48 protein-coding genes and 1 pseudogene (2 of these 49 running past the window's edge) are annotated in these 57,671 nt (G+C 53.4%); 39 read left to right on the forward strand and 10 right to left on the reverse strand.

What is annotated here, in order from left to right; genetic code table 11:
- Positions 1 to 564: pseudogene (locus tag L861_RS02395) on the reverse strand (DDE-type integrase/transposase/recombinase); it reaches 432 nt to the left of the window's first position.
- Positions 565 to 687: 123 nt separating this feature from the next.
- Here L861_RS02395 and L861_RS02400 point away from each other — a divergent pair.
- From L861_RS02400 to L861_RS23480, 23 genes are all read left to right on the forward strand, one after another.
- Entirely contained in the window at positions 688 to 2,130 is a 1,443-nt protein-coding gene (locus L861_RS02400) for a lipopolysaccharide biosynthesis protein (RefSeq protein WP_016414951.1), read from the forward strand.
- 220 nt (positions 2,131 to 2,350) lie between these two features.
- Positions 2,351 to 3,298: a glycosyltransferase family 2 protein gene (locus L861_RS23975; RefSeq protein ID WP_081645754.1), complete on the forward strand. Its 948-nt coding sequence runs from the start codon at positions 2,351 to 2,353 to the stop codon at positions 3,296 to 3,298.
- Positions 3,295 to 4,431 carry a glycosyltransferase gene (locus tag L861_RS23980; RefSeq protein WP_081645755.1) on the forward strand — a complete coding sequence of 379 codons (1,137 nt, stop codon included), beginning with the start codon at positions 3,295 to 3,297 and terminating at the stop codon, positions 4,429 to 4,431. The genes L861_RS23975 and L861_RS23980 overlap by 4 nt, the downstream gene beginning before the upstream one ends.
- Before the next feature lies 1 nt (position 4,432).
- Entirely contained in the window at positions 4,433 to 5,062 is a 630-nt protein-coding gene (locus L861_RS23985; RefSeq protein WP_081645756.1) for a sulfotransferase family 2 domain-containing protein, read from the forward strand.
- Between the two features lie 12 nt (positions 5,063 to 5,074).
- Positions 5,075 to 6,160, forward strand: a complete 1,086-nt coding sequence (locus L861_RS02415) for a glycosyltransferase (protein WP_016414954.1) — start codon at positions 5,075 to 5,077, stop codon at positions 6,158 to 6,160.
- Between the two features lie 119 nt (positions 6,161 to 6,279).
- Positions 6,280 to 7,437 carry a glycosyltransferase family protein gene (locus L861_RS02420; RefSeq protein WP_144062942.1) on the forward strand — a complete coding sequence of 386 codons (1,158 nt, stop codon included), beginning with the start codon at positions 6,280 to 6,282 and terminating at the stop codon, positions 7,435 to 7,437.
- Entirely contained in the window at positions 7,434 to 8,552 is a 1,119-nt protein-coding gene (locus L861_RS02425; protein WP_016414956.1) for a glycosyltransferase family 4 protein, read from the forward strand. Before L861_RS02420 ends, L861_RS02425 begins: the two co-directional genes overlap by 4 nt.
- On the forward strand, positions 8,549 to 9,217 hold the full coding sequence (locus L861_RS02430) for a sugar transferase (RefSeq protein WP_016414957.1): 669 nt from the start codon (positions 8,549 to 8,551) through the stop codon (positions 9,215 to 9,217). The genes L861_RS02425 and L861_RS02430 overlap by 4 nt, the downstream gene beginning before the upstream one ends.
- A complete protein-coding gene (locus L861_RS02435; RefSeq protein ID WP_016414958.1) occupies positions 9,214 to 10,050 on the forward strand; it encodes an acyl-CoA synthetase family protein in 837 nt (278 codons plus the stop codon). The genes L861_RS02430 and L861_RS02435 overlap by 4 nt, the downstream gene beginning before the upstream one ends.
- Positions 10,047 to 11,054, forward strand: coding sequence for a D-2-hydroxyacid dehydrogenase (locus tag L861_RS02440; protein ID WP_016414959.1), 1,008 nt, complete (start codon positions 10,047 to 10,049; stop codon positions 11,052 to 11,054). Before L861_RS02435 ends, L861_RS02440 begins: the two co-directional genes overlap by 4 nt.
- Positions 11,055 to 11,063: 9 nt before the next feature.
- Positions 11,064 to 12,593: an asparagine synthase (glutamine-hydrolyzing) gene (locus L861_RS24425; RefSeq protein WP_144062943.1), complete on the forward strand. Its 1,530-nt coding sequence runs from the start codon at positions 11,064 to 11,066 to the stop codon at positions 12,591 to 12,593.
- A gap of 51 nt (positions 12,594 to 12,644) precedes the next feature.
- Entirely contained in the window at positions 12,645 to 13,736 is a 1,092-nt protein-coding gene (gene galE / locus L861_RS02450; RefSeq protein WP_016414961.1) for a UDP-glucose 4-epimerase GalE, read from the forward strand.
- Positions 13,733 to 14,752: a hypothetical protein gene (locus L861_RS23475; protein WP_144062944.1), complete on the forward strand. Its 1,020-nt coding sequence runs from the start codon at positions 13,733 to 13,735 to the stop codon at positions 14,750 to 14,752. The genes galE and L861_RS23475 overlap by 4 nt, the downstream gene beginning before the upstream one ends.
- Positions 14,749 to 15,726 (forward strand): AAA family ATPase, encoded by a 978-nt coding sequence (locus tag L861_RS02460; RefSeq protein ID WP_016414963.1) that lies wholly within the window; start codon positions 14,749 to 14,751, stop codon positions 15,724 to 15,726. Before L861_RS23475 ends, L861_RS02460 begins: the two co-directional genes overlap by 4 nt.
- A complete protein-coding gene (locus tag L861_RS02465) occupies positions 15,707 to 17,401 on the forward strand; it encodes a cobaltochelatase CobT-related protein (protein ID WP_081645757.1) in 1,695 nt (564 codons plus the stop codon). Before L861_RS02460 ends, L861_RS02465 begins: the two co-directional genes overlap by 20 nt.
- Complete coding sequence (locus tag L861_RS02470) at positions 17,398 to 19,332, forward strand: asparagine synthetase B family protein (protein WP_016414965.1); 1,935 nt, start codon at positions 17,398 to 17,400, stop codon at positions 19,330 to 19,332. The genes L861_RS02465 and L861_RS02470 overlap by 4 nt, the downstream gene beginning before the upstream one ends.
- Before the next feature lie 2,091 nt (positions 19,333 to 21,423).
- On the forward strand, positions 21,424 to 21,711 hold the full coding sequence (locus L861_RS02480; protein WP_021029088.1) for a PqqD family peptide modification chaperone: 288 nt from the start codon (positions 21,424 to 21,426) through the stop codon (positions 21,709 to 21,711).
- 2 nt (positions 21,712 to 21,713) lie between these two features.
- Complete coding sequence (locus L861_RS02485; protein WP_016414970.1) at positions 21,714 to 22,193, forward strand: lasso peptide biosynthesis B2 protein; 480 nt, start codon at positions 21,714 to 21,716, stop codon at positions 22,191 to 22,193.
- A gap of 41 nt (positions 22,194 to 22,234) precedes the next feature.
- Positions 22,235 to 23,437, forward strand: coding sequence for a nucleotidyltransferase domain-containing protein (locus L861_RS02490; protein ID WP_016414971.1), 1,203 nt, complete (start codon positions 22,235 to 22,237; stop codon positions 23,435 to 23,437).
- 22 nt (positions 23,438 to 23,459) lie between these two features.
- Positions 23,460 to 25,280 (forward strand): ABC transporter ATP-binding protein, encoded by a 1,821-nt coding sequence (locus L861_RS02495; protein WP_016414972.1) that lies wholly within the window; start codon positions 23,460 to 23,462, stop codon positions 25,278 to 25,280.
- Positions 25,280 to 27,256, forward strand: coding sequence for an asparagine synthetase B family protein (locus L861_RS02500; RefSeq protein ID WP_016414973.1), 1,977 nt, complete (start codon positions 25,280 to 25,282; stop codon positions 27,254 to 27,256). Before L861_RS02495 ends, L861_RS02500 begins: the two co-directional genes overlap by 1 nt.
- Before the next feature lie 550 nt (positions 27,257 to 27,806).
- Positions 27,807 to 29,045 (forward strand): PqqD family protein, encoded by a 1,239-nt coding sequence (locus tag L861_RS02505; RefSeq protein WP_144062945.1) that lies wholly within the window; start codon positions 27,807 to 27,809, stop codon positions 29,043 to 29,045.
- Positions 29,046 to 29,073: 28 nt separating this feature from the next.
- Positions 29,074 to 30,147 (forward strand): hypothetical protein, encoded by a 1,074-nt coding sequence (locus L861_RS23480; RefSeq protein WP_144062946.1) that lies wholly within the window; start codon positions 29,074 to 29,076, stop codon positions 30,145 to 30,147.
- A 28-nt stretch (positions 30,148 to 30,175) separates the two neighbouring features.
- Here the strand turns inward: L861_RS23480 and tviB are convergent, their stop codons facing one another.
- Positions 30,176 to 31,462 (reverse strand): Vi polysaccharide biosynthesis UDP-N-acetylglucosamine C-6 dehydrogenase TviB, encoded by a 1,287-nt coding sequence (tviB, locus tag L861_RS02515; RefSeq protein ID WP_016414977.1) that lies wholly within the window; start codon positions 31,460 to 31,462, stop codon positions 30,176 to 30,178.
- Between the two features lie 35 nt (positions 31,463 to 31,497).
- A complete protein-coding gene (locus L861_RS02520; protein ID WP_016414978.1) occupies positions 31,498 to 33,510 on the reverse strand; it encodes a polysaccharide biosynthesis protein in 2,013 nt (670 codons plus the stop codon).
- 627 nt (positions 33,511 to 34,137) lie between these two features.
- On the opposite strand from L861_RS02520, the gene L861_RS02525 reads away from it, so the two are divergent.
- A complete protein-coding gene (locus L861_RS02525; RefSeq protein WP_016414979.1) occupies positions 34,138 to 35,433 on the forward strand; it encodes an O-antigen ligase family protein in 1,296 nt (431 codons plus the stop codon).
- A gap of 42 nt (positions 35,434 to 35,475) precedes the next feature.
- The gene (locus L861_RS02530; RefSeq protein ID WP_016414980.1) at positions 35,476 to 36,897 is read left to right on the forward strand and encodes an MBL fold metallo-hydrolase RNA specificity domain-containing protein; all 1,422 of its coding nucleotides are present in this window, start codon (positions 35,476 to 35,478) and stop codon (positions 36,895 to 36,897) included.
- Between the two features lie 70 nt (positions 36,898 to 36,967).
- On the opposite strand, the gene L861_RS02535 is transcribed toward L861_RS02530, so the two are convergent.
- From L861_RS02535 to L861_RS02555, 5 genes are read right to left on the reverse strand one after another with little or no spacing between them, the layout of a single operon-like run.
- Positions 36,968 to 37,804 carry a FadR/GntR family transcriptional regulator gene (locus L861_RS02535; protein WP_016414981.1) on the reverse strand — a complete coding sequence of 279 codons (837 nt, stop codon included), beginning with the start codon at positions 37,802 to 37,804 and terminating at the stop codon, positions 36,968 to 36,970.
- A complete protein-coding gene (locus L861_RS02540) occupies positions 37,801 to 38,841 on the reverse strand; it encodes an ABC transporter ATP-binding protein (RefSeq protein WP_016414982.1) in 1,041 nt (346 codons plus the stop codon). Before L861_RS02540 ends, L861_RS02535 begins: the two co-directional genes overlap by 4 nt.
- A complete protein-coding gene (locus tag L861_RS02545) occupies positions 38,834 to 40,762 on the reverse strand; it encodes a dipeptide/oligopeptide/nickel ABC transporter permease/ATP-binding protein (protein WP_016414983.1) in 1,929 nt (642 codons plus the stop codon). The genes L861_RS02540 and L861_RS02545 overlap by 8 nt, the downstream gene beginning before the upstream one ends.
- Positions 40,759 to 41,706, reverse strand: a complete 948-nt coding sequence (locus tag L861_RS02550) for an ABC transporter permease (RefSeq protein WP_016414984.1) — start codon at positions 41,704 to 41,706, stop codon at positions 40,759 to 40,761. Before L861_RS02550 ends, L861_RS02545 begins: the two co-directional genes overlap by 4 nt.
- A 41-nt stretch (positions 41,707 to 41,747) precedes the next feature.
- On the reverse strand, positions 41,748 to 43,313 hold the full coding sequence (locus tag L861_RS02555; protein WP_016414985.1) for an ABC transporter substrate-binding protein: 1,566 nt from the start codon (positions 43,311 to 43,313) through the stop codon (positions 41,748 to 41,750).
- Between the two features lie 144 nt (positions 43,314 to 43,457).
- Here L861_RS02555 and L861_RS02560 point away from each other — a divergent pair, with 144 nt between their 5' ends.
- Positions 43,458 to 44,120, forward strand: coding sequence for a DUF1028 domain-containing protein (locus tag L861_RS02560; protein ID WP_016414986.1), 663 nt, complete (start codon positions 43,458 to 43,460; stop codon positions 44,118 to 44,120).
- Between the two features lie 141 nt (positions 44,121 to 44,261).
- Entirely contained in the window at positions 44,262 to 45,308 is a 1,047-nt protein-coding gene (gene pyrC / locus L861_RS02565) for a dihydroorotase (RefSeq protein ID WP_016414987.1), read from the forward strand.
- On the opposite strand, the gene L861_RS02570 is transcribed toward pyrC, so the two are convergent.
- Positions 45,305 to 46,468, reverse strand: coding sequence for a CynX/NimT family MFS transporter (locus L861_RS02570; RefSeq protein ID WP_051149287.1), 1,164 nt, complete (start codon positions 46,466 to 46,468; stop codon positions 45,305 to 45,307). The genes pyrC and L861_RS02570 overlap by 4 nt on opposite strands.
- Positions 46,469 to 46,552: 84 nt before the next feature.
- The gene (locus L861_RS02575; RefSeq protein ID WP_016414989.1) at positions 46,553 to 47,056 is read right to left on the reverse strand and encodes a hypothetical protein; all 504 of its coding nucleotides are present in this window, start codon (positions 47,054 to 47,056) and stop codon (positions 46,553 to 46,555) included.
- Between the two features lie 288 nt (positions 47,057 to 47,344).
- Here L861_RS02575 and L861_RS02580 point away from each other — a divergent pair, with 288 nt between their 5' ends.
- The 12 genes from L861_RS02580 to motA all read left to right on the forward strand — a co-directional run.
- On the forward strand, positions 47,345 to 48,478 hold the full coding sequence (locus L861_RS02580; RefSeq protein ID WP_016414990.1) for an ABC transporter ATP-binding protein: 1,134 nt from the start codon (positions 47,345 to 47,347) through the stop codon (positions 48,476 to 48,478).
- Between the two features lie 119 nt (positions 48,479 to 48,597).
- Entirely contained in the window at positions 48,598 to 49,698 is a 1,101-nt protein-coding gene (locus tag L861_RS02585) for an extracellular solute-binding protein (RefSeq protein ID WP_016414991.1), read from the forward strand.
- Between the two features lie 84 nt (positions 49,699 to 49,782).
- Positions 49,783 to 51,036, forward strand: coding sequence for an ABC transporter permease (locus tag L861_RS02590; protein WP_021029089.1), 1,254 nt, complete (start codon positions 49,783 to 49,785; stop codon positions 51,034 to 51,036).
- 4 nt (positions 51,037 to 51,040) lie between these two features.
- Positions 51,041 to 51,892: an ABC transporter permease gene (locus L861_RS02595; RefSeq protein ID WP_016414993.1), complete on the forward strand. Its 852-nt coding sequence runs from the start codon at positions 51,041 to 51,043 to the stop codon at positions 51,890 to 51,892.
- 194 nt (positions 51,893 to 52,086) lie between these two features.
- Positions 52,087 to 53,442, forward strand: coding sequence for a flagellar filament capping protein FliD (gene fliD, locus L861_RS02600; protein ID WP_016414995.1), 1,356 nt, complete (start codon positions 52,087 to 52,089; stop codon positions 53,440 to 53,442).
- 55 nt (positions 53,443 to 53,497) lie between these two features.
- Positions 53,498 to 53,917, forward strand: a complete 420-nt coding sequence (fliS, locus tag L861_RS02605) for a flagellar export chaperone FliS (RefSeq protein WP_027947492.1) — start codon at positions 53,498 to 53,500, stop codon at positions 53,915 to 53,917.
- A 1-nt stretch (position 53,918) separates the two neighbouring features.
- On the forward strand, positions 53,919 to 54,296 hold the full coding sequence (locus L861_RS02610) for a flagellar protein FliT (RefSeq protein ID WP_236617036.1): 378 nt from the start codon (positions 53,919 to 53,921) through the stop codon (positions 54,294 to 54,296).
- Positions 54,293 to 55,600, forward strand: coding sequence for a flagellar hook-length control protein FliK (fliK, locus tag L861_RS23990; RefSeq protein ID WP_081645760.1), 1,308 nt, complete (start codon positions 54,293 to 54,295; stop codon positions 55,598 to 55,600). The genes L861_RS02610 and fliK overlap by 4 nt, the downstream gene beginning before the upstream one ends.
- The gene (locus L861_RS02620) at positions 55,597 to 55,890 is read left to right on the forward strand and encodes an EscU/YscU/HrcU family type III secretion system export apparatus switch protein (RefSeq protein ID WP_016415000.1); all 294 of its coding nucleotides are present in this window, start codon (positions 55,597 to 55,599) and stop codon (positions 55,888 to 55,890) included. Before fliK ends, L861_RS02620 begins: the two co-directional genes overlap by 4 nt.
- 325 nt (positions 55,891 to 56,215) lie before the next feature.
- The gene (gene flhD, locus L861_RS02625) at positions 56,216 to 56,554 is read left to right on the forward strand and encodes a flagellar transcriptional regulator FlhD (RefSeq protein WP_016415001.1); all 339 of its coding nucleotides are present in this window, start codon (positions 56,216 to 56,218) and stop codon (positions 56,552 to 56,554) included.
- A gap of 3 nt (positions 56,555 to 56,557) precedes the next feature.
- A complete protein-coding gene (gene flhC, locus L861_RS02630) occupies positions 56,558 to 57,139 on the forward strand; it encodes a flagellar transcriptional regulator FlhC (protein ID WP_016415002.1) in 582 nt (193 codons plus the stop codon).
- Positions 57,140 to 57,323: 184 nt separating this feature from the next.
- Positions 57,324 to 57,671, forward strand: partial view of a flagellar motor stator protein MotA gene (motA, locus tag L861_RS02635; protein WP_016415003.1) — the 5' end (the start) only. Its footprint extends 528 nt past the window's final position; only the first 348 of its 876 coding nucleotides appear in the window; it begins with the start codon at positions 57,324 to 57,326; its stop codon lies off the right edge, out of view.

Genomic DNA, 57,671 nt, shown 5'->3' on the forward strand with positions numbered 1-57,671 from the left:
CGATCGGGCGTCCTGAGCCGACTGACTGCTCCGCACCTCGAGATAAACCCAGCGTGTCGCCCGGTCGATGGCCACGTACAGATAGCGTTTCTGCCGCTCATCGGGCATCTGCGGCAGGTACTTGATATCGATGATAAGATCTTTTCAGACATAGTCTCGAAACGGCTTGTGCTTGGGCGCCTCGCCGTCCTCAGTATCTCGTCTGGCCAATTCGGCCAGCGTCGGCACCTCGCGTCGCTTGAGCATCCGATGCAAGGCGGAACGCGACAGTTGGGGGGCGAGGAACTCACGGGCCACCACCAACAGATCATCCAGGCCCAGACGCAGGAACTCCCGCGCTGCGATCAGCACGGCTTCCTGCTCAGTGGTCAGCGTCGCCAGTAACTTGTGTCGCGTGTGAGAACGGTCGTGAACATCGTCTCGGTACCGCCAGCGGCGAATGGTCGAGTCGGAGACGCCGTACTGGCGAGCCAGCTCACTATCGCTGATACTGGCAGGCGCCGCCTGGATTTCGGCGCGGATCTTGGGGGTGGTCGTCGCCTGCTTATGCAATTTGATGTCCATATCCGTGCTCCCGAATGACCTGATGAAGAAGCTCCTTGGCTGCCAGCAAAGGATAGCTTCTATAGTTCAGTCGATCATCCGGAACCCCACACATATATTTTAATAGAATTAAAGGTAGATCGTTTGTCTCTCGTTAACAAGACAGTAATCGGTATTGTTTGGAGCTTTATTGAACAGCTTGCACAGCGTGGTGTCAGTATTTTTGTCACCCTGCTGCTTGCAAGTTTCCTTGTGCCTGAAGACTTTGGCCTGGTGGCGATGATGGCGGTCTTTTTGGCTCTCGGAAAATCATTGATGGATTCCGGTTTTCGACAGGCCTTAATTCGTTTAAAGGATATCACTCAGACAGACTTCAATACGGCGTTTTATGCCAATTTGGTGTTGGGAATTATATCCTATGGGGTTTTATATCTATCTGCACCTCATATTGCAGGGTTCTATGAAGAGCCTAGGTTGATAAGTTTGATTCGTATTGCATCTATTGGAATAATTATTAACTCTTTTCAAGTAGTCCAACTTGCTAGCCTGAGTCGTGATCTTAATTTCAAAGCCCAACTTAAAGCCAGTCTTCCCTCTAGCATAGTATCGGGGGGTATTGCAGTTTTTATGGCATATTTGGGTATGGGTGTATGGGCGTTAGTAGTGCAGATGATACTTTCGTCCTTTTTTCATACAGTACTGTTATGGTATGTCCAAGGATGGAAGCCAACGCTCACATTGAGCCGAAAATCTTTAGCTGCAATGTATAAATTCAGTTATAAAATTTTTCTTTCCGGGATATTGGAAATAATTTTTAAAAACATGTATGTAATTGTTATCGCAAAAATATTCTCGGCAAATACCGCAGGTCTTTATTTCTTTGCAGATAGAATACGAGAGTTGATAATCAACCAGCTTCTCTATTCAGTCCAAAAAGTTACTTACCCGGCACTATCAAAGAAGCAGAATGATATATGTAGTTTGAAAAATGGCTATCGAAGGACCATACAGGTCACATCATTCTTTTACTTTCCAGTAGTTATAATGCTTGCAGCGCTAGCAGAACCAATATTCATGATTTTTCTTCCTGAAAAATGGTATGACGCACATTTTTATTTTCAACTTCTGTGTCTTGCTTCTGTGCTTACTCCTCTAAATTCTATTAATCTGAATATTTTACGAGTTTTGGGAAGGTCAGACATTCTGTTGGGCTTGCAGATTTTCAAGAAAATATTATTGGTGATTTTTCTTTGGATTGGACTTCAGTACGGGATAGTAGGGATTTTAGTAGCACAGATAGTTCAATCTATAGTTTCTTATTACCCGAACAAATACTATTCAGAAAAACTTATTGGCTATTCATTGAGAGAGCAATGGGGAGATATTAAACTTCAACTGTTGATCTCACTTGTTCTCGGTTGGGCAGTGTTGTTCTCACATGCTTTACTGGAAATCCCGCCTTTGTTATTCATTCTTGTTTTTGGGATCATATTCTGTTTAGGATATTTGTTGATTTCATACCTTTTCAGGTCCAATGTGATTGATTATTTTCACGAAATCCATAGAAGGCGTAAAATTTTAAAATAATATAACTTTTAGTTATTTCCTTCCGTGTTGCAAGTGGGCGAATGTTGTCATTAGAAGACTGGCATGAGAGAAGAAATTCCTGGTCACTGATTCCTCAGCGTGATGGCGTCATGATATAGCAATTTTCGAAGGAAAAATCGCTACCTAGGCAGCAGTGCATCCTCAATGCCAGATTGGAATTTTATGCCCAGTAGTCGGTACCACGCTTCGGAATTAATATATGAATAGTCATGATGATATAATGTTTTCTGTGATAATGCCCGTTTTTAATAAAGGGGAACATGTAAGATTAGCCATTGATTCAATTTTGAATCAAAAAAATGATAATTATGAAATAATTTTGATTGATGACTGTTCTAAAGATGGAAGTGCAGAAATTATTGACTCATATAAAGACAAGAAAGTAAGAGTTCTAAAGAGACATGAACCTGGACCTGGAGGTTATGCTGCGCGGAATCTAGGGGCTTTCAAGGCTCGTTATCCGTGGCTGGCATTCTTGGATGCCGATGATTTTTGGTATGATCATCATTTGCAGCAAGCTGCAAGACTTATAAAAGAGTATCCGCATATTGAGTCTTTTAACTTTTCAAGAGAAAAAATTGAAAAGGGTAAAAAACAAATTTTTATTCATGAAAGTGAAGGTGAAGTAACCAGTAAAGAGGCTATTTCAAAGTATTCAAGAAAGGACATTTTTCATACCAATTCCATTATTATAAGTAAAAGACTTTTTAACATGGCTGGAGGTTTTCCAGCAGGAAAGTGTAAGCGGGGTGGTGATAGTGATTTATGGCTCAGAATGCTATTGCATTGCGATAGTATCGTCATTTCTAAAGAGATAACCTCTTGCTACATTATAGACAATAGTGGCGTCATATATGGGGGCAATAATAGTAAAGTCGATAAAGTGCATCCAGTCTATAATACCGTATCCAGTTATTTAAAAGAAAACCCTTCTAGTGATATGGCTGCCGATCTGAGGCATTTGGCTAATCGTAAAAACATCTCTTTGGCTTTGGCTAGAAAGAGAAGTTGTCTTTTTTCTCTAACACAGTTAAATGTTATTTTCATAAGCTGTCTAGAAACTGCTGACTGGCTAAGAATTATACAGTTAATTTCTCCATTATCAATTGTCAGGTTGATTTCTTCTGTTAGGAAAAGAGCTTTATGAAAGTCCTTTTTGTGTGCTCTTCTTGTGGAGGTGGAGGAGCGGAAAAGGTGGCTGTTAGACTTTCAAATGCATTATGTCAATTCGGACACAATGTTGTTTATGCATATTGGAAAACAAAAAAAAACTTAGAATATGATATTCGCTCTGATGTTAAAATAGAAAAAGTCCATGACTCAAACATCCTATCAAGGATTTTAAATATAAAAAGAGTGATTGAGAAAACAAAACCTGATGTGATTTTCTCATTCGCGGACATTCCCAATATAATCACATATTATGCGCATGTCTTATCTAAGCACAAATGCAAAATAGTTCCAAATGTAAGAACCAATGTTGCTGAAAGATATCGTTATTCTAAAAAGGGGTTATATAATTTAGTTCAATCAAGGCTTCATGAGAAGGTTTGTCGTCGTTCAGATTTGACTATTGTCAACTCTATAGAGTCAGGTAAGGCTTTGTCAGATTGTTATAAAGTAAGTCCTGACAGGATTTTCTGTATTTATAATCCAGTGTTTCTTAATCTAGATTTGCCTTGCTTTCATCAAAGGTTGCAGAAAAGTGGTTGTCAGGAAACATTAACTGCCATTACCGTTGGTAGATTGAGTAAAGCGAAAAACCACCACATGCTTTTGAAGGCCGTGCATTACGCAATAAAAGAATTTAATGTGAGTATATCCCTTGATATTTATGGAGAGGGAGAGTTGCGTGATGAGATATTATCAGAAATCTCTCAACTGGATATGGAAGGCCATATTTTTCTGAGGGGGTTCGATAAAGAAATTGAAAAAAAAATACATCAATATGATATTTTCCTGTTTACTTCTCGCTGGGAAGGCTTACCCAATGCATTGATTGAAGCCTTGGGCAGTGGTGTTAGCATTGTGGCAACTGATTGTCCAAGTGGACCTAAGGAAATACTTAAAGATGGACGGTTTGGTAAGCTTGTGGGAGTAGATGATTTTAAAGCTATGGCAGAAAATATTTCAGAAATTTATTACCATCATGATATTTCAATCCGAACAAGAGATATGGAACCTCAATCGAGCATTGAATTGAGGGAACATCTTAAACAATTTACAATCCCCTGCGTGGCGAATCGATATATTGAGGTAGCGTTGAGATTAATTGGTTAACATGAGAATTCTTAAGCATAAGATTAATTTATATCGGCGCTATATGTACTGGTATAGAGAGTCTTGTATTTATATTCATATACCCAAAGCTGCAGGAACTAGTCTTAATAAGTCTATTTACGGACGCACACTTGGCCATTATTCTGCACGTGAAATTAAATCGAAGTTTCCTGCTCTTTTCGAAGAGGCTTTCGTATTTTCCTTTGTTCGAAACCCTTGGGATAGAGTCCTGTCAGCTTATCGCTTTGCGAGAGTAGGAAAGACGATGTCGATGGGTGTTCACAGGCCAGAGCAGTATCAAATATCGGAATTTGACACTTTTGAAAAATTTTTGTTCGAGTGGCTCATCAACCAGGACGTAAGTAAAATCGACTATATTTTTCGACCGCAATATACTTATGTATGCGATGCAAATAACTGCTTGATGGTGGATTATTTAGGGAAAGTCGAATCTTTGGATAATAACATAAAAGAAGTGGAAAGAAAAATTGGAAGAAAAATTTTGATTGGCCATGAAAATAGTACCTCTGACAATTCTGACTATCACGACTCATATTCTAATAAAGACATGATTGAAATTGTAAAATCAGTATATAAAAAAGATATTGAATTGTTTGGGTATCATTTCTGAGAAGAGTCGGTTATGAGAATCTTGCATGTGATTTCTTCTGCAGCAGCGGGGGGGGCTGAAATATATGTCAGAGATCTCTCAATTGAAATGACGAATACGGGGCATGAAGTATTCATTCTCTTTCTGGACCGCGCGGAAGAAATGGGCAGAGATAGAGATTTTGAGCGATCGTTTCTTGAGTTGCTAGAAAAAAATGGTATTCACTATTCTTTTATTGGATCCGCAGCAAGGAAAAGGCCGTGGAAAGGTATCATGAGTTTAAGGACGATAGTGAGAATATTCGATCCGGATATTGTTCACTGCCACTTGTATTATGCGGTACTATTTTCTTTCTTTTTAAGAAAATCAAAAGTGGTTTACACTCACCATAATATAAACATTGGTGTAAATAAGTTTATTTACAAGCTTATTGACTTTCGAGTTTCTAGATATGTGGGAATATGTTTGGCGTGCAAAAATCTTCTTGAAAGTTTAACTAGACGGCCTGTGATAAGGATTGATAATGGAGTGTCAATTCAACGGATACGAAGGAAAAATGAACAAGAAATAAACTGTAAGTTCAATGAAAAAGTAAACATTATCAGTGTCGGAAATTTATATAAACAAAAAAATCTAATCCTGTTGATAACTTCATTGGCAAAGTTGGCTGATCGCAATTTTTTACTTAAAGTGGCTGGAGAAGGTTATGAAAGAGAGAAGCTTGAGTGCTTGGTAAGAGAATTGGCTCTTGAAGATAATGTGAAGTTTCTTGGAAATATAAATAATGTACATGATCTCTTGCATGATTCTGATGTCTTTGTGATGTCTTCTTTATGGGAAGGGCTGCCAATTGCGCAAATTGAAGCTACTCTGACCGGGCTGCCTGTTATTGTTACTAATGTGGGTGGTTGCTCTGAAATCGTGCATAAGGTTTGTAATGGTATAGTGGTTGATGAGTTTGACTCTGAAAATTACTGTGCAGCGCTTCATAAAATAATTAACGATGTAAATATGAGAAACACGTTTTCATGCAATGCTCTGCGTTATTCCGGTGATTACTTGATTGAGATATCGGCAAAAAAGCATATTGATCTTTATGATGATATTATGAAAACTTAGGGCCGCTTCAACTATCTATCTTTTTTGGTGCCACATTAATGACATTTCTTTTCTTGAGCCTTGTGCTTCTTACTTCCTTCGTGTTCTGTTTATTCGTGACGGTGAGATATCGTTGGCTAATGATGCCAATGATGGTGGGTTTTTTGTTCCGGGTTGCTCTTATCGTTTTGGATCATAATGATATATTTAATCCGCCCGGTGGAAATGCTGATGCATTGGTGTTCACGAGGCGGGCTTTCGAGTGGTCACTACTGGACTGGCCGAATCTCCTTGCCACTTTCAATTATAAGGCGTCCTATGTCTACAGTACAATAGGCGCTATTTTCTTTAAAGCTTTTGGCGCTCATAATTTGGTTCTACCTAGCTTGAATTTTCTTGCAGGTATGATAGTGATTTTCCTTGCTGCTAGCATGACGTATGATTTGTGGGGGCGTAAGCCAGCGATTATTAGTGCTTATATCATGGCTTTATTCCCATTCGCTGCTTTTAACTCTGTTATTGCTTTGAGAGAAGAGTTTTCTATATTGGTTTTCTTGATAGGGTTGTTTTTCTTTTTGAAATGGGTCTCTGGTAAAGGGTTTGGCTGGATTTGTATAGCTTTTCTGTTTTTTCCAATGGCTGTGATGATCCATCCGGGATGGATTGGTGCTATAGTTGGAGTGGCGTTATATTTGACTTACTTTTCTATAAAGTTAATACTTTCTAGCGTTAAGGGAGCTGTGGCGAATCGTCGTAATATTAGCAAACTTTTCTCCTCTATCGCGGTACTTGTCATTTCTTTGACCTTCATTGCTGGTAGCGGTGGAATAAGCTTGGCTAAAGGGATCACAATAGGTGGGGAAAATGAAGAAGAGAATGTTGCGGGGTTAATTGAATCGCGGTTTGAACAAGATCCTCTCGGTGGGTCGGCATATCCTGGCTTTGTTGCTACGGGAAATCCCTATACCCAACCTTGGCTTATTCCCATGAGAGTAATCTATTTCATGTTTTCTCCTTTTCCTTGGGATATTCGAAGTCCACGCCAAGCGCTCGGTATGGCAGCAATGCTGATGTATTCTTTCCTTGCCTGGCGCCTTTATAAAGGATGGCCATTAGTCAAGAAGAAAGATGAGTGTATTGCGCTTCTGCTTATATTTGGTGCGCTTGTTTTTATTTTTTCTATTGGTGTTACTAATATAGGTACAGCTATCCGCCATAGGACCAAGTTTCTAGGGCTGTTTGTTATCCTCGCAGCCTCGTCATTCAGTACTTTGAAGATACGTTTTCGAAGACTATGAGTATCGATGTTTTGATTATTGCCGGAAATGCTCGTTCACTGGTTGCCAATCGTGGCGATCTGATACGCGATATGCTGTCCGTCGGTTTGTTGGTTGCTGCTGCCGTGCCGATAGCAGACTATCTGACAGAGGTGGAAGAACTTGGTATACAGATTCACCCCATCAACATGGGACGCACCGGCGTCAACCCGTTGCAGGATCTACTAACCTTGCTCAGCCTTCGCAAGCTGATCATGCAGGTCAAGCCTAAGGTCGTGTTTGGCTATACCGTCAAGGCAGTAGTGTATGGCAGCCTGGCGGCGAAATCTGCGGGTGTCCCGCGGATCTATTCCATGATTACAGGACTGGGCCATGTATTCACAACGGACAGCGCCAAGACACGCCGGCTACGGCGGATCATCTCGGTGCTGTACCTAGCCGGCTTGGCCTGCAATCACAAGGTGTTTTTCCAGAACCCGGATGATCGCCAGGAATTCATCGACCGCGGTATTTTGCGCTACCCGGAGAAATCTGTTCGCATTTATGGCTCCGGCGTTGATATGCAACACTTTGCCCGCAAGCCACTACCAGAAGGACCGATGGTCTTTCTGTTCATCGGGCGGCTGCTCATAGAGAAAGGCATTGCCGAATTTTGTGAGGCGGCGCGTGTCGTGTCTGCCGATTTCCCCCAAGCGCGCTTTATTGCCGTTGGGCCGCTTGATCCTAAATTGCCCCATGCCTGTACGCAAGAAGACCTGGAGTGCTGGAAGGCGCAAGGGGTAGTGGAGTTCGTTGGCGGAGTAAAGGATGTGCGGCCCTGGATCGAACGATGCTCGGTGTTCGTGCTGCCTTCCTATCGCGAAGGCACGCCACGCTCAGTGTTGGAAGCCATGAGTATGGGGCGGGCCATCATCACCAGCGATGCGCCAGGGTGTCGTGAAACCGTCGTGGAAGGCGAGAACGGCTTTCTCGTGGAGCCGCGTCAGAGCGTACCTTTGGCAGATGCCATGCGGATCTTCCTGGAACAGCCTGCACTGGTTTTGCGGATGTCCGAGGCATCCAGGCAACTGGTAGAGCGTTACTACGATGTGCACAAGGTCAACAAGGGGATCCTTGAGGTCATGGAGTTGGCATGAATGATGCTGTGAAGCGGCTCTTCGATATGCTTTCCAGCGCAGCGACGCTGATTCTGTTATTCCCGCTGATGCTGGCGGTGGCGTTGTGGATCAAGCTGGACAGCAAGGGGCCAGTGTTTTTTTGCCAGCAACGCGCAGGTCTTTATGGCCAGCCATTCCTGATCTTCAAGTTTCGCACCATGGTTCACCGTGCTTCTGAAGCAATCGATCAACATAAAGAGCCGGTGGTTAGCTGTGGTCGGGACCTGCGCATCACCTCTGCCGGGAGATTCCTTCGTGCCACAAGTCTCGATGAGTTGCCTCAGCTCATCAATATCCTCAAAGGCGAAATGAGTGTGGTGGGACCGCGTCCGGTACTGATGGAGCAAAAGGAGGTAGTGCCACTTGGTTATATGAAACGCTTCTGGGTACGCCCGGGAGTTACCGGGCTCGCACAGGTGCGTGGTCGACGTAGCCTGGATTGGTTGCAGCAGTTGGCCTTCGATGCTGAGTACGTTGAGAAGCGTAGCTTCCTCTACGACATCGGTATCATCCTGCAGACCATTCGGGTCGTGTTTCTGGGCAGAGGTATCTATGGTGGGGAAGGGCTCAACTGGCGCGCTTACCGCAATCGTGCCAATGGCCGCCCAACTGACGATAAAGACGTCGAGGAGACGCTGAAATGAGTCAGTTCAAGTACATGATGATTACCGGTAGTCCTGAAATAGCGGCCTTTATCGAGCAGCATGGTGTGGCACGCATCTTCATGGATCAGGAGGAGAGGGGCAAGGCGGAGCGTCAGGGCCACCTGCATACTCATATGGTCGTTCACAGCCTGGAAGAGGTCGCTGCTGTGGCCGGCGTGCTGAGAAAGGCCGAACTGATGGTACGCCTCAACCCGCTGTACGCTGGCACTCGGTGGGAGATCGATTCTGTTCTGGATCACGGAGCCCAGCGCTTGATGTTGCCGATGTTTACCAAACGTGACGAGGTGGCGGCTTTTCTTGACCTGGTCGGCAGCCGAGCGCCGGTGACCTTCCTGGCGGAAACCCCACAGGCGCTAGTGCGCTTAGCTGACTGGCTCCCGCTGCTCACACCGGGCCATGATGAAGTGCATATCGGCTTGAATGATCTTTCCCTGGGTATGGGACTGAGTTTTCTGTTCGAACCCATGGCGGCGCGGCTCTTGGATCCCAGTGCCGAATTGCTCAACCAGCATGGGGTGACTTGGGGGGTAGGTGGCATCGCCTGTATTGGCCATGGTGAGCTGGCGGCGGAAACTGTGCTAGGTGAATATGTGCGCCTGAAATCGCAGTGGGTGATTCTTTCTCGTACCTTCCATGGCGGCGCAACCTCCTCCTTGGAACTGATGGAGCATCTCGACTTTCCGGAAGAGATCGCCAAGTTGCGCAATGCCGAAGCTCAGTGGCACTACGTTGATAGCACCACATTGCAAGCTAACCAGAGTGAGCTGGCTACTTGTGCCTTTCGTCTGGGCAGGGAAGGGGGGCTGGCATGAGCCAGCATTGCGCTCCAATAACCATCGGCACTCCATTCCTGGTCAGGCATATTCTCTACTTGCAGAAGGCCCACGTGCTTGAACGGCAGCGCGAGCAGGTGTTCCGCCTATTGAATGACGAGTTGCCGGAGGCAGAGATCGTCTTCGCCAGCGATGTGGAAAGCGTACCTCAAGGTGCTGTGTTCGATGTGGTGATCGCCCCTACACTGCCTTGGCTGCCGGACGCGCTTCATCGGCTCGGTGGCTACCGGTGGATCCACTTCCTCTCTGCCGGGGTGGAAAAGATCTGGCAGATGGATTTCGACAAGACGCATATCTTGATGACCAAGAGTAGCGGCGTACACGGCGCGCCAATAAGCGAGTACGTCATCGGTGCCATTTTATACTTCACCAAGCAGTTCGGCCGCTTCCATGACCAGGCCCGGCGTGGTGAATGGCAGCGTACCTGGCTTGGCGAACTAACCGGCTGTCAGCTCACCGTGTTAGGGCTTGGTCATATTGGCCAGAGCCTGGCGCGTCGTGCCAAAGCCTTCGATATGCTGGTCGTTGGCACGCTGCGTCACTTGCGCCCGGTGGAGTATGTCGATCGAGTGGTGCCTTGGTCGCTTATTGGTAAGGAGCTTGCTCATACCGATTTTCTGGTGGTGTGTTTGCCGCTTACTGATGATACTCAAGGGCTAGTCAACGATGAATTACTCTCCAAGCTGAAACCTCAGGCGCTGCTGATCGATATTTCTCGCGGTGGTGTGGTGAATGGCGACGCCGTGTTGCGTGCACTGGATAACGGCATTCTCCAAGGTGCTGTCCTGGATGTGTTCGAAGAGCAGCCGCTGCCAAAAGAATCTTCTTTGTGGAAGCGTGACGACGTCTTGATCACTCCACATGTTTCCGGTACCACGCCATTTTATCTGGAGAGAGCGATTGGAGTCTTTGTCGAAAACTTGCGAGCGCAACAGCAAGGCTTGCCGTTTACGACACCCATAAGTACTGAGATGGGCTACTAAAAAGATTTTATGACTGCTGAGAGAATACCTTTTAATAGTTACCTTGCATTGCCTGAGGGTAAAGAATTTTCTGTGAAGTTTAAAGAAAGATTCCCGTTTTCTGTAAATGCTTTCGGTTTGAATATTCAACATAATTTTTCTGACAAATATTATATGGCACCTGACAAGGCAGGTGTTGAAATCCTTGTTCTTGGGCATATTTATGATCCTTTTTCAGGGAGGTCAGGGGAGGACGCTGTTTTAGAGATTGTTGAAATGTATTCTGAGTCCAAGGAAAGGTTTTACGATATATTGGCGAAATGCAGTGGAAGGTTCGTTGTTTTTGTTGGTGGAAAAAAGATGCTGGAAATACTACCTGATGCCTGTGCATCTTTGCCTGTTAATTATTTTTCCCCGGCAGTGGTTAATGATTCAAATGAATTCGCTGTAAGTTCTCATGCATATTTTATAAGAGAAGCTTTCTCCTTGCCGTTATGTTCTAATGTCAGGAGTCTCTCCAGTACCAGATTTTATCACCTTGGTATTAGACACTGCCCTGCCGACATGACTGAGGTGGAAGGTGTTAAGGTGCTAACTCCGAACCTTTCACTAACTTATAGAGCTGGTGAGCTAAGGGCTCAGCGTATATTTCCTCGCTCAAATAGATTGGAACGTGACGTTAATGAAGTGATCAACGAGGTGTCTCGAGTTCTGTTAAGCTCGGTTGATTGCTTGGCTTGGTTCAGGAAGCCAATTTTCTGTGCCTTGAGTGGTGGCGTTGATAGTCGTATGACACTTGCTGCGACAGTAGGTCAACGCGATAACTTTCAGTTTTTCACCTTCGCAGGCGAGGGAAATGCACGCCGGGATTTGCTTTGTACCAAGAAATTATCTCAACTCTTGTCTTTGAGATTTGAAGAGATTCAGCTGAGTAACGTGCATCCATCTGAAGAGTTTAGTGTTTTGTATCACGGTTTGCAGGGTGAAACCCGTGCTCCCAACGTGAAAGATACCTTTGCCAGACAGCAATATTTTGGTGTTAATGACAATTTCGAAGTGCGTTCAAGTATTTCAGAAGTATCCAGAAGTTTCGTGAGGCGAAAGTTTCATACTGCTGAGATGGCACTAACCGCTGATGCCATGGTGCCGATCTATAAACGAGTCCCATTCAGCAGAAAATGGCATGAGTTGATCCGTCAGGAATTTGCAACCTGGATGGAGCGCTCGAGCTTCAGGGATGTCGAAAAATATGGTTATGACTGGCTGGATTTCTATTATTGGGAGATCCGGGTTGGTACTTGGCAGGCACTTGTATTGCAGGATGCCGATTACTATACCAACCCAACTGTACTTTTCAACAACAGGAAGCTAATTGAACTTATGCTTTCGGCTCCGGAGAAGTACCGCAAAGATGACACACTTCAAGTGATGATCATGTCCACACTGGATGGTGATGTGCTAAAGACACCGATCGTAAAAAATTTTGGCAAAAAGGCCTGGTTTCGCGAGATCCTTGAATCGAGCTACTTAAAAGCTTACCAAGCCTTGATTGCAAGGTGATATTTTCTTGAACTCGTTCATACAAAATCAGTCTTTAATTTGAGAGGCTGTATGCCGATTCTCGTGGTTGGTGGAGCCGGTTATATCGGCTCTCATACGGTGCTTTCATTGCTCGAAGCCGAATATGAGGTTGTGGTTCTCGATAACCTTGTCAATTCCTCATCTGAATCACTTCGGCGAGTACAAAAGTTGACCGGAAAACCTATCGATTTTGTTCATGGTGATATCAGAGACAAGAAGCGTCTTGCCCGGCTATTCCATGATTATGATGTTTCTTCAGTGATTCACTTTGCTGGACTCAAAGCGGTAAGTGAAAGTGTTCAACAGCCACTTGAATATTATGATAACAATGTGTATGGCACCTTGGCGTTGTGTCAGGCAATGCAGGTAGCTGGTGTCACCCGGCTGATCTTCAGCTCGTCCGCTACCGTATATGGTCGTGATGCCCCCGTACCTTATCAAGAGATTACACCAAGAGGCATCACTGCCAACCCTTACGGCAGTTCCAAGGCGATGGTCGAGCAGATACTGGAGGATTTATGCCGATCGGATGAGGGATGGGCGGTGGCATTATTACGCTATTTCAATCCGGTGGGCGCCCATGAAAGCGGCTTGATCGGTGAAGATCCTCAAGGCTTCCCCAATAACCTCATGCCGGTCATTGCTCAGGTAGCGGTGGGACGAAGGCCGGAGCTTGCCGTGTTTGGCAATGATTATCCGACCCCTGACGGGACTTGTGTGCGTGACTATCTGCATGTCATGGATCTGGCAGAAGGCCATTTGCAGGCCCTGGCCAGTTTGGAAACACCCGGGGTCCATATTTACAACCTGGGAACAGGGCAGGGTTACTCGGTACTGCAGATGGTGGAAGCGTTCGAGCGGGTCACGGGCCAGCCGGTTCCTAGCCGCTTCACTTCCCGTCGTGAAGGCGATCTCGCCGCCTTCTGGGCCGACCCGACCAAGGCCCAGAGAGAACTGGGCTGGAAGGCCCGCCGTAGCCTCGATGCAATGATGGCCGACACTTGGCGCTGGCAATGCCGGAATCCTCAAGGTTATTGCAGTGAAGTCGACAGGGCGAAGTCTTTCTCGAACAACATGAAGGTTATGCCAGCTGTCACCAACTCGAATAGGGATGGTTCGTGAACATGCAACAAGAAAACATACCGACCACCGAGACGCAAATTGGACATCAGGAACGTCGTGGGGTGTCTGATTCGGTTCCTCATCGATTCCACTACCGTACTTACGGCTTGCAACTGTCCTCACAGTTGGAGTTGCCGGAGCTTGCCGCAACACCGGACTGCTCCGAGCCCGATATCGATATTCTCACCCCTGAGATATCTGAAGTGATGGAGGATGCAAGCCCCAATGGGCCATGGGTACAGGTCGCCGAGGAACGTTGCCAGTTGTTGGTCGAGGGGGTTGCCCGCTATCGGATTGAACAGGGGCGGCGCATCCTGGTAGATCGCCGTGTACCCCATGCGGAAGGTCGGTTGCCAGTGGCCGGGGATGTACGGCTATATCTGCTGGGTGCTGCGCTGGGAGTACTGCTCCATCAGCGGTATTACTTGCCGCTGCATGTCAGTGCACTGCAAACGCCTGCCGGGGTGTGGGCCTTCACTGGCCATTCGGGCGCGGGCAAGTCCACCCTGGGTGCCTGGCTGCATTATACCCAAGGCTGGCCAATGGTCAGTGACGATGTGGCGGTGATCAAGCCGGAAGATGAGCAACCGATCCTCTACCCTGGTCCTGCGCGGCTTAAGCTTTGGAAGGATGCCTTGGCTGCGCTGGATATCGACCGGCATGGCTTGGTACGAGATCTGACACGTGCCGATAAGTACCACCTCATGCTGCGAAAGGGCTTCCAGGCTGACCCACAGCCGCTACGGGCGCTGGTGGTTCTGGAGCGGGCGGAGGAGGGTGAAGCCGCATGCCTTGAGCCGGTCACGGGAGTGGCGGCCTTCAAGGTGGTGATGGCATCGCTTTACCGCCCGGAACTGGGCAAGGAGTTCAATGGCCCGGCACGGTTGTTGCACGAGAGTGCCCGCCTGGCAGACCGGATCGGAGTTTACCGCTTCCGCAGGCCATGGTCGCTCGATGAGATGGATACCAGTATCGAGCCTCTGTTGCAGCATATAGAGGGAACTTCTTTATCATGACTGAAGCCGTTAAGACTGAAACCATGTCGATCCCGGACATTCTTTGCGATACCGAGCAAACGTTTGGATTGGACGTCCCTTGGCCTGTTCCCGCTTTCAGCCTGGCCAAGGCCCATGTCCCGGAGCCGGACCCGGCCTTTCAGTTTGTGCCGGATGTCGTTCGGGCCATCCTGATGGGGTTCGCGCACAATCGCAGGGTATACGTCCACGGCGCTCACGGCAGTGGAAAGTCCTCGCATATCGAGCAGGTTGCAGCACGCCTTAACTGGCCTTGTGTCCGCGTGAATCTGGATGGACATATCACCCGGGCTGACCTGATTGGTCGCGATATGGTGGTGCTTCGTGACGGGCAGCAGGTCACGGAGTTTGTCCCCGGCATCTTGGTGTGGGCCCTGGAGCGTCCTGTCGCCCTAGTGTTCGATGAATATGACGCAGGGCGCCCAGATGTCATGTTCGTCATCCAGCGGCTCCTTGAATCCCAAGGTCGGCTGACCCTCCTCGACCAGAACCGCGTATTGACACCGCATCCCGCCTTTCGGCTATTCGCGACCGCCAACACTGCCGGCCAGGGCGACGCATCGGGTCTTTATGCCGGCACCCAGGCCTTGAACCAGGCACAAATGGACCGCTGGCATGTGGTGGTGGAACTTGGCTATATGCCCGCCGCACAGGAGCAGGCGATCCTCCAGGCCCGACTGCCAAGTCTTGACTCCGATCGGGTCAAAAGCATGGTGGCACTGGCCGGCCTTTGCCGCCAAGCCTATGGTCAGGGCGATCTGTCCACACTCGTATCCCTGCGCACCCTGATCACCTGGGGCGAGAATATCGGTCTGCTGAATGATCCCGCAGAAGCTTTTCGTCTGGCGTTTCTGAATCGTTGTGACGAAACGGAACGCCCTCTGGTGGCCGAGTTTTTCCAACGCTGTCTCGATGCTGAATTGATCCAGAGTTCCTATGTCTCGGACTTCTATTGAGCCCCCTCGAGTCGAGGGATTGATGGAGGCCTGGTGCCGGACCTACGGCCAGGACCGCCCGTTGACCTGCTTCCCTGGGCCGATTGCCCCGTTCTCCGTGAGGAGTCGCAAGGAGTCGGACGCGCAGGCCGCTTGGCAGCGCTGGCACGATCCGAGAGAGGATCTACGCTTCACCGACATCGAATGGTCTTGGTATGCCGTTCTGGAGCGAGCCCGGGTGGAGACCATGGCCAGTGAGCACCTGCCGGGCATGGCGCGTAATCTCGGTCACCTGAAGGCATTGTCCCCGGTTGATCCCGGGATGGCTCGCCTCTACCTGGCCGCTCGGCGCATCTTCGATGGCCAGGCCGATATTGGCACTGCCATCCTGGTGCGAGAGGAGGAACCCAAGAGAAGGATGTTGCCACGGCCTTCGCTGAAAGGATGGCGCTTGTCGTGGCAGTCGGCTCCGGTGACTCGAGAAGCCATGTCGAAGCCACTGACCGATGCTGACGTCATCGAAGGGCTAGGAGCGGCAAGACGTGTGTTGACCGATGGGGGGCGCTTCGCCGAGGTATTGCACCCACTAATACAGGCATTGGTGGATTTCCATGGCCATGGCAGCCAAGACAATCCAGCGCCGAATTCAGCGCCTTCCGACGATACGATGCTGGACGCCGACTCGAGCTCGGATGCGGAACACCCGGATGCCGATCTCGAGCGCTCCGGTGGCCAACGTCAAGATCCGGTTTTCACCAAGGCTTTTCCTGACTATATCGTGTTCACCCGCGACTGGGATGAAGAACATCTCGCCACTCGCTGGTACCACCCCGACGACGCGGCGGCTCTCAAGGCTTTGAATACCCTTGATCGCCAACGAGTTCGACAACTCGCACATCGCCTGCAGCGCCGGTTGCTGGCCGCTCGACTGCGGCATTGGACTTTCGACCAGGAGGAGGGGGTTCTGGATAGTCGAAGGCTGGCGCGTCTGGTCGGAACAAAACCGAGCCATAGGGTTTTCCGGCTCGAAAACGAAGCGCCGGTTCCCGAGGCTTGCGTCACCCTGCTGGTCGATCAATCCGGTTCCATGCGCGGGGTGCGTCGACATATGGCAGCTTTAGCCATCGACCTTGCGGTACATACCCTGGAGGTCTGCCAGGTGCGGTGTGAAGTACTTGGCTATACCACCCGCTTCAGTGCTGACAACCCGGTAAGCCAGCGGTGGCGTAAGACGGGTTGTCATGGTTCGCCGGGGCGGCTCAATGCCCTGCGGCATATTCTGTACAAGACTGCCGAGCAACCCTGGCGCCGCGCTCGCCCCCTGTTGGGGCTCCTGCTGCGTGAGGGTTTTGGCCACGAAAATATCGATGGCGAAGCGCTGCACTGGGCGGCACGACGCCTGATGTATCGGCCTCAGATGCGCAAGGTGCTGGTGGTCCTCTCGGATGGCGCTCCTCATGACGAGGACACGGTGCGCGCCAATGGCCGCGAATTTCTGGATAACCACCTGCGTGCGGTGATTGCCGAGATTGAATCCAGTCCCATCCACCTGGTGGCTATCGGTACCGGTCAGGATGTGGGACGGTTCTATCGTCATGCCGTGACCGTACGCCGTCCCGAGGCGGTTGCCGAGGTTTTATTCGAGCGTCTTGGTGATCTGCTCACCCAGGCCCAGCCTGGCAGGAGCATGATATGAGTGCGATTGCAGGAATCTTCCGTTCGGATGGCCGCCCTGTGGATCGAACCACGCTGGAGCGCATGCAAGCACTACTAACGCCGTACGGAAAGGATGCCCAAAATCACTGGTATCAGGGGTCTGCTACGTTGCTGCGCACACTGCTACGTACAACGCCGGAGGACTGCCTGGATCACCAGCCACTGGTCGATGCCGTTAGTGGCACCACTGTGGTCTTCGACGGTCGGTTGGACAATCGGGATGAAATTGCCAAGGCGCTAGACTTGCCCGCTGCAGAAACAGCCTTGATGGCTGATAGCGCCCTTGTTCTGCGCGCGTGCCTGCGCTGGGATACCCAGGCCGTCGAGCACTTGCTGGGCGATTTCGCCCTGGCCTGCTGGCAGGCGCCGCGGCGCCGGCTCTGGCTGGCCCGTGATCCCTTGGGGACACGCCCTTTGTTCTGGCATCAGCAGCCTGGGCGCTTTGCGTTTGCGACCATGCCCAAGGCCCTATTTGCCATCCCCGGCATCACCAAGGCCCTATGCGAGGAACGCCTGCACGATTACCTGTGTTTGTTGCCGATGACCGGACCGGAATCATTTTTCAAGGACGTCTACAGGATTGAGCCGGGTCACACGCTGGTTCTCGAAGACGAGCAGGTCACCACACACCGCTATCACCGTTTCGATGCGGAACGTGAAATCCACTTGCCCAGCGACGATGATTATCTGGAGGCCTTCAGAGAGCAGTTGGAGCGGGCGGTGGCTTGCCGTCTGCGGGCCATCGGTCCGGTTGCCACTCACTTGAGTTCCGGGTTTGACAGCTCCACCGTCACGGCCGTTGCCGCACGCCAACTGGCGGAACGTAACGCCCCGTTGCTGGCGTACACCGCCGTTCCCCGCAAGGGATTCGCCGGGCCAGTGCCGAGGGGCCGGCACGCCGACGAGGAGCCCGGTGCGCGGGCGCTCGCGGCACGCTTTGCCAATATCGAGCATATCCTTATTCGCACCGACGGCACTTCACCGATCGATAGCCTTCGAGAAGATACCGAAGCCATGGATCGAGCTCCCTTCAATCCTTGCAACATGGTCTGGGTCAATGCCATTCGTGCCGATGCCTCCCGACGCGGTGCCAAGGTCCTGCTTAGTGGCACAATGGGTAACTTGACGATTTCCTACGATGGCGCACCGTATCTACCGGCACTGCTTGGGCGCGGGCAGTGGTTGACGTGGTGGCGGGAAAATCGGGCCCTCAATCGCCGCTTGAACGTCCGTTGGCGCCGATTGCTGAAATACTCTCTTGCCGCCTATACCCCGGTCGCACTGTGGACGGCGTTCGAAAGATATCGCGGGCGAAAGTGGGATGTCACTGCGCATTCGGCCATCCACCCGGCCTTTATGGCACGTATGCGCACCAGCGAGCGTGCCAGACAATCTGGCTGGGATCTCAGCTACCGCCCTTGGGCAAACGGCCGGCGCATGCGCATCGCGGGACTCACTCGTTTCGACAATGGCGACTATTATTCTGCCGCCAATCTGGGGGGGGTGGAGTTGCGTGATCCTACCGCCGATCGGCGTTTGATCGAATTTTGCCTCGCCGTGCCGGATTCTCAGTATCTACGTGAAGGGAAGGCGCGCTGGTTGCTTCAGCGACTTATGGGTGATGTTTTGCCGCCGGAGATCCTGGACGTGCGCACTAGGGGGTTACAGGCTGCGGATTGGTACGAGGACACGGGCCGGGCATTACCCCGCCTGCGTGAAGAACTCGCCCAACTCATGGCCCATGGTAACGCCGGAGACTACTTGGATCTGGAATCCCTTGAGCGGGCGCTGGAAGACTGGCCAGAATCTGGCTGGGGAAGTTCAGAGATCGAGAAAACATATCGTCTCAAGTTATTGCGTGGTTTGTCGGTAGGTGCTTTTATCCGCTATGCTGACGAAGGCAATGAATAATTTGCAGGGAGTTAAGTGTAGTAGATAACAATAATAATACTTGAGTAGTAAGTGCAGTAATGCTGGTAGCAAGAAGTATCCTTAAAAAACTGCCATTAATAAGGAGAATTTCCATGCTAGAGTTGAAGCATGCAGGGGGGAAGGGCGAGTATGTTCCTCCCGCCGTTTTGCAACTAGGGTCATCAGCTGACATTACAGCGGCTGGGACGGCTATGAACTCTGATGATGGAGAAAATCCAGACACGGCTTTTGACGGGGTGACCAGCCCATCCTAAGCGAGGTTGTCTAGTCTTACCTTCGCATTGAAAATGTCCACGTGCAGCACGATGCTTATGTGTTGCACGTGAGCAGGCGGAAGCTGGCAAGCATTCCACGTGAGGAGCCGGAGGCCACGAAAATTCATAGCCTTGAGTTTTTTCTGCGGCCTACAAAAAAGGAGAGCAACTATGAGAGAGTTGAATGATTCGGGGAGGAAGGGAGAGTATACCCCTCCCATCGTGTTGCGACTGGGATCAACGGAGGCCATGACAACTGGCCAAGTTCAAACGAATTCCGATGATGCAATCAGTCCGGACAATGCCTTCCCGAATCCGACAGGCCCATCTTGAGTTGTTTTTAATAATGCTTGCGCGTGCATGATGCTCATGGACGCGTAAGCGTTACTATTTTCGTTAGACGACAAGATCCAAGAGTTGGTACTGTTGCATGCCTCAAAGCTTGGTATTGCAGAGATTATGCCAGGGGGCTCCCGAGCACATGATTCTCTAGTCTAGGTGGATGAGGCGCGAGGCAAGCATTCACAGATGGATTGGGTCAGGCTGGAGAACCTCATGGGAAAACTTTTCACGGTGAGTGATCCAAGAGCTTTTAGTAAGTGTGTTTTTGTTCTATGTTGAGAAAAGCAACCATTGGTTGCTGAGACGTAATGTGCGAAAGAAAGTACACGATAAGTACCACAAATATAATGATTGAAATGTATTATTGTCACCATTGGTTTGTGTATAAGGAGAACTATAATGCGAGAACTAGATAAGGCAAGGGGAAAGGGTGAGTATGTCCCACCTATTTTATTACGACTGGGGTCATCGGCTGACATCACCGCTGCCCAAATGCAGGCGAATTCCGATGATGGAGTCAATGCCGACAACGCTTTCCCAAACCCGACAGAGTCATCTTGAGCCTATTGCGTAGGGTTGCAGAAAAGCTCGCGTACAAAATGGGTTCATGTTTTGTGCGCGAGCACTGTTTTTATCTGGGGTGCTGACTGGGTCCTGTCTCATGGTACCTTGGGATTATTCTCGTAATAGAAGTGGCGGGTAGGCTTGTCTGATAACTGCAATACAATTTTCCACGCTTACTATGGCTTTTGCCTTATCTTGTTACTCATGATCCTGACCCGATCGTTGCGGATAGTCGACCTCCCGTTACATTCCCTGGTCTGCCAGGTGTCCGGGATGTCATGCTGGCTTTCGTATCCAAATTCGTCAGCAAGTCCAGGCGCATGACGGTTGTCCTCATCTACTGGGGGCTGCTAATCTTTCCCAGCAGACATTGTCTAAAAGGTGAGGGAGCTTGTTGTCTCACAAGTTGTTCTTTGTTTTGTTGTGAGGTGCTTTTATACGCTATGCTGAAAAAGCAATTGGTAAGCTGCAGGGGGTGAATGGAACAGACATGATATGGAAAACACTGCTTGAGCAGTAGTATAAATAATGCTGATAGTCCGTGGTACCGATACAATCGCAAAAAGGAGAATGTGTATGCCTGAGTCGAAAGGTACAGGAGGGAAAGGGGAGTATGCTGCACCTGTCGTGTTACGACTGGGCTCATCGGCTGTCATAACCGCTGCCCAAATGCAAGCGAATTCCGATGATGCAATCAGTCCCGACAACGCCTTCCCGAACCCGACAGAGTCATCCTGAGTTTCATTATAAAGTTTTAAAAAGCTCGCGTACGCCACTGATAGTCATGTGTTGTACGCGAGTCCCAACTTTCTTCCCGGCAGGCGGTTGACCTCTATCTAATAGTCTTTAGGTATTATGCCCATACTGAAAATGGGGTAGAGGCTTGCCTGACAACGACGATATATTTCCTATGCCTACTATAAGTTCTGCCTCACTTGTCACCCGTAACCCGGATTTGGTTGCAGCGAACATTGATGGCGATGTGGTGATGATGAGTATCGAGCAGGGGGAGTACTACGGGATCACTGGCGTCGGTTCTCGTGCCTGGGAGTTGCTTGCCTCACCGATTGCCGTGGTGGATATCGCACGTGTGATTTGTGCCGAGTATGATACTGATGAGGTCACTTGCTTGGCCGATATGCAGTCCTTCGTCGAGGAGTTGCTTCAGCTCGGCCTCGTATCGGTTGTCAAGCAATAGGTATGCTGAGCACGTTTCAGCGTAAGGCCGCCAATTTCACGCGCCAACCCTATTTTGCTCAGCTCTGGTTTGTTCCGGTCTGGTGTCTCCTCGGCCTTAGCAAGGCAGTAATTTTCACGGTTTCCTTCCGTCGCTTGGCACCGTATTTGGGTAGTGCGGTTGGTATTACGCCTTGGGTCCCTCTGCTGGCTCCCGCTCAGGAGGCCCGTGCCCTGAAGATTGGCCGAACTATTCGACTGGCTGCCCGTTGCACACCTTGGACCTCCAATTGCTTTCCACAAGCAGTCGTTGCACGCCTGTTACTGGGGTTCTATCGGCTTCCCTATGCCCTGTACTTCGGGCTGAAGCGCGATCCTGACACAGGGGAGTTCAAGGCCCACGCCTGGGTCGCTGCCGGTCGGGTGTCCGTTACTGGTGGCACAAGCTTCGGCCACTATACGGTAGTCAGTTGTTTCGTTTCACCACAACTGGCTGACACGTAGCAATCAGGCATTTTGCGGTGATGAGAAAGGACTGCCTTCCAATGTCTGCCATACCCAAATCTGCTTCCTTGCTGGCCCCATCGCTGCAGCTTCTGGTCCTGCTCTCCCGACTGAAGCTTTCTGACACGCAGGAAAAGGCCGCTCTGACCCTTTGCCAGCGGATTGATGACTGGTCGCAGGTCTCCCACCAGGCTCAGCAGCGTTTTGTACTGCCGCTGGTATATCGACATTTGCGTCGGCTTGCTCCTGAGACCCTTTCACCACTGCAGTTGGATACCATGAAGCACCAGTGTATGGCTGCGGTTCAGCACAACATGTTGGTGATTACTGCGCAGCGAAAGCTGGTCAGGGATCTGTTGCTTCCCTTGGACATTCGCCATCTGTTCTTCAAGGGACCAGCCTTGGCGGCGCGCTACTATGACGAACCGGCGATGCGCTTTTCACGCGATATCGACGTCTTGGTGCCTCGTAATCGAATGGTCGAGTTGCTCGAAGTCGCCTTGGACCGTGGATATATCCCGCATGATCCGAAGCAGCCACAAACGGATCGTACCAGTCTGGTTTTTCTGGCTCGCGTACAAGGGGTCATAACTCTGCTAACTCCCCAGGGGGTCGCGATTGAATTTCATCAGCGTATAGACAATACCGGTACGATCTACGATACGAGCGAGCTGCTCTCCAGTGCTGAGCCGATGAGGCTAGGGGATGCCGAGATATCCGTCATGCCAACGGCGGAGCTATTCGTCTATATCTGCCTGCACCATACCAAGCACTTCTGGTCGCACCTGCACTGGTTGGTGGACCTCGATGCCATTCAGCGTCACCCAACGTTCGATCTGGATACGGTGCGCGCCTATGCCGCGCGGCGAAACCTGACGGCGACTGTTGAGGCATGCCTGGATTTCTATCGGGCAATGTCGGCTCCCGAGCCATGGCGGTACCAGCCGAACTCCGAGCATGGTGGTGAACTGCTCGTGGCGAGTCTGGCGGCGCTCAAAGGAGGGCTGGCGAAGGAGCTGGAAATGCACAAGAAAAAGGCCACCCCGGACTTCTCCTTTGCCTGGCAGGCCAGAACTACCCATTGGCTGCGATGGCAGGTGCTGGGCTGGCTTCGGCTATTTCGTCCCAGCTATGCCGATTACAAGAGCTGGCCGCTGCCACCGCGCTGGCAATGGCTCTATCGTGTCACTCGACCATTCCGGGAGCTAATCGCGCGAGTGACTCCCGGTTCCACCGCTAAATGACCTTCTTGTTATGTGAGCGTCTATGAGCCGCGCCTATAAGATACTTGCCCCGCTGCATACCCTGCGTCGCATTCTACCACTGCTCTGGCAAAGCAGTCGCAAGTGGACGCTGTTGAGTACCGTGCTGATGGCATTGGAAGTGGCCTTCGGCCTGGCCGTGCTGTATTTGCTCAAACAGTTGGTGGATGTGGTCACCGAGCTACTCGGCAGCGATGCGGCTGCCGAAGGTGTAGGACCAGTATTATGGTACGTGGTCTTGACCGGAGGCTGTACGCTGGCTTTTCTGGCCTCTCGCGCCATGTCGAGTTTGGCGAGGGAGGCTCAGGGGCTGCTGGTAGCGGATTATATCGATCAGGAAATACATTCGCGCGCAGTACGCGCCGACTTGGCCTTCTACGAGAGTCCACGCTATTTCGACACCTTGCAACGGGCTAGACAGACGGGGAATCAGCGTCCGGTACAAGTCGTTGGAAACTTGATGATGTTGATCAAGAACAGCCTGATGCTGGCCGCCATCGTGGTACTGATTGTCACCATCAATTGGCTGTTGCTACCGGTGCTGTTGGTTGCCATCGTGCCGGCGCTGCTGGTTCGAATTCACTTCACCCGCTACCTCTACGAATGGCAGCGCCAGCGTACCCAGATGGAGCGACGCGCCAGCTATCTTGACTGGCTGATGACCTCCGATATCCATGCCAAGGAGCTGCGCCTCAACCAGTTGGGCGATTACCTGCGCCAGAGTTATGCCGATCTACGGGGGTTAATCCGCGGCGAGCGCATGCGGATTACCCAGCGTCGGACACGAGTGGAGTTGGCCGTGGGGAGCATTGCCACGATTGCCTTCTTCAGTGCCCTAGCGTACCTGGCCTGGTTAACGGCGGAAGGGCGTAATAGCGTCGGCGATCTGGTGCTGTTCCTGCTGATCTTTCAGCGTGCCCAGTCCATGGGTCAGGAACTGGTTCAGGAGATCGCCAAGCTATACGAAGATCACCTATATGTAGGGCTGTTGTTCGAGTTTCTCGATATTCGTCCGGCAATTGCCGAACCGGAACATCCAGTGCCGGTGCCGGCTCAGTCGCGGGAGGGCATTCGTTTCGAGCAGGTGGGGTTTCAATACCCTGGCACCGACAAAATGGTATTGCGTAATATCGACTTGAGCATTCGCCCGGGTCAGATTGTCGCCTTGGTGGGCGCCAACGGATCCGGCAAGACATCGCTGATCAAATTGCTCTGTCGGCTCTATGATCCGACGTCGGGTCGGATCACCCTGGATGGAGTGGATATTAGAGAGTACGGCCTGGAAGAGTATCGTCGAGTATTCAGCGTGATCTTCCAGGACTATGGGCGTTATGCGGCCACGGTGCGAGAGAATATCCGCTTCGGGGATATTCGCCAGCCTGTCGATACGCCATCGGTCGAGGAGGCCGCGATCAAGGCAGGTGCCGACCCGTTCATTCAGGGACTTACAGCTGGTTACGATACTCCTTTGACCCGCATGTTCGACGATGGTCAGGAGATCAGCATCGGTCAGTGGCAAAAAATCGCCTTGGCGCGGGCTTTCATGCATCGCTCCAACGTGATCATTCTCGACGAGCCGACCAGCGCCCTTGACCCCGGGGCAGAGTTCGAGCTGTTCGAAAACTTTCGCGAGCGTATCGACCATCGTGCCGCCCTGGTGATCAGTCACCGGCTGTCGACGGTACGCATGGCGGATTACATCTATGTGCTGGATCAGGGGGTGGTTTGTGAAGAGGGAACACATGAGGAACTGATACGACAACAAGGTATGTATTGCGACCTGTTCAGTCGACAAGCCTATCACTATCGGAAGGTTGAGGTCTGATGAGCGGCCTGTGTGGCATCATCAAATTCGACGGCTCGCCCGTCGATCGCGCTGAAGTTGAGCGCATGGCCGCTAGAGCCGCCCATCGCGGGCCGCATGGCATTCATTATTACTACCAGGCTGGGGTTGGTTTGGCGTGTCTCTCGATGGACCCAACCAGTGACGGAACCGGTGCATGTCGCCCTGTGGTGGCAGGCGGTGAGAGGGTGGTGTTCGTCGCCGACGCACGCCTGGACAATCGCGATGAGTGCCAACAGTGGGGCTCACAAGCTGCCGTCATCTCCAGTGGAACATCACAAGATGGCGCGTTACCCATAGATGCTGAGTTGATGCTTGGTGCATTACTTGCTGATGGCGAACGTAGACCCGGGCGTCTGGTCGGTGATTATGCTTACGCACTATGGGATGCCGAGCGTCTCGAACTGCGCCTGTCGCGAGATGCAATGGGCATGCGCTCGCTCTACTACCGTGTTGAGCTTGGGCGTGTTTTGTTCGCGACCGAGGTCAAACAGATTCTGGCCGCAAACAATGCTCCGCGGCGTCTCAATGAGCAAGCAGTCGCTTGGCATCTCGCCGGCATGCAGACGCCTCCCGGTTGTGTATTTTATGAAGGTATTGAAGAGGTCAAACCTGGCGAGGAAGTGCTCATCAACATGCTAGGCCATGTTCGTCAACGTACTGTGTGGCACCCCGATCCTGACAAGCGAATTCGCTATCGTGATGAGCGTGAATATGCAGAGCACTTTCGCGAGTTGATCGTTGACGCCATGCGCTGCCGGCTACGGGCACGGGGTCGAGTGGGTGTGAGCCTGAGCGGGGGGATGGATTCCGGCACGATCGCCACAGTTGCCGGTTGGCTGGTCGAGCGAGGGGAAAGTACCTCTAAAGTATGCGCCTACAGCTGGGCATTCAACGAGTTTTTCGGGTGCGATGAGCGCGAGAATAGCTACCGCATGGCAGACCGCTATGGCATTCCGATACATGAAATACCCGCTGAGGAAACCAGACCCCTGGTTAATGATGCTGCTCATGAGCCTGATGAAGATGATCCTTTTATGATGATGTATCAAGCGTTTGTCTCCAGAGGCCTATCTACTGCAGCCGCTGATCGAATTACCGTCATGTTCTACGGTGACCGGGGTGACATGATCTGTGGTAATTTCTTGAGTGATATTCCTGGCATGCTGAGTGCAGGGCTTATTTCCCAAGCATATCGTGAGTTATTGCTATTATCTCGCATTCATGGGCAATCAAGAATATCTAGCGTATCGCGTTACATTTTACGCCCAACGATTGCTAGCGTTGTACCTCCACGGGTCATCAGCAAGTATCGTCGTAAAGTCCTGTGGTTGAGATTGCTTGCAGCGAGGAAAGACGATATTCATGCTCATCAGCTAAGAGCAGGACCTGGTGGTAGGGTCGGCATGCATGTGCGCAATAGTTTTCTGGATCGCGCGAAGTTACCGCTGCAAGATCCGATTTATGCTGCGGCTGCGGTCTGGAAGCAAGCTGCGGTCCGGCAGCGCTATATTTGCATTTTCGCACCATTTCTTACACGTGGCTTGATTTATAATGAAAGGGAATGTGCAAAATACGGGATTGAGTATAGTGACCCTTGGAGCGATCGTCGTATTGCTGAGTTTATCCTTGCTTGCCCCCAGCACTACGTAAACCGAGCTACTGAGCCTAAACGCATCGCGAGAAGGGCGATGCAAGGGATAATGCCTGACGATGCTATCAGGTCTGCTCGAAAGACATCTCCATCTCCTTTGTATGAAGAGGCGCTCCGTAACCAAGCTTACGCAAAGGTGATGCAGCTTATCACGAATAGTTGCTGTAAAGAGCGTGGTTATATTGATGAAGTTATGCTCCAAAAAAAATTCTCTGATTTTGTTCATGGTAAGACCCCTTACTTTGATATATGGTCAATTATTTCGCTTGAGAAGTGGTTGAAGAAATATTGGTGTCAGCTGTAGATTTTTCTCATGAATATTGTGGTCGGCATTTTCTGATGCTGGGGTGAAGCAATAAAGGAAAGCCTGGAGAGGGAAATTGATGTTTTGAGCAATGATTGACACGCTTATCCAGTCGCAATTCTCATTGTTATCGCATCACCTTTGGCATCTTCGTCTTGTTCGAGTCATACTATCCATGGGTTTGTTTTTCGCACTCGTGGTATTTCTGGGTATTGCTTTTCTAGTGCGTTGCTAGGTACTATATCCATGTTGATTTTTTCCTATAATGTAGCATAATTTTTAATGGTGGGCCGTGTTGAGTCAACTTTAAATGAGTTGACTTGACAGTGATGTTGCAGCTGCAGCACGAATGCTGAGGTGATCAAAATGAAAATGGATAAGCAGCCCATCCGCAAGCCATATACTGCCCCACAGTGTAAGGCTTGGGGTAAAGTGTCAGATATCACAAAAGTAGGTTTTACCAACCCCGGTAACGATGTTAGAGGGGGTAGCATCAATCCACCAGGACACGAAGATAATCCTGGGCTTGGCACTTGAAATTATAGATTAAGTGGCTTTGCGATCCCTTCTTGATTCACTTGACGCCGCTTTGCTCATTGATGGGCAAGGCGGTGCTTTTGATTCCATTCTATCGCTGATGCGTCACGCTGATGAGCGTTTTGCCTTGATGTCATTGGCCAGAGCTATATCTACTAATCCTCTATGGACGAAAATGGATTCTGCATGTTTAGTTGGCCGAGTTCATCCAGTTCTTCTGCTTGCTGCATTTGGTGACTTTAGTCGTGATGAGAGCGAACGATTGAAAGACCTGTCCACCCTGCTTCATCGTTTTTCCTGTCGTCATCGATATATTGATTACTTCGCAGCCGAGGCTGCTGCCGAAAATTTGGCCAAAATGCTGATGATGCGTTTTGGAAAAGAAGCACTTAGGCATTTCCGGTTCACAGCTATTCCCCGTGGTGGGTGGATTATTCTCGGCATGCTTTCGTATATTCTTAACCTGCGACCTGAACAGCTGATAGCTGAAAGATCAGGGGGTGGTCCAGACTTCGAGGCGTTAGTGATAGTAGATGACTGCGCCTTGTCCGGTGTTCGCTTTCGACAATTCTTGGGAAAAATTGACGATGCGAAAGTTATTTTTTGCCCATTGTTTGCACCTGCTGAGCTTTGTCGTGCCATCGAGGATGCGGAACCGAGAGTCGAAGCCTGTATCAGTGCGGAAAATTTGTATGATTTTGCTCCTGAACGACTCGGTGAAGGCTATTCCCAGTGGTGTGCTGCTCAGCGAGAGCGAAGGGGAAGTTACGGCTACTGGGATGGCATCCCTGAGCATATTGCGTTTTCTTGGTGCGAGCCGCAAACGAAATACTGGAACACCGAAACCGAGCGATACGAGGCCAGCTGGAATTTGGTACCGCCCCAGTTATGTCTCAAGCAACGCTGTTCTGCGGGAAACCCGGAACTGGCGGATGAAGGGGGGCTAGATGGGTTAACTTTAGTGGCTGATGGCCCCGGCCCCCTGCGTGTTGCAGACCGTGTGTTGTGGACACAGATCGATTCGGCAATCGCGGTTGCGCGGATGCCGGAAGACGCGGCACGGACTACCCCGTGTTTTCGACTTGAGGGTACAGCGGCTGACATGTGGCGCTGTGTGCTTGAGCATGGAACTCTCGAAGGCGCAGAGTCGGCGCTTCTCCTGCGCTACGACGTTGAGCCTGTAACGCTTCGGCATGATCTGGCCGCATTCGTCTCAGATCTTGAGAACAACGGCGTCTTGACGCGCCGTTAGCGCAAATCACATCCTCTGTGAGGAAGCCGTGGCGAGCATAAAACAACACCGATACTATATCTACGGTCTCTGCCTGGAAACCGATTACCGCTTCCGTACGCCCATGACCGTGGCGCCACCCGAGACGAAGGCGGAGCTGCTCTTCTTCTGTGTGCCTGTCACCCATGGCTGCCACTTGCCGGCTGACGACTGCTTTTATCTGAGTCCGGACAAGAACAGCCGAGGAGAAAGTCTGGTCCAGCTATATGCAACTCCGTCGGGCTATATCATGCGCTTTCCCCATGTGGCTGACTTTCTGTTGAGCCCGGGTGAGATCGTTTGCCAATTGTGTGACCCCAAGTTCGACTATATGGTTGAGATCTGTTTGCTGGGTCATGTCTTGTCCTACTATTTGGAGCTTTCCGGTGTAGCCGCCATTCACGCCGGTGCGGTTGCCGTCGACGAGCGGGCAGTGCTGTTCGCCGCGGATCGTACTGGTGGCAAGAGCACGTTGGTTGCTTCGATGGTCAAGGCCGGCTTTCCGTTGCTCGCCGATGATATTGCGGCACTCGAAGAGCGAAGCGGAATGGTCGCATGCCGGCACGGGTTTCCGCAGTTGAAGCTCACCTCCGAACAGGCGCTGCGCTTTGCGGGACATGCCGATGGTTTTCCGCTGGTGCACCCGGCCTTCGATAAACTGAGTGTTCCCGCCCAACAGGTGGGGAAGGTTGCCGTAGCAGCGCTTCCAGTCGCTCGTGTCTATTTGCTGGAACGCCACGCATTCGACACCCGCGTCGATCATGATGTCGAGGTGCAGATAGAGTCAGTCGCTGCAGGGGAAGTGCTTATCCAGCTTGTTCGATACGCTTTCCTTGCAGAGGTCCTCGAAGGTCATGGGGGCCACGGATGCTTCTTTCGCGGCGATGGCAATGATCACAGTGCTGAAACGGGGGGCTTGCGCGCCAGTCGATTTCACCGGTTGGCCAGGATCACGCGGGGCGTGGCGGTGAAACGGCTGCGCTATCCTTCAGGGTACGATCTGTTGCCGCAGGTTCACGCCGCCGTACTCGCTGACCTGAACTTGCCATCACACGTCATTGCAGCAGCCGCTATGGCGAGATGAACCCCGAACCTTCGTGACTCCTTCGTAATTAAAGTCTCAAATCCGCATCACCATTACCCAACATGTACTTGAGATCATAGAGCACGTGCTCGGGCTTGCCCCAGGTGCGAATGCGGGTAGTGCCAAGATCACGGAATTCGCGGTGGGCAACGGCAAGGATCACGGCGTCATAGGCACCGTCCTGTGGGTAGTCGACCGGCCGGATGCCGTATTGAAGTACTGCATCGTCGATATTGGCATGGGGGTCGTAGACATCCACGCTGACATTGAAGTCGGCCAGTTCATGGATAATGTCAATCACCCGAGTGTTGCGTAGGTCGGGACAGTTCTCCTTGAAGGTCAGACCCAGTATCAGCACTCGCGAGCCTTGTGCGTGAATGCGTTGCTTGATCATCTGCTTGACCAGTTGGCCAGCCACATAGGCACCCATGCCATCGTTAATGCGCCGACCGGAGAGGATGACTTCCGGGTGGTAGCCGACCTGCTGAGCCTTGTGGGTCAGGTAATAGGGGTCGACCCCGATGCAGTGGCCACCCACCAAGCCAGGGCGGAAGGGCAGGAAGTTCCACTTGGTACCGGCTGCCTGCAACACTTCTTCGGTGTCAATGTGCAGACGATTGAAGATCATCGCCAGTTCGTTGATCAGGGCGATATTCACGTCGCGCTGAGTATTTTCGATGACCTTGGCCGCTTCGGCGACGCGGATGGAACTGGCCTTGAAGGTACCTGCAGTGATGACCGATGCGTAGAGTTTATCGATAAAATCAGCTACTTCTGGGGTCGAACCTGATGTCACCTTGCGAATGGTGGTGACACGATGTTCCTTGTCACCCGGGTTAATGCGTTCGGGGCTGTAACCGGCGAAGAAGTTGACATTGTAGCTTAGCCCCGAGACCCGTTCGATGACTGGGATGCATACTTCTTCGGTAGCGCCGGGATACACCGTGGATTCGTAGATGACTACATCACCCTTGTTCACGACTTGGCCAACGATCTCGCTGGCCTTGATCAAGGGCGTCAGGTCAGGGCAATGCTGATTATCGATCGGTGTGGGAACTGTCACGATATACACATTGCATTGATGTAACGCCTCTACTTCATGGCTGAAACTTAACTGATTCGCCTGTCGGAGGTGGTCTTGTTCAACCTCTAGGGTCACATCAATGGCATCGTTGAGTTGAGCGATACGCTGGCTATTGATATCGAATCCTACGGTTGGTATGTGCTTGCCGAACTCTACCGCCAGCGGAAGCCCGACATAGCCTAGGCCGATGACTGCCACGTGAACCTTTTTCAGATCCAGTGTCATATCCATGTTCCAGTTTCCTCGCAACAATCAGGTGAAAGGGATCACAAGTGGGTACCACCTTTGGCCAGCGACACAGCGGATACTTTGAGCAAGTCTGTGTTCATATCGGCCTGTTCGGTCGGGCTGGATCGAAGGGGCTTGATGGCTCGGACAGCCGGTACGTCGCATTCCTGCCATACCAGGTCAGCGATCGGGCCTGCTGGGTGATAGGCGGTCGGTGCCTGTTGCAATAACTGACGGATCCATTCGTGCTGAGCGTTGGACACGGCCATATAGAGCTGTTGCAGATAAGCATTAAGCTCCGGCCATCCCCAAAACGTTTCGTCGGCGGTCATGATTCTGGGGTGGACGGTCTGGGTCACGTTTTCCCCGATGAGAAGTTCTTCGTAGAGCTTTTCTCCGGGGCGCAGGCCGCTATAAGTTATGGCAATATCACCCCCGGGATTGTCCTCGGTAATCATCTCGAGTCCCGACAGGCGTATCATCTGACGAGCCAACTCGGCGATCTTGACCGGTTCGCCCATGTCGAGCACGAAAACATCCCCACCACGCCCCATGGCGCCGGCCTGGATTACCAACTGGGCGGCTTCGGGAATCGTCATGAAGTAGCGGGTGATCTCCGGGTGGGTCACCGTGATTGGCCCGCCCGCCTTGATCTGTTGGTAGAATAACGGCACCACCGAACCGGAGGAGCCCAGCACATTACCGAATCGCACCATACAGAAGCGTGTGGTCTGCTGGTGATTGGCCAATGCCTGACAGATCAGTTCAGCTAGACGCTTGGTGGTGCCCATCACATTAGTGGGGCGGACTGCTTTGTCCGTGGAGACGAGAACAAAAGTTTCCACATTACAATCGATTGCCGCACGAGCTATTTCCAAAGTGCCATAGACATTGTTGCGAATGCCTTCCACAACATTGTGCTCCACGATGGGTACATGCTTGTAGGCAGCTGCATGATAAATGGTTTGGACTTGGAAGGTGCGTATCAGGGCTTCCATACGTGGGCGTTGTTGCACGGAGCCGAGCAATGCCTTGATTGATATCGTCAGATTTTGTGACTGAATGAGTTGTCGTAGTTCATTCTCGATGCTGTAGAGCGCATATTCGCAGACCTCTACCAGCACGAGATACCGAGGTTGTTGTGTAATTATTTGCCTGCAAAGCTCAGAACCAATCGAACCTCCGGCTCCTGTTACCATGACCACCTTTCCACGGATATTAGCATCTAACAGTGCCTGATTGGGTGGAATAGGATCTCTTCCCAGAAGATCTTCGATAGCAATATCGCGAATTTCGTTTATACGGGCGCGTCCAGAAACAACATCATCCATTCCCGGTATTGTCTGCACTGGTATCGGTAAGGTTTCGAGTGACCTCAATATCTCACGACGCCGGGCTCTTGTGGTGCTTGGCATGGCGAGTAATATACGATCAACCCCGTAGTATGCGACAAGACGAGGCAGATCATTCGGAGAGTAAACCTTCAACCCCTCAACGAGTGTGCCATGCATGCCACGCCAGTCATCGATGAAGGCAACGGGGACATACTCACAGCCGTGACTCAAGGAGGTGGCCAAATGAGAGCCAGCAGCGCCAGCGCCATAAATCACGATACGAGTCTTATGACGCATTAGGCTGTGTAGGTAAATACCGCGAAGAAAGAAGCGGATGCCACCTACCGTCAGCAATCCCAGCATGGCATAGATGGAAGGGACCGTGATGGGATGAACCAAGCCTAGGAGGTGGCTAGTGATCCCGAGAGCTATGGCAGATACTGCCACGCCAGCCAAGACGACTTGCAAGGCCTTCAGGCTGATGTAGCGTATGACGGCACGATAGAAGCCCAGCCATATGAAGATCAATATAGTGATAGGAGCTGTTACTGTCAGCGCAAACCATGTATTCCACTCGAAGATTGGCGACCAATTATCCAGCCGCAGCATCATGGCGCCCAAGAAACTCCCAGCTAGAAGAATGATATCAACCATTACTTGAATGATCCGCTTTTGCCTGCGCGGCAAACGGAATAACTGTTCCATCGTCTGGATCATCGCAACATCCCTTTATAATTTCTTGCCATTAGAATTAGGATTGTTTCATATGTATTTTTTGCCTATTTCATTACAGACCTAATTTTATTAGGAATATCATGGGGGTGGGCTGGTGGCGTGTTTTTTATGGCGTTTTATTTCAACTTTTTAGTGGTAACTCAATGTTAATTACCTTGTAAGGCTAAGATAAAAACCCAACTCTCCCAAGTTGAATTTTCTAATGGGTTGTTTTGAGAGATGGGCAGGATAATGAGTGATGGGAGTGATGGGGAGTGCTTTCCGAAGTAATGAAGAAAGTCATTTTTAAGTATGCAATGATTAAGAAAGGCTGGAGACTGAAGTGTTGAATCAATCTATTGTATGATATGTTTAATTTTCCAAGCCTGATTGCTATTCATTTTTTGGGTTTTATCCATTTTATTATCGATTCATGATCCCATGACAAAAGTTTTGAGAAGATAGTGATAGATAACTCATCTGATGTGATGAGACGTCTATTTCTGGAGAGAAACGCCAAGCAGTCTAGCTGGAGCCATGCCCGGTGCTACGCTATAAAATATCGGGTGATAGATACCAATAAAACGCTGGTGGAATTCAACATACCAGTTCATAGCAGGATATGGACGCATGATGGTGGATGGGAAATGGTTGCCGGTATCCCCCCTTTGGCAGCGTCTTAATACCTTGCTGCTGTTCGCTTTTGTTGCGCTGTTGATTGTGGTGCCCTGGGGATACGCAGTGGTGCCGCTGTTGGTAGCGATAGTGGCGCTGATGGGGTGGACGGACTCTCTCGGCCCTGGAAGGCGATTATGTGGCCTTGATGGCCAGGACGTGGGATGGTGTCTGACGTTGCTGACATTTGGTGGGGTATGGCTGCTCGATGTATGGCGCACTGGCTATTGGCCAGTTGGTGAGGGTAACCAAGGAGTGGCGTTACCGCTGTGGCCTCTCTTGGCAATATTGCTGTTGATCTGGCTGCGTCGCTATCCACCGTCGATAAAAGGCTGGTGGCTGAGTGTTGGGTGTGCCGCATTGACCGTTGGAGCCATCGCGCTCTTTGAGCGGTGGGTACTAGGTCACGATCGTGCCAGCAATGGCATCAATTCGATCCCGTTTGGCAACCTATCCTTGCTGATGGGAGTCTTGTCATTGGTTGCGCTGTTATGGTTGATGGAACGGCAGCAGCGTACTCGTCACTTTCATGTCGTTTGGCTGTACTTGGCCTTGGCTGCTGTATTGGCTGGCATGATGGCATCGTTGCTTTCCGGCACACGAGGAGGGTGGATCGCGATGCCGTTGCTGTTATGGCTGATTTTTCGGACCTATCGTGAGGTGTTGTCCCAGATGCATCTTCGCCTTGCTGGGGGCGCGATCCTTGGTCTTGTGCTGTTGGTGGCGTTGTTACCGCAGTCGGGTGTGACGCAGCGGTTGGTTGAGACGGCAGTTGACATACAGCAGTACTGGACTGGAGAGAGCGCTGATGGTTCTATCGGAGTGCGTCTGGAATTGTGGCGAGGGGGCGCGGTGCTGTTTTCACAAGCCCCTCTGGCGGGTTGGGGAGAGGGGCGAATGGAGGTTGCTCGTGATGATATGGTGGCTGAAGGAGCATTGGATAAGGGCGCCAGCCTGCATGATCAGCTGCATAGCGATATCATCGATACCGCAGCTCGTCGGGGTTTGCTGGGATTGATGGCGCTGGGAATGTTGTATGGGGTGCCATTATGGTCGTTTGCCCAATTCCTCCGACATTCCGATCCCGATATTCGTGCCTTGGCGCTGGCGGGTGTACTCATTCCGGTGGCCTTCATCGATTTCGGCCTGACACAATCCATGCTGCGAGATGTGCGGGGTTTGGCCGGTTATCTTGGGTTGAGTATAGGGTTGTGGGCAGTGCTAAAAGGGAGAATAAATAGAGTAAACTGATGTCTTGATGCCATGAATCGATATCGCCAAAGGGAGTTGGCCATGCCGGACCTTCGTTTCACCCATCATGGCGCCGTGAATGGTGTCACCGGTAGTTGCCATCAGTTGCATATCGATGATCGGCGCTCGATATTGATCGATTGCGGCCTGTTTCAAGGCGATGAAGCGGGTAGCGAAGACGGCATGGCACGTCACCGTATCGAGTTCTCGTTGCAAGGTGTATTGGCCCTGGTGGTGACTCATGTCCATATCGATCACATCGGCCGCTTGCCCTATTTGTTCGCCGCTGGCTTCGAAGGGCCGATCTTGTGTAGTCAACCTTCCGCAAGGCTACTGCCACTGGTAATAGAAGATGCCTTGCGCGTAGGGTTCACCCATGATCGCGATCTGATCGAACGTTTTCTTGAGCGCGTCAATCGGCAGATCGTTCCCTTGGCATACCGTGAGTGGTATGTACTACTGGATGATGAGCAATCCCTGGTCAAGATCAGGTTGCGCCGCGCTGGCCATATCCTAGGCTCGGCTTATGTCGAAGCGGAGGTCTTCGACAAGGCAAGCCGGCTCTCGCAACGCATCGTGTTTTCCGGCGATCTGGGAGCGCCGTATTCACCGTTGCTGTCGGCACCGGAGGCTCCGTATGGTGCTGATGTGGTGGTATTGGAAAGTACCTACGGCAATCGGCAACATGAGGATCGCCGTCATCGACGACAACGCCTGCAATCCGCCATCGAGCGAGCACTGGCAGACGGCGGCACGGTGTTGATTCCTGCATTCAGTATCGGGCGCACCCAAGAACTTCTCTACGAGTTGGAAGGCATCATCCACCGTGCCAGGGGAAAAGGGGATAGCGCGTCAGGGTATTGGGATCGCCTCGAGATCATCGTCGATTCACCCCTGGCATCGCGTTTTACTCGTGTCTACCGTGAGTTGGAACCATTCTGGAATGAGGAAGCTCACCGGCGTGTGCATGCTGGGCGTCATCCGTTGGACTTCGACAGCCTTTATACCGTTAACTCACATGAGGATCACGAACGGACCGTCGCTTATCTGGCTGAAAGCTTACGCCCAGCGGTGGTCATCGCGGCAAGCGGCATGGCGGCAGGCGGGCGTATCGTCAACTATTTGAAGGCGATGCTCGAGGAGCCACGCCACAATGTGCTGTTCGTCGGCTATCAAGCAGCGGGAACGCCGGGACGTGCCATTCAGGAATATGGCCCAAAAGGCGGTTGGGTAGAACTGGAGGGCAAGCGCTATACCGTTCGTGCTGGTGTCGAGAGTCTGGGTGGCTACTCGGCGCATGCCGATCAACGCGATCTGTTGAATTTCATTCGTCGCATGCAGCGCTGGCCACGTGAAGTGCGCTTGGTACACGGAGACAATGATGCCAAGCAGGCCTTGAAAAAAGCGCTACGACGTATGGCCAGGGAGAGGGGGCAGCGACTCGATGTGATGGTGCCGGAATGATGTCATGTCCAGGCCAATGACTTCTGGCATGGACTCGGAGTATTGCGAGACTTTTCGTTTCCTTGAGCACTTAACGTTTTTCCGTTGGGCGATAGGAGCGCAGCGCCAGGTATTCGGCACTTTGGTCCTGATCGCTCGGCTTTCCCACCTTGAGAAATTCCCTGACCAGCATTGCCTCTCGAGTTTCCATGAGTTGCTGCGCGGCTTGCATGTGTTCGGCCATGATGGCGCGAGCGCCCTCTGCATCCCATTCACGCAGGGCATGCAGCAGTCGGCTCTGATAATCCAGGCCTTTGTGACGCAGTTCCGGATAAGGCTGATCGTAGATGCGTTGGCACACGGTGAGGTTCATCAGCAACTCGAGGGGAAAGCGGCACATCATGGCCATCAGTGGGTTGGGACTGTATTCCACTAACACCAGATGGAACTCCAATTCCTTCATGCGCTGCGTGCGTTCTTCCTCCAACGAGGTGGGGGGCGAACTATAGAAAGCCATGACGTTTTCCAGGCGTTGGAACGCGGCATCGTCCAGTAATCCGGTAATGCTGGCGACCAGTGATGGTTCGAGCTGTTTACGGATCTCGTAGATGTCATGGATGGTGGGGGGGCGAAAGAAGAAGTAGTTACTGAGCAATTCCAGTGTACGTTCGGTGCTGACTTCGGCAAGAAAGGTCCCACCCTGGGGTCCGGTACGAGTCTGGATCAGTCCTTGGGATTCCAGCGCACGCAAGGCTTCGCGTATGGTGCCTTTGGAAGCGTCGAGCGTTTCGATCAGGTGATGTTCATGGGGAAGTCGGTCGCCCGGGCGCAGCCCCTGCTGAGCGATATAATCCTTGATGGCTTCGCCGATGACATCGGTGCGTTTGCGTCTTGGCGTGTTAGTCACTGGCTGTTGGGGTTGTGTCATCTCGATGTCTCGTCAACGGAAGTCCGGGAATCTCGGGAGAGTGGTTCCCTGGCGGGAAACAGGCAGGCTACCCGATGGATGTTGGAGGTATCCAGTTTGGATTGGCTTGAAAAGGCCTCCAGCAGTGGACGCCTGGCCCGGCAGGCTTCTTGTGCTTGAGGGCAGCGTGGGGCAAAGGCACAACCCGAGGGCGGTGCCAGGGGATCGGGCAATTCCGCATCACTGGACTCAGCGACAATGGGAGGGCCACCAGGTATCGGTGCGCTGGCGATCAACAGCCGAGTGTAGTGATGCGCAGGTGATTGAAACAGTTGTCGGGCTGGAGCCTGTTCGATGATGCGCCCAAAATACATCACGGCGATACGGTCACTGATGGTCTCGACGACCGAGAGGTCGTGACTGATGAACAGGTAAGTAAGGTCGAACTCGGACTTGAGGCGCTTGAGCAACTTGAGTACTTGGGCTTGTATCGAGACATCCAGTGCCGAAACGGGCTCATCGAGCACCAATACCTTGGGTTCGGCAGCCAGGGCCCGGGCAATACCAATGCGCTGCGCTTGGCCGCCGGAGAACTCATGTGGATAGCGGGTGATGAATTCCGGACGCAAATTAACGATTTCCAGCAGCTCCGCGAGCCGCGTTTCCAGGGCATGCCCATGTAGACCCCGTAAGTGACGCAACGGGGCCGCAAGAATATCGCGAATGCGTAGGCGTGGGTTTAATGAGCTCAATGGATCCTGAAATACATACTGGATGTGGCGCGACAAGGCACGGCGATCGTCTCGGATCATGGCCTGGAGATCGTTACCTTCATAGAAGATACGACCCTTGGTAGGAGTGTCGAGACCGACCAGCATCCGAGCCAGGGTCGACTTGCCGCAGCCAGACTCCCCTACGATACCCAGCGTTTCACCGCGCATGACTTGCAGGTCGACCTCTTGCACCGCGTGTACGCCAGGCCTATCAAGGCCAAACCAACGCTTGCCTCCGCCAAAGGTGCGTGAAAGCCCGGAGATATCGAGCAGCGGTTCAATCATGTTCGATTCCTTCCGAGATCTTGGCCGTGAGCCCCAATGGCTTGATGCAGCGCACTTGCCGTTCTTTATCGGTGGCGATTAGTTCGATATTGCCTTCTCGGCAACGTGGTTCCGCCAGGTCGCAGCGCTCGGCGAAGGCGCACCCCGCTGGCAGGGCGTTGGCCGGCGGCGGTAAGCCTGGAATGGCGGCAGGTTCGTGATCTGGCTCGCCCAAACGCGGTACGCAATCGATCAAGCGTTGTGTATAAGGGTGCCGGGGATTGTCGAGGATCTCCTGGGTAGGGCCGATTTCGACGATACGGCCGGCGTACATCACCGCGACTCGGTCGCAAACTTGAGATACCACACCGAAATCGTGAGTGATGAACAATACCGAGGTGCCTTTCTCCTCACGTAGGTGCTGAATCAAGCTCAGGATTTGGGCTTGAACGGTGACATCCAGGGCCGTGGTCGGTTCATCGGCGATGATCAGTTCTGGGTCGTTGGCCAGCGCCATGGCAATACCCACCCGCTGGCGCATGCCCCCTGATAGCTCATGAGGATATTGGCTGGCACGCTGTTCGGGATTGGGAATACGCACTTGTCCCAGCAATTTGACCGCTAGCTCGCGGGCTGCAGGGTGCGACAAGGGTTGATGCTGTCGGATCGCCTCGACGAGTTGGTCGCCAACCTTGATCAATGGGTGTAGCGTCGACAGCGGGTCCTGAAACACATAGGCGACGTCATTACCGCGAATATGGCGGATCTCGCGTGGTTTGAGGCTCAACAGGTCTCGTGATGGCTGGTGGCGTGAATGTAGATGGATATCGCCACCGTTAATGATGCCGGGTGGCGAGGCCACCAGTCCCAATAGCGAGAGAGCCGTGACTGATTTGCCTGAACCGGATTCGCCAACCAGTCCCAAGCATTCGTTGGGCTGGATCGTGAAGCTGACACCGTTGACGGCATGATATCGCTGGCGACCGACTTCGAAGTCGGTACGCAGGTCGTCGACACGAAGCAGTGCCGTGTCTCGAGACTTTTGAGGGGCCGCGCCGGAGGACTCGTGGCGGCGGATCCGGGTCATTGGTGCCGGGCGTGACAAGGCGCCGGATTTCAATCTCGGGTCCAGAGCGTCACGCACTCCGTCACCCAGTAAGTTGATACTCATCACCAGTATGAAGATGACGAGGCCTGGCAGGGTGGCGACATGCGGCGCATTGATCATCATGCGGCGACCTTCGCCGAGCATGGAGCCAAGATCCGCCTGGGGAGGTTGGGCTCCCAGGCCAAGGAAGCTGAGGCCGGCGGTTTCGAGGATCATCCACCCCACCGTGGTGGAGAGTGTGATGACGATCACTGGTAGCACGTTGGGCAGGATCTCGGTCGCCAGGATGCGAGTATTCCCCTTGCCCGATAGCCGTGCGGCATCGATGAACTCGCGATGGGCGATGCCCACGGTGGCGCCGCGAATGTTGCGAGCGAAGAAAGGAATATTGACGATGGCGATGGCGTATAGCGCATTCATCAGGCCCGGCCCCAGTACGGCCACGATGGCTAGCGCCAGCAAGATGTAAGGAAAGGCCATCAGCATGTCGATGCCGCGCATCAGCGTGTTGTCGGTACGTCCGCCGAAATACCCAGCAAGAATGCCGATCAGAGAGCCAAGCAAGGCGGCAACCAGTGAAGCGGCGATACCAACGGCAAGGCTGATGCGCATGCCCCATAACAGCCGTGACAAAATATCACGCCCCAACTGATCGGTGCCTAGCCAGTGTCCCTCGGAAAAGAGCGGCTGCAGCCGGTTGGCTGGGTCCGTGATATTGGGGTCGAGCAGTGGCAGTAGTGGGGTAACCAGAGCCAAGAGCAGCAACAGCAGTAGCATCAAGGCACCGAAAGCGGCCAGGCGGTTGCGAGCGAGGAGTCTGATGAAGGCCATCATGCCTTGATCCTCGGGTCGAGCCAGTGTTGCAGCAGGTCCGCGCAGAGATTGAATAGTACGTAGCTAGCTGCCACCACCAATACGCCGCCTTGGACCAGCAGGATGTCACGAGTCGAGATGGCGTTGACCAGCATGCGGCCGATGCCGGGCCACTGAAATACCGTCTCGATATAGACGGCGCCACCAATCACGAAGCCGGCCTGGACCCCGATTACCGGAATGAGGTTGACCAATGCGACCTTGAAGGCATGGCCGAACACCACGCGACGTTCATCCAGCCCCTTGGCCCGGGCGGTACGGATATAGTCCTGACGCAGTACCTCGAGCATGTTCGAACGTGTAAGGCGGGCGATGACACCTGCCGCGACCACGGCCAGAGCGGTCGCTGGCAGTATCAGGTGTCGCAGCAAGTCTGGCAGATCGCCACCACCATAGATCGCATACATGCCGCTGACCGGGAACCAGCGAAGTTCCACCGCGAAGAGCAGGATCATCAACATACCCAGCCAGAACGCCGGGACCGAGATGCCTATCAGCACCAGCAGCGTGATGATGCGATCCGCCCAGCCGTATTGACGTACCGCCGAGACGATGCCGGCGACCACACCAAGCACCACACAGATCGCCAGGGACGTGCCAGCCAGGATCAGGGTAGCGCTGAAACGCTCCAGTACTTCATCGAGTACCGGGCGGTTCAACGTGTAGGAGCGACCGAAGTCACCTTGCAGGATATTGCCGAGCCAAACCAGGTATTGCTGTGGCAATGGTAGGTCAAGACCCAATTCAGCGCGTAACCGGGCAAGATTTTCGGGGGTGGCGTAGGAACCGAGAATGGCCAATGCCGGATCGCCGGGGATCAGCGACATGATCAGGAACACGATCACGGTCAGCCCCAATAGGACTGGTATCGTCAGCAGCAGTCGGCGCAGAATGTAACGATACATGGCAGCTATCCGGCATGGGCATCATGAGAGTGGAACCAACCTCAGGGTTTCGCTACGTCGTGCAACAATAAGAAGAACGATGGTTGCAGACGGAAGCTCTCAATGTTGGCTGTAGCCACGGCGTTTTGCTTCCAGTTGGCGATGAAGGCCCAAGGCGCATCTTCGTGGACGATAGTCTGCATCTCCTTGTACAGCGCGGCGCGCTCGTCCTGATCGGTGCTGCGGCGTGCCTGTTCGAGCAACTTGTCGACTTCCGGGTTGCTGTAATAGCCGGAATTGAATCCACCTTGGTCGGGCATGGCATCGGTGCGCAGAGCCAGGAACGGCAGGGTGTCCGGGTCGTTGGTCATCCATGCCATCTGCGCCATGTCGGCCTTGCCTTCCAAGCCGGGATTCACCTCGCCGAGAAAGGTGTTCCATTCGTAGGTTTCGATCTCGACGTTCAACCCTACGGCGTTCAGGTCGGCCTGGATTGCGGTACCCATGGGAATCGGGTCGAGCATGCCGGAGCCACCCTCGGTGACATAGAACATTAGCTCAGCTCCCTCGAAACCGGCCTCGTTGATCAACTCGCGAGCGCGTTCAGGATTATACGGGTAAGGCTCCAGTTGTTCGTTGTGGGCCCAAGAGAAGGCTGGGGGCGTGGGGCCCGCGGCGACCTCGGCGGTACCCTGCAGCACGTCCTCGACCAAGGTGCGCTTGTCGATGGCATAGTTGATCGCCTGGCGCATGCGCTTGTCGGCAAAGGGTCCCTCACGAAGATTGAGAATCAAGAACCACAGGTGTGGGCCAGCCTGCTCGTAGACCTCGAACATCGGATCCTCGGCGAACATGGCGACATTGTCCGGCGGAACTTCCACCATCAGGTCGATACCGCCGGCCAACATTTCAGCAACGCGGGTGTTGGCGTCGGTGATCGGACGGAAGACCACGGCTTCCAGCGGTGGCGGACCATCCCAATAGTCATCGTTGCGCGAGGCGACCACGCGGCTATTACTGATCCACTCTTCGAACTTGAAAGGACCTGTGCCAGAAGGGTGGCGCCCGAACTCGTCGCCATGTTCTTGCACGGCGGCCGGTGACACGATCAGCCCGGTAGGGTAGGCCAGGTTCGACAGAAAAGGAGCGTAAGGTTCATTGAGCGTGAACTGAACCTCATACTCGCCGGTCGCTTCCACGTCGTCCACGGCGCTGAAGAAAAAGGCTAGCGGGAAGGGCCCCGTGTCGTGGTAGGGGTGTTCCTCATCAAGCATACGTTCGAAGTTGAACACGACTGCCTCGGCATCGAACGTGCTGCCATCATGAAACGTGACGTCGTCTCGCAGGGTGAAGGTATAGACCGTACCGTCATCGCTGATGTCCCATTCGGTCGCCAACGCGGGCTCGACGTCGAGCGTACCGTCGCGATAGCGTACCAAGCCGTCGTAGAGATTCATCACGATCCGGAAGTCGTTCACGGCGGTGACTTGTGCCGGGTCGAGCGATTTGGGCTCGGCGATCTGTCCGACGACCAGCACGTTGGGTGGTGTCTGGGCGTGAGCTTGCAGGGGTAGGGCGAGCAGGGCCGGCACCAGCCAGGCTCCGACATGCCTAATCGAGCATTTCATTGGATGTCTCCTCGCATCGTCTTGTACTTCGTCGTCGTGGTGCTTGTCGTCGGTGAGCTGATGCGACTACTCTTCAAAGGTGTCTTTTATTTATCATGATAAATAACACCCTTCAGATATGGCACATCAACGGCGGATACGCAAATGACATTCACCCTGATGGCTCGAGACCCTGTCGATGGCACCCTGGGGATTGCCACGGCGACGGGAAGCCCGGCAGTGGGCGGTTTCGTTCCTCACCTGCTACCCGGTGTCGGAGCGGTGATCACTCAGGGCTACAGCACCAGCCTGTTGGCAGCCGAGCGGGCTTTGGCATGGCTGGTTGAAGGAAAAACGGTGGAAACGATCGTTGACACGCTGCGCCGCGACGATAAGGGAGCGGCTTGGCGTCAGGTGGCAGTGATGGACGCCAGCGGACACAGTGCTGGCTGGACGGGTGAATACAATGTCGCCAGTACCTTCATGCATTGCGGTGATGACTTGGTGGTAGCCGGAAATATGCTGGTCAGTGCCCTGGTGGGTGAAGCGATACAACGCGCGTTTCGAATGAATCGTGATCTAGGATTGCCCGAAGCGCTGCTGGCGGGCCTGGCAGCTGGACAGGCAACGGGGGGAGATACCCGCGGGACACTCTCGGCCGCTCTGCTGGTAAGGCGCGAGGGTGGTTTGCCGTTGGATCTACGTATCGATGAAGGTGTCAGGGCGGTAGATGCACTGGATCGCTTATACCGACGCATTCAGATCAATCGGGAGTTCCAGGCGTTTCTTTCACGTTTACCGACCGCTGAGTCGCCCCATCGTCATTGAGCTCGTCGTTCAAGGAGGGGGGACTTGCCGGCTCACCTTTCGGGGCAAGATAAGTTTCATGGGTCCAATGGCTTGCATCAACCGTTATACTGGTTGGCCTGACTTTCGACCGATAGTATCCGACCGACAAGGGCTCGCACCGTGAATCAGATTACCCTGACCCAACCTGACGATTGGCACCTGCACGTTCGCGATGGCGAACCGTTACGTTCAGTGGTGCCCTATAGTGCCCACCAGTTTGGTCGCGCCATCATCATGCCCAACCTGACACCGCCGGTGACGACGACCGATCAGGCAGTCGCCTACCGCGAGCGGATCCTGGCTGCTGTGCCCGAAGGTAATGACTTCGAACCATTGATGACGCTCTATCTCACCGACAAGACTCCCGCCGAGGAGATCAAGCGTGCCAAGGACAGCGGTATCGTACATGGCGTCAAGTTGTACCCGGCTGGGGCGACCACTAACTCCGATTCGGGCGTTACCGATATCCGTCATTGCGATTCGGTCATCGAAACCATGGCAGAGGTAGGCATGCCGCTGCTGGTGCATGGCGAGGTGACCAGTGCCGAGATCGATATCTTCGACCGCGAGGCGGTATTCATCGAGCGAGTGATGAAGCCCTTGCTGGAGCGCTTCCCCGATCTGCGGGTGGTGTTCGAACATATCACCACCGCCGATGCCGTAACGTTCGTGCGGCAGGCACCGACCAATGTCGCAGCCACCATCACTGCCCATCATCTCCTGTTCAATCGTAACCACATGTTGGTCGGTGGGATTCGCCCCCACTATTTTTGCCTGCCAGTGCTCAAACGCGAGACGCATCGCCATGCGCTGTTGCAAGCGGCAACCTCAAGCAGCCCCAAGTTCTTTCTCGGCACTGACAGCGCACCCCATGCACGTGGCGCCAAAGAGTCCGCCTGTGGTTGTGCCGGCGCCTTTACCGCCCCGGCAGCGATCGAGCTCTATGCCACTGCTTTCGATCAGGCGGGAGCGATAGACAAGCTCGAAGGTTTTGCCAGCCACTTTGGGCCCGACTTCTATGGGCTGCCGCGCAATTCACGCCAGATCACTCTGGCACGCCAGGAGTGGACTTTGCCGGAAAGCCTAGCGTATGCCGGCGATGAAATCGTTCCGCTGATGGCGGGGCAGAGTTTGCCGTGGAAGATGTTGGAGTCCCACGAAGCTTAGCCTTTGGTCACCAGCCGACCTTCGTCATCCAATTCCAGGCGTCGATTGCGTCCGGCGAACAGGGCGAAACTGGCAGCAACGACACAGATAAGCATCAACACGATACAAATCGTGGCCAGGCTGGCGCCGAACTGCAGCAGCAAACCAACCCCTAGCGGCCCCATGGCAGCCAGCGTGTAGCCTAGGCCTTGGGCCATACCGGAGAGCTTGCCGGCCAAACGCGAGTCGCCGGTACGCAGCACGATCAAGGTCAGGGCGAGGCTGAAGCTCCCACCCTGGCCGAGGCCAAGCAGCACGACACCTGCCCAGCGCCATGCTACCGGCCCTATCAGCAGCAGTAGAAGGCCGCTGGCCGTGGCGCTGATGAGCAACAGAATGGCTGGGCGTTGGTCACGCCCCAGTCTGGCGAGCCAAGGGGCGCCAAGCGCGGAGATCAACTGCACCATGACGGATACCGCCAGCAACCAGCCAGCTTCGGCTTCACTCAATCCGCGGTGCTGAAGCAGGGCCGGTAGCCAGCCAAAGACGATATAAGCCAATGAGGACTGCGATCCCATCAATCCGGTGACTTGCCAAGCCAGGGAAGTGGTTATCAACCTCACGCGTGGAGGTTTTGCCGCCTCTGGTTGATGTGTGGGACGGGGGTGGGGCATGGATATGCGCCAGGCGGTGAGGGCGACAAGGGCCACCAGGCTCCAACTGGCCAAGCCCCATCGCCAGTCGCCGAACCAGTCGGCCAACGGAATGCTAAGTCCGGCCCCCAGCGCGCCACCCAGGCATAGCGCCATGGTGTAGACGCCAGTCATCAAGTCGGCACCATGGGGCAGCTCGCGCTTCACCAGAGCGGGCAGTAATGTACCGCTGACGCCAATAGCGGCTCCGACCAGCAAGGTGCCGGTATATAGCTGCCAGGCATCGTGACTGGCCCGTAGCAGCAGGGCGCTGCCAAGTATCAATAGGGCGAGTGACAGGGTTCTTTCCGCACCCAGGCGCTTGGCAAGCCAGGGAGCCAAAGGCGCGAAGATTCCTAGGCACAGCACAGGCAGGGTGGTCAGCGCCCCGATGCCGAGTGGCGAAAGTCCAGTATCCTGCTGTATACGGATCAGAAGTGGCGCCAGGGAGGACAATGCCGGCCGCAGATTGAGCCCAACCAATACCATCAGCAACAGGAATCCGGTGATCGGCTTGACCGCCTGCGCACTGGAAAGGCTAGGGGGCTGCGACCGTTCGTGCATCGTAGGCATTTATTTCATGTGCGGACGCAGGTCGCCGCGCACGGCATCCAACAACGTGATGAAGCGGGTGTCGCCACTCGTGTCTATACGGTCGACACGACATGACGTTGACATCGACTTTTCTACCAGCAACTCGTCGAAGATTTCCAGGGTAATCTTCGACGCTGGCCGGTCGCCGGGGGTGATGATGCCGTCTTCCAAGGTAAAGGTCTCTAGCAAGCTGGCACGCACCCGGGTCGAACCTCCTTCCGCAAGCACTCGACGTACGAACAGCCAACCTTCGCAGGCCAGTACGTCGCCACCGTCGCGCTGGCGGAGAAAGAGGGTGCGATAGCAAGCGCCTTCTTTCGCTCCTTTGTCAGCCATACTGCGATAGGCTTCGGTGACGCGTGCTGCCACGGCTCCCGCCCGGGTCAGGCGCTCAGCCGCGCCGCGGTGCTCTTGGGCAAGCTGCTCTTGGCGCTGGAAGACGAGCCAACGACGATACTCGGTAACGAGGGGCGACGAATCCATGTGCTCTCCTTTTAGAGGGGCGTTGGTAGAATGCCGGTTACATTCTCATAAAAGGAGGATGTCGTCGAGACGCTTGGGCGAGTCGCCTTATAGCTAAAATGCTGACTCGCTACAGCTGTAGGGTTCAACGGTGTTTGTCCTTTACGGGGCTTGTGATCACGCCTCCTTTCTTATTCTATTGGGGCTGAGACAACCGGATAAAAACAATTACACGGTGATACCAATCCAAGATCGCACTCCACGCGACGAGAATCACAACCATAACTCTGCTACGCACAGGAAAGTTGAATGACCCAAACCCTTGAAGCAGAACCCCGGACGCAGGACGCTGTGTCTGACGATACGTGTTTCGCGCGCTTCACCAATGTCCAGAAGAGCTATGACGGCGTCGAACTGGTAGTCAAGGACTTCAATCTGGATATTCGCAAAGGTGAGTTCGTGACCCTGCTTGGACCTTCCGGGTCGGGCAAGACGACTTGTCTGATGATGATGGCCGGTTTTGAAACTCCCACCCATGGTGAAATCTTGCTGAAAGGCAATCCCATCAGTGGATTGCCGCCCCACAAACGGGGTATCGGCATGGTGTTCCAGAACTATGCCCTGTTTCCCCATATGACAGTGGCTGAAAACCTGGCGTTTCCCCTCGAGGTTCGGCATCTCTCCAAGGAAGAAATAAAGCAGAAGGTCCAGCGAGCCTTGGCTATGGTACGACTGGAGAATTTTGGTGACCGGCGTCCGGCCCAGCTTTCCGGTGGTCAGCAGCAGCGTGTTGCATTGGCCCGCGCCTTGGTTTTCGAGCCCGAATTGGTGCTGATGGATGAGCCTCTGGGCGCGTTGGACAAGAATCTGCGCGAAGAGATGCAGTATGAGATCAAGCGCATCCACGCCAGCCTCGGGGTGACCATGATCTACGTCACCCATGACCAGACCGAAGCGTTGACCATGTCGGACCGCATTGCGGTATTCAACGACGGCATCGTGCAGCAGCTCGCTACCCCCGATGCCCTCTACGAAGAACCCGAGAACGCTTTCGTCGCCTATTTCATCGGTGAGAACAATCGTCTACAGGGTGAGGTCGTCGAGCGGGTAGGGGACGCATGTTCGGTACGACTGGATAGCGGTGAGATGGTAAGCGCCAAGCCGGTGGCGGTAGGAGGCGTCGGTTCCAGGACAACGCTGTCACTGCGTCCGGAACGAGTGAGCATCGTCCGTAATGGTGAAACGTCTTTTGATAACCGCTTCACGGCCAAAGTGCAGGAAGTGATCTATCTGGGCGACCATCTACGCACGCGTTTGGCGGTTTGTGGCAATGAGGAGTTCATCATCAAAACCCCCAATGCCGAGGGGCATAGTGCCTTGCGGCCAGGACAGGAGATCGAGATCGGCTGGTCGAGGGCCGATTGCCGGGCCTTGGATGCCTGAATACCGCTTCAGGCCTTCATCCACCAGTGCCGCAATGCGGCACGACGGAGAAAGTGCCGCGTCGCGGCACATCGAATGACACTGCAAGATAACGTCACAATTACAAGCGGAGTTTCATCATGATCAAGACACGTACGTTCAAGGGATCCTCGACTATTGTAGCGGGGCTTTCGACACTGGCTTTGGCAGTCAGTGCTCATGCGGAGACCCTCAATATCGTTTCATGGGGCGGTGCTTATACCGATAGCCAACAAAAAGCCTATCATGCTCCCTGGGCAGCGCAGAATGGCGACGAGATCATCAATATCGACCGCAGCGGCAATGCCCTGGCTGGTCTTCGCGCCCAGTCTCAGGCAGGGAACGTGACCTGGGATCTGGTCGACATGCTGCCAGCGGATGCCATGATCGCCTGTGCCGAAGGCCTGATCGAGCCACTCGATCATGATGCCTTGCTGGCTCCAGCACCGGATGGAACCCCGGCCAGTGAAGATTTTGTCGATGGAGCCTTGGGTGAGTGTTTCGTGGCGTCGATCGTCTACTCCAATGTCGTTGCCTTCAATACCGAGATGTTCCCCGAAGACAAGCAGCCCAGCACCATCGCCGATGTCTTCGATCTCGAGAATTTCCCGGGCAAGCGCACCCTGTTGCGCAAGCCGATCAATAACCTCGAGTGGGCCCTGGTTGCTGATGGAGTAGCGCCGGAAGACGTCTACGATGTGCTCGAGACCGAAGAAGGCGTCCAGCGCGCTTTCGCAAAACTCGACACTATCAAGGATCACGTGATCTGGTGGGAGGAAGGCGCTCAGCCGCCGCAACTGCTGGCCGACAAAGAGGTGGCTTTCGGTTCCGCCTACAACGGCCGTATCTTCAATGCCATGGTCAGCGAAAACCAGCCCTTCGAGATTATCTGGGATGCCCAGGTTTTCGAACTGGATGGTTGGGTAGTGCCAACCGGCAAGCTCGACAAGGTCAAGGATTACCTGCGCTTCGCCACCGACACGCAACGACTGGCCGACCAGGCGCAGTACATCTCCTATGGTCCGGCGCGGAAGTCCTCGGCTGACATGGTCTCGACCCATGCCGAAACCGGGATTGATATGATGCCGCACATGCCGACCTTTCCACCCAACTTCGCCACTGCCATTCCCAAGAATGACGAGTTCTGGGCTGACTACGGCGATGAGTTGACCCAGCGTTTCGACGCCTGGCTGGCTCAGTAAGCCTGTCATGCCGCCCGGATGCATTCCGGGCGGCATATCGCTTTTTTCGTTTCCTTGTCAGACCGTTTCATTGGAGAGGCCTGCGTGTCCGAATCTCCCACTGTTCCCTTGACCACTGCCGATGGCGTGCCGCTGAAAACCAGTTTGCGCCGCGCGGTGCGACGTTCGAAGGTCAAAGCATTTCTGTTGGTGTCGCCACTGTTGTTGTTCCTGGTCATCGCTTTCGTGATGCCGATCTTCGACATGCTGTGGCGTAGTGTCGATAACCCGGAAGTCTCATCCACTCTGCCACGCACCGTTGCTGCATTGGAGGGGTGGGATGGTGAGTCGATCCCTGGCGAGCCGGTGTTTGCTGCGTTGGTGGAAGATCTGCGTGTAGGGCAGGAAGCTCGTAATCTGGGATTGCTCTCGAGTCGCTTGAATTACGAAAAGTCGGGCATGCGATCTGCCATTAGCCGGACCGCTCGCCGGGTCGGGAGCCTGGAGCCGCCTTACCGTGAAAGCTTGATTGGGTTGAACGAGGCTTGGGGTGAGCTGGACACCTGGAAACTGATCAAGCGCGAATCCTCTCCTTATACGGTTTCGTACTACCTTGCGGCGGTCGATCGGCAGTTGACGCCCGACGGCGAGATCGTCAAGGTGCCGGAGTATCTGCAGATCCATGCCACCTTGTTCTGGCGAACCTTCTGGATGAGTGCCGTGATCACTGCGATGACCCTGGTACTGGGGTATCCGATCGCTTTCCTGCTGGCCAATCTGCCACTGCGCCACTCTAACTTGCTGATGATCCTGGTACTGCTGCCGTTCTGGACCTCATTGCTGGTGCGTACCACGACGTGGATTGCCATCCTGCAGTCACAGGGGGTGCTCAATGACATGATGGTGGCTATCGGCGTGATTGCCGATGAGGCGCGATGGCAGATGATCCATAACAAGCTCGGCACGATCATTGCCATGACGCATATTCTGCTGCCGTTCATGATTCTGCCGTTGTACTCGGTCATGAAGACTATCCCACCAAGCTACATGCGTGCCGCTCGTTCACTAGGAGGTCGACCTTTCCTGAGTTTCCGGCGTGTCTACTTCCCGTTGACCATACCTGGAATCGCGGCCGGAGGGATCCTGGTGTTCATTCTGTCGATCGGCTACTACATCACACCGGCGTTGGTAGGCGGGCAATCGGGCCGCTTCATCACTAACTACATCGCTTATCACATGCAGACGTCACTCAACTGGGGGTTGGCCGCGGCAATCGCCTCGATCCTGCTGTTCGTGGTGATCGTCTTCTATTGGATCTTCAATCGCCTGATCGGCGTCGACAAAGTCAAATTGGGGTAATGTGATGGCCGTTCCTTCTTATGCCACCCGTGGTGAACGTATCTGGCATTACGTCTTCCTGGGATTGTGTGGGCTGATTTTCCTGTTCCTGATCGGCCCGTTGTTGATCATCATCCCGCTGTCGTTCAATGCCGAGCCGTATTTCACCTTTTCCGATGCCATGTTGCGTCTTGATCCTGCGGGCTATTCGCTGCGCTGGTATGAAGACTTCTTCACTTCCAGCGCGTGGCTCAATTCGATCAAGAACAGCTTCATTATCGGCATTGCCTCGACTATATTGGCCACGGTACTGGGAACCATTGCTGCCTTGGGGCTCTCGAGTCGGCACATGCCAGCACGCGGGGCTATCATGGCGCTGCTGATTTCACCGATGATCGTGCCATTGATCATCTCAGCGGCAGCGATGTTCTTCTTCTTTTCCAAGATCAATCTGGCTCAGACCTATCTGGGGGTGATTCTGGCGCATACCGCCTTGGGGATCCCTTTCGTGGTGATCACGGTAACGGCAACCCTGTCGAGTTTCGACACCACATTGATTCGTGCCGCACACAGCCTGGGGGCGAACCCCACACGGACCTTCTTCAAGGTGGTGTTGCCGCTAGTGACGCCTGGTGTGGTGTCCGGTGCGTTGTTCGCCTTCATCACATCGTTCGATGAAGTGGTGGTGGTGCTGTTCATTTCAGGCCCTGAGCAACGCACCATGCCAATCCAGATGTGGTCGGGGATCCGCGAACAGATCAGCCCCACCATTCTGGCGGTCGCCACATTGCTGGTGCTGTTGTCGATGCTGCTGTTGACCACGCTGGAACTGTTGCGCCGGCGTAACGAGCGGCTGAGGGGTATGACGCCCGGCTGAGCTCCGGATGTCCAATCGTCATTTACGCGATGCCCGGCCTGTGCCGGGCATCGTGCTTTTCATCCATGCAACAAAATCCTAAAGATTGAGCCGAGATGGCCGATAGCTTGAATTGACCACCCATGCAAGGCCTTTTCGTGGCGATGATGTTGCGAAAGGCTGGTAAAAAGGACATCGATTCAGGAAGGAGCATCATGGCTACTATCTCGTCATTGGGAATCGGTTCGGGCTTGGATCTGAACGGGCTGCTCGATGAGCTCAAGAGTGCCGAGCGTCAGAAGCTGGTACCGATCACCACGCAGCAAAAGAGCTACCAGGCGAAAATTTCCGCTTTTGGCAAGCTCGAGAGTGCGTTGTCGAAGTTTCAAACGGCAGCCAGTGCCCTCAACGATGCCTCATTCTTCAAGAGCGTGGCCAGCGAGGTGACAGGAAGCAGTATCACGGCGGCTTCTACTTCAGACGCTCCGACGGGGCGTTATGAGATCAATGTCACCAACCTTGCCAAGGCATCGAGTGTGGCGACCGCAGGAATCGCCGACAAGACCACCGATTTGGGCGCGGGTACGGTGAGCTTCACCTTTGGTGACGGAAGCTCGCTCGACGTCAATATCACGGCAGGGGACAGTTCACTGGAAGCGATTCGTGACGCCATCAATGCCGAAGAAGCGGGAGTGAGTGCCTCGATCGTCAACGATGGCAGTGGTACTCCTTACCGTTTGGCGTTTGCCTCCACGGAGACTGGAACCGAGGCCGGTATCACTGGTGTGACCTTCGGCGGGGATTTGTCTGGACAGCTTGCCATCGATGCTGCTACCGAGGTAGTGGCAGAAGACGCGGCCCTGACAGTCAACGGTATCTCTATCACCAGCCAGTCCAACCGCGTCGAGGATGCCATTCAGGGCGTGACGCTGAATATCGCCGAGGAGGGTGAGTCGACCTTGACGGTGGAGCGTGATACCGACTCCATCAAGGAGGCGATCACGAGCTTCGTGGATGGCTATAACGCGCTGCGCAGTACCATGAAAGGGCTGGCCAGCTTCAATTCTGAAACCGGTGTGGCTGGTCAACTTTTGGGTGATGGTACCCTGCGGAGTGTGGAATCGCGCCTACGCACTAGCATGAGTAGCGCTGTGGAGGGGGGCGAATTCAGTATGCTTTCCGACCTGGGGATCAGCCTACAACTGGATGGCACGCTGGAGATCGATGAGGACAAGCTCGACGATGTCATTGCCAATGATTTGACTGCCGTCACGGAGTTCTTCGCCGGTAGCAGCGAAGAAGGCGGTATGGCAGGCCAACTGGACAGTACGCTGGAGTCGATGCTGCAGGATGATGGGTTGTTGGATAACGCCACCAGCGGCCTGGAGACTTCCATCGAGAGCCTGGGGCAGCGTTTTTCACGCATGGAGCAGAGTATCGAGGCCACCATCGCTCGCTATCGTACTCAGTTCAGTCAATTGGATAGCATGGTGGCGAGCATGAACCAGACCAGCAGCTATCTGACTCAACAATTTGACATGATGAATGCCCAGTTGGGCCGCAACAACTAGATCGACAGAAAGGGGCATGTTGCCGCTGCAGTCGAGTGAATGGGGGTAACGAACCATGAGTGCCATGCGCGGTGCCGCGGCTTATTCCAGGGGCGCGGGAGCTTACGCGAAAGTGGGGGTGGAAAGCGGCGTGATGTCGGCAAGTCCGCATCAGCTGATCGTGATGCTGTTCGATGGGGCCTTGACCTCGATCCGAGCGGCTCGACTGCACTTGAGCGAAGGCAATATCCCGGCAAAGGGAAAGGCGATTTCAAAAGCACTGGATATCGTTAACAATGGCTTGTTGGCGGCACTCGATGCTGAGCAGGGGGGCGAAGTGGCAGAGCGACTGGCATCACTCTACGACTACATTGCCCGTCTGCTACTGACGGCGAATCTGCACAATGACGAGAAGAGCCTCGATGAAGCGGTGCATCTGCTCGAGGATATCGGCTCAGCATGGCGCGAAATCGGTTCTCAGGCGAGTGGGGTCTGACATGGCGGCAATCCAGCCAATGACGCAGGAGCAGGTTCTCGACGCATACGAGAGCTTGCGGGAGCGTTCCAATCGTATGCTTGAATGGGCGCGTCTGGAGGACTGGGATTCTCTGGTCAACGAGGAATCTCGTTATGTCATCGAGGTCGAACGTTTGTCGAAACTCGATCCGGGACTGTCCTTGGATGTGACTCAGCAGGAGCGTAAGGCAGAATTACTCGAGCAGATTCTCGAGCAGGACATGGAAATACGGCAGCGCCTAGTCGAGCGTCGCGATGCCTTGAGTGAATTGATTGGGGTTTCCCAACGTAAGCGTGATTTGAATCGTGCTTATCGTCCGTTGGGGAAGGTCAGCCATCTGCCTAAAGGCCGAACGTGAGTGGTATTACGCCGATTCTCGATACTCTGTTGCACCAGGTGTTGGGCAAGCGGGTCGATATTCCTGTAGAGCGGCCTCTCAATGAACCGGTCAAACCGCTGAATCCTGCCGATGCATTGCGAGCACTGCATAGTGACTCGCGTCTCGATGCTCGACAGCCTCCCTTGGCGCCGCTTGCCGGAGCGGTGCCCAAGGGCTTGCCGCAGCAGCAAGGGGCTGCGCAGCCTTCCCAGGGCATGCCGCCTCCTTCGACCAGCACCCATTTCAGCCCCGCTGCTACCACCATCGCCGATATTCTGGTCAAGTTTCCCGCCCCGCCTTCGGTCATCAAGCCAGTCTCCCCTCTAATGCCGGTTGTTGAGTCACCGCCATCGGCTCCCGTACTGGCTGGGCGCCTGCAGGCCAGCATTGGCGAAAGTGGCGTGTTCTACGAGTCCCACGTAAGCAAGTGGTTTCGAGGTGGGTACCCACGTCAGGCGCTTGAGCATGAACCACAGATGTGGCGAACCCAAGCGCTGCGTTCGTCGGTTAACGAGCCTGTTCTAACGGGGCCTCTTCGCCCTGTGTTGGAGGGATTTCCTTCAGTGCCATGGGCGCCGCAAACGACGATATTGTCACCGAGAATGGGTCATATCCCTATGTTTGGTGCAGTGATGTCGTCGAGAGAATCTCCTTCCAATGGTGTTGCCGTGACCTCACAGGGGCTTGGTGGCCCAGGGACGGCGGTGGGTCGTGGGACTCAAGCACCTGGCGGCTCTGCGCCCTCTGTGGCGTCATCGGTGCCGGGAGGGCCGATGACGCCAACGCCGCCAACGCCGGTATCATTCAGCGTGCCATCTGGCACGAGTATCGAATCCTCCATGACGTCGTTACCCGCTGACCCTATCAGCGATGCTCTGCAGGGGATCGTGCGCCATCAGTTGGAAATGTTGGTGACACCTGTATTGCGTTGGGAGGGTGACGTGTGGTCGGGGATCTTCATGGCCTTGATGATTCATGTGCCGGAGGAGGCTCTCTCGCACCACCGCTCCCAACAACAAGGAGGTAGTGATGACGAGAGGGAGGAAAACGACCCTGCCTGGCATTCGGAGTTGACACTCCGGATGGCAAGCCTGGGGTCGATTGGTGTGTCGCTGCGCTTGAAGGAGAAGCGACTAGCGCTGACGTTGACCGCTGAGTCGACACCGGTCGTGATGCGTCTGGAGCAAGGACAAGCAGAACTCAAGAGTCGACTGACACGATGTGGGTTCGAGGAAGTGGCACTACGAGTGAATCTGGCCGTGTCGGAGGGAAATACCTTATGAGTGATGGTCCGTCACACCCGAGAGGGCGCCGCCAGGCAGTGGCATTGGCTTATCAAGAGGGGGATCAGGCGCCAAAGGTTCTCGCCAAAGGGTACGGCGAATTGGCTGATCGCATCGTCGCCGAGGCTGGTCGTCAAGGGGTCTACGTACATGATGCGCCGGAGTTGGTGGCCTTGCTGATGCAGCTCGATATAGACGAACGTATCCCGTCGCAGCTCTATCAGGTGATTGCCGAATTGCTGGTATGGGTCTATGAACTTGCACCCGAGGGCGATGCCAGTGAATCGTAATCGGGATCGTGTCTTTTGGTGGTATTTTGTGTCTAATTGTATCGTTGAGAGGCGGTTCATGAGCAATAAACGATCCATGATGATCGCTATAGGAGGCTAAATGACTGTTATAAATAACAGTTAGTACCCTTCGACCCTAGATGCCTGGGTCAATCGTCCTACTGACGTTGACGAAAAGAGATGTTGATTCCTTTCATAAAAAAGTCTCACAATGTGTGTTAAATGAAAGTGGTCGAATAAACAGAACCACTAATTGAAGGGTACAACAATAAACCAGAGGCCTATAGAGCCTCCTTCGCAACGCGAATAACGCAGGGATTGACCAATGCAAATAGATAGCGTTCTGGATGAGATCCAGGATCTTAACCTTTCGTATCTGCTCCTCGTGCAGCGTCTGCTGAATGAGGATCGATCAACTGCTATTTTCCGTCTCAAGATCAGCGAATCAATGGCGGATCTGCTGGCTTCTCTCTCAGCCAAGCAGCTCAGCAAACTCTCGCGGACCAACCAATTGTTGTGCCGTCTGTGCTACGAGGATGCCGATCAACTCAAGAAGCTGACCCACAATCAGCGCGAACAAGGCCTGTCGCAGACCCATGCAGCGCTATTGATGGCCTCCTCATCGAGCCTCGAGATGAGCCTCGCTGCTGGTCAGGGGAGGTAGGTGATGGCAGACAAGAGTCTCGTCAGCGAAATGCTGCAAGTGCAGATGGCCATTGAGCTCATCGAGCTGGGAGCTCGTTTACAGGTATTGGAAACCGAGACCGATCTAAGTCGAGCACGCTTGATCAAGCTTTACAAGGAAGTGCGCGGCATGTCGCCCCCCAAAGGCATGTTGCCGTTTTCCACTGATTGGTTCGTCACTTGGCTGCCTAACATTCACTCGTCATTGTTCTACAACATCTATCGCCGTCTGGTGGAAGATCAGGGCTGCGAGCGCATGGAGGGTTTCGTCAAGGCTTTCAGGTTGTATCTTGAGCAGATGCAACTCGATGACTCGGAGCCCGTTCTGGGGTTGACCCGCGCTTGGACCTTGGTGCGCTTTTTCGAGAGCGACATGCTCGAGCTGTCCAAGTGTACGAGTTGTAGCGGGCATTTCGTGGCTCATGCTCATACCCCTTGCCACGATTTCGTATGTGGCATTTGTCAGCCCCCTTCTCGTGCGGGCAAGACACGCAAACGGCGTGAAGCCGTTGCGGCGGCAAACGCCTTGCCAACTGCTACAGCGGCCACTGTCGCGGTGGGTTGAATTCCCTGAAGATGATGTCCCCTGTCTCGCAGCGCCTCCATCAATCTGGCTTGATGGAGGCGCTTGCGGTTAGGGGGTGAGAATTTCCCCTGGAGACCCTCAAGTTATGGTTTCGCTGGCCGATACCTTGTACAGGTGATGGCACTGTGTGCCTCTCATACGCGTCAACGAAGGGAACCTGGCTGTGTTGATACCCATTGGATTCATCATTGTGACCTTTTCCGTATTCGGCGGCTTTGCCCTTTCCGGCGGTCACCTGGGGCCACTCTATCAGCCCTCGGAGCTCCTAGTGATCGGCGGTGCGGCGATGGGGGCTTTCATTGCTGCCAACAACGGCAAGGCCATCATGGCAACCTTGCGTACTGCTTCCAAGCTCAAGCGCACGGCCAAGTACGACAAGGCGACCTACATGGAATTGATGGCGCTGCAATACAAGCTGCTGACCAAGGCGCGACGCGATGGGATGCTGGCCATCGAACGCGATGTCGACAACCCCCAGGACAGCGCATTGTTTTCCGAATACCCGAAAATT

Source organism: Litchfieldella anticariensis FP35 = DSM 16096, assembly GCF_000409775.1.
Taxonomy (GTDB): domain Bacteria; phylum Pseudomonadota; class Gammaproteobacteria; order Pseudomonadales; family Halomonadaceae; genus Litchfieldella; species Litchfieldella anticariensis.

Excerpts from the sequence above, each read along its gene's own strand:
- L861_RS24425 (WP_144062943.1), top strand. The coding sequence starts at position 11,064 with ATGACTGCTGAGAGAATACCTTTTAATAGTTACCTTGCATTGCCTGAG.
- flhC (WP_016415002.1), top strand. The coding sequence starts at position 56,558 with ATGGCAGACAAGAGTCTCGTCAGCGAAATGCTGCAAGTGCAGATGGCC.
- L861_RS02465 (WP_081645757.1), top strand. The coding sequence starts at position 15,707 with ATGTCTCGGACTTCTATTGAGCCCCCTCGAGTCGAGGGATTGATGGAG.
- L861_RS23975 (WP_081645754.1), top strand. The coding sequence starts at position 2,351 with ATGAATAGTCATGATGATATAATGTTTTCTGTGATAATGCCCGTTTTT.
- L861_RS02495 (WP_016414972.1), top strand. The coding sequence starts at position 23,460 with ATGAGCCGCGCCTATAAGATACTTGCCCCGCTGCATACCCTGCGTCGC.
- fliS (WP_027947492.1), top strand. The coding sequence starts at position 53,498 with ATGAGTGCCATGCGCGGTGCCGCGGCTTATTCCAGGGGCGCGGGAGCT.
- L861_RS02435 (WP_016414958.1), top strand. The coding sequence starts at position 9,214 with ATGAGTCAGTTCAAGTACATGATGATTACCGGTAGTCCTGAAATAGCG.
- L861_RS02485 (WP_016414970.1), top strand. The coding sequence starts at position 21,714 with ATGCTGAGCACGTTTCAGCGTAAGGCCGCCAATTTCACGCGCCAACCC.
- L861_RS02585 (WP_016414991.1), top strand. The coding sequence starts at position 48,598 with ATGATCAAGACACGTACGTTCAAGGGATCCTCGACTATTGTAGCGGGG.
- L861_RS02430 (WP_016414957.1), top strand. The coding sequence starts at position 8,549 with ATGAATGATGCTGTGAAGCGGCTCTTCGATATGCTTTCCAGCGCAGCG.
- L861_RS02420 (WP_144062942.1), top strand. The coding sequence starts at position 6,280 with ATGATGCCAATGATGGTGGGTTTTTTGTTCCGGGTTGCTCTTATCGTT.
- L861_RS02550 (WP_016414984.1), bottom strand. The coding sequence starts at position 41,706 with ATGTATCGTTACATTCTGCGCCGACTGCTGCTGACGATACCAGTCCTA.
- L861_RS02460 (WP_016414963.1), top strand. The coding sequence starts at position 14,749 with ATGACTGAAGCCGTTAAGACTGAAACCATGTCGATCCCGGACATTCTT.
- L861_RS02415 (WP_016414954.1), top strand. The coding sequence starts at position 5,075 with ATGAGAATCTTGCATGTGATTTCTTCTGCAGCAGCGGGGGGGGCTGAA.
- L861_RS02525 (WP_016414979.1), top strand. The coding sequence starts at position 34,138 with ATGATGGTGGATGGGAAATGGTTGCCGGTATCCCCCCTTTGGCAGCGT.
- L861_RS02610 (WP_236617036.1), top strand. The coding sequence starts at position 53,919 with ATGGCGGCAATCCAGCCAATGACGCAGGAGCAGGTTCTCGACGCATAC.
- L861_RS02470 (WP_016414965.1), top strand. The coding sequence starts at position 17,398 with ATGAGTGCGATTGCAGGAATCTTCCGTTCGGATGGCCGCCCTGTGGAT.
- tviB (WP_016414977.1), bottom strand. The coding sequence starts at position 31,462 with ATGGATATGACACTGGATCTGAAAAAGGTTCACGTGGCAGTCATCGGC.
- L861_RS23985 (WP_081645756.1), top strand. The coding sequence starts at position 4,433 with ATGAGAATTCTTAAGCATAAGATTAATTTATATCGGCGCTATATGTAC.
- L861_RS02620 (WP_016415000.1), top strand. The coding sequence starts at position 55,597 with ATGAGTGATGGTCCGTCACACCCGAGAGGGCGCCGCCAGGCAGTGGCA.
- L861_RS02545 (WP_016414983.1), bottom strand. The coding sequence starts at position 40,762 with ATGATGGCCTTCATCAGACTCCTCGCTCGCAACCGCCTGGCCGCTTTC.
- L861_RS02480 (WP_021029088.1), top strand. The coding sequence starts at position 21,424 with ATGCCTACTATAAGTTCTGCCTCACTTGTCACCCGTAACCCGGATTTG.
- L861_RS02530 (WP_016414980.1), top strand. The coding sequence starts at position 35,476 with ATGCCGGACCTTCGTTTCACCCATCATGGCGCCGTGAATGGTGTCACC.
- L861_RS02520 (WP_016414978.1), bottom strand. The coding sequence starts at position 33,510 with ATGATCCAGACGATGGAACAGTTATTCCGTTTGCCGCGCAGGCAAAAG.
- L861_RS02560 (WP_016414986.1), top strand. The coding sequence starts at position 43,458 with ATGACATTCACCCTGATGGCTCGAGACCCTGTCGATGGCACCCTGGGG.
- L861_RS02570 (WP_051149287.1), bottom strand. The coding sequence starts at position 46,468 with ATGGTATTGGTTGGGCTCAATCTGCGGCCGGCATTGTCCTCCCTGGCG.
- L861_RS02540 (WP_016414982.1), bottom strand. The coding sequence starts at position 38,841 with ATGATTGAACCGCTGCTCGATATCTCCGGGCTTTCACGCACCTTTGGC.
- L861_RS23980 (WP_081645755.1), top strand. The coding sequence starts at position 3,295 with ATGAAAGTCCTTTTTGTGTGCTCTTCTTGTGGAGGTGGAGGAGCGGAA.
- L861_RS02425 (WP_016414956.1), top strand. The coding sequence starts at position 7,434 with ATGAGTATCGATGTTTTGATTATTGCCGGAAATGCTCGTTCACTGGTT.
- L861_RS02440 (WP_016414959.1), top strand. The coding sequence starts at position 10,047 with ATGAGCCAGCATTGCGCTCCAATAACCATCGGCACTCCATTCCTGGTC.
- L861_RS02580 (WP_016414990.1), top strand. The coding sequence starts at position 47,345 with ATGACCCAAACCCTTGAAGCAGAACCCCGGACGCAGGACGCTGTGTCT.
- fliD (WP_016414995.1), top strand. The coding sequence starts at position 52,087 with ATGGCTACTATCTCGTCATTGGGAATCGGTTCGGGCTTGGATCTGAAC.
- L861_RS02555 (WP_016414985.1), bottom strand. The coding sequence starts at position 43,313 with ATGAAATGCTCGATTAGGCATGTCGGAGCCTGGCTGGTGCCGGCCCTG.
- L861_RS02490 (WP_016414971.1), top strand. The coding sequence starts at position 22,235 with ATGTCTGCCATACCCAAATCTGCTTCCTTGCTGGCCCCATCGCTGCAG.
- L861_RS02500 (WP_016414973.1), top strand. The coding sequence starts at position 25,280 with ATGAGCGGCCTGTGTGGCATCATCAAATTCGACGGCTCGCCCGTCGAT.
- galE (WP_016414961.1), top strand. The coding sequence starts at position 12,645 with ATGCCGATTCTCGTGGTTGGTGGAGCCGGTTATATCGGCTCTCATACG.
- L861_RS02595 (WP_016414993.1), top strand. The coding sequence starts at position 51,041 with ATGGCCGTTCCTTCTTATGCCACCCGTGGTGAACGTATCTGGCATTAC.
- L861_RS02575 (WP_016414989.1), bottom strand. The coding sequence starts at position 47,056 with ATGGATTCGTCGCCCCTCGTTACCGAGTATCGTCGTTGGCTCGTCTTC.
- flhD (WP_016415001.1), top strand. The coding sequence starts at position 56,216 with ATGCAAATAGATAGCGTTCTGGATGAGATCCAGGATCTTAACCTTTCG.
- L861_RS02535 (WP_016414981.1), bottom strand. The coding sequence starts at position 37,804 with ATGACACAACCCCAACAGCCAGTGACTAACACGCCAAGACGCAAACGC.